Origin of the sequence: Wenyingzhuangia sp. 2_MG-2023 (genome assembly GCF_030548295.1) — a bacterium.
Taxonomy (GTDB): Bacteria; Bacteroidota; Bacteroidia; order Flavobacteriales; family Flavobacteriaceae; genus Wenyingzhuangia.
In genome coordinates this window covers 1-57671 of the sequence record NZ_JAUOSB010000014.1, presented here as the reverse complement: position 1 = coordinate 57671, position 57671 = coordinate 1, and the positions used below count along the sequence as shown (strand labels likewise).

General features: G+C 33.3%; 36 protein-coding genes (1 of these 36 running past the window's edge). 18 read left to right on the top strand and 18 right to left on the bottom strand.

Annotated elements, in window-relative coordinates; translation table 11 throughout:
* From Q4548_RS13220 to Q4548_RS13155, 15 genes are all read right to left on the bottom strand, one after another.
* Positions 1 to 363: the start of a hypothetical protein gene (locus Q4548_RS13220; RefSeq protein ID WP_303455796.1), read on the bottom strand. It extends 1452 nt beyond the left edge of the window; only the first 363 of its 1815 coding nucleotides appear in the window; it begins with the start codon at positions 361 to 363; its stop codon lies off the left edge, out of view.
* Between the two features lie 157 nt (positions 364 to 520).
* Entirely contained in the window at positions 521 to 2170 is a 1650-nt protein-coding gene (locus tag Q4548_RS13215; protein WP_303455795.1) for a glycoside hydrolase family protein, read from the bottom strand.
* 8 nt (positions 2171 to 2178) lie between these two features.
* A complete protein-coding gene (locus Q4548_RS13210; protein ID WP_303455794.1) occupies positions 2179 to 3588 on the bottom strand; it encodes a sialate O-acetylesterase in 1410 nt (469 codons plus the stop codon).
* Between the two features lie 73 nt (positions 3589 to 3661).
* On the bottom strand, positions 3662 to 4462 hold the full coding sequence (locus Q4548_RS13205) for a polysaccharide deacetylase family protein (RefSeq protein WP_303455793.1): 801 nt from the start codon (positions 4460 to 4462) through the stop codon (positions 3662 to 3664).
* An 8-nt stretch (positions 4463 to 4470) separates the two neighbouring features.
* Positions 4471 to 6087, bottom strand: coding sequence for a sulfatase-like hydrolase/transferase (locus Q4548_RS13200; protein ID WP_303455791.1), 1617 nt, complete (start codon positions 6085 to 6087; stop codon positions 4471 to 4473).
* Between the two features lie 17 nt (positions 6088 to 6104).
* The gene (locus tag Q4548_RS17235) at positions 6105 to 6185 is read right to left on the bottom strand and encodes a T9SS type A sorting domain-containing protein (protein ID WP_369281299.1); all 81 of its coding nucleotides are present in this window, start codon (positions 6183 to 6185) and stop codon (positions 6105 to 6107) included.
* 355 nt (positions 6186 to 6540) lie between these two features.
* Complete coding sequence (locus tag Q4548_RS13195; protein ID WP_303455789.1) at positions 6541 to 8379, bottom strand: sulfatase-like hydrolase/transferase; 1839 nt, start codon at positions 8377 to 8379, stop codon at positions 6541 to 6543.
* A 19-nt stretch (positions 8380 to 8398) separates the two neighbouring features.
* Positions 8399 to 9310 carry a hypothetical protein gene (locus tag Q4548_RS13190; RefSeq protein ID WP_303455787.1) on the bottom strand — a complete coding sequence of 304 codons (912 nt, stop codon included), beginning with the start codon at positions 9308 to 9310 and terminating at the stop codon, positions 8399 to 8401.
* Positions 9226 to 9852 carry a family 43 glycosylhydrolase gene (locus tag Q4548_RS13185; RefSeq protein WP_303455785.1) on the bottom strand — a complete coding sequence of 209 codons (627 nt, stop codon included), beginning with the start codon at positions 9850 to 9852 and terminating at the stop codon, positions 9226 to 9228. The genes Q4548_RS13190 and Q4548_RS13185 overlap by 85 nt, the downstream gene beginning before the upstream one ends.
* Positions 9853 to 9872: 20 nt before the next feature.
* A complete protein-coding gene (locus Q4548_RS13180; RefSeq protein WP_303455783.1) occupies positions 9873 to 11651 on the bottom strand; it encodes an arylsulfatase in 1779 nt (592 codons plus the stop codon).
* A 4-nt stretch (positions 11652 to 11655) separates the two neighbouring features.
* Positions 11656 to 14466, bottom strand: coding sequence for a VPS10 domain-containing protein (locus tag Q4548_RS13175; RefSeq protein ID WP_303455781.1), 2811 nt, complete (start codon positions 14464 to 14466; stop codon positions 11656 to 11658).
* Between the two features lie 128 nt (positions 14467 to 14594).
* Positions 14595 to 17198: a VPS10 domain-containing protein gene (locus Q4548_RS13170; protein ID WP_303455780.1), complete on the bottom strand. Its 2604-nt coding sequence runs from the start codon at positions 17196 to 17198 to the stop codon at positions 14595 to 14597.
* 33 nt (positions 17199 to 17231) lie between these two features.
* Entirely contained in the window at positions 17232 to 18107 is an 876-nt protein-coding gene (locus Q4548_RS13165; RefSeq protein WP_303455778.1) for a family 16 glycosylhydrolase, read from the bottom strand.
* A gap of 218 nt (positions 18108 to 18325) precedes the next feature.
* A complete protein-coding gene (locus tag Q4548_RS13160) occupies positions 18326 to 20698 on the bottom strand; it encodes a glycoside hydrolase family 3 N-terminal domain-containing protein (protein WP_303455777.1) in 2373 nt (790 codons plus the stop codon).
* Positions 20698 to 22197: an arylsulfatase gene (locus Q4548_RS13155; RefSeq protein ID WP_303455801.1), complete on the bottom strand. Its 1500-nt coding sequence runs from the start codon at positions 22195 to 22197 to the stop codon at positions 20698 to 20700. Before Q4548_RS13155 ends, Q4548_RS13160 begins: the two co-directional genes overlap by 1 nt.
* A 288-nt stretch (positions 22198 to 22485) precedes the next feature.
* Between Q4548_RS13155 and Q4548_RS13150 the strand changes: the two genes are divergently transcribed.
* Positions 22486 to 24345 (top strand): sulfatase, encoded by a 1860-nt coding sequence (locus Q4548_RS13150; protein ID WP_303455776.1) that lies wholly within the window; start codon positions 22486 to 22488, stop codon positions 24343 to 24345.
* A 139-nt stretch (positions 24346 to 24484) separates the two neighbouring features.
* Here the strand turns inward: Q4548_RS13150 and Q4548_RS13145 are convergent, their stop codons facing one another.
* Genes Q4548_RS13145 through kduI form a run of 3 tightly spaced genes read right to left on the bottom strand, consistent with a single transcriptional unit; the run spans position 24485 to position 27334 of the window.
* A complete protein-coding gene (locus tag Q4548_RS13145; protein WP_303455774.1) occupies positions 24485 to 25660 on the bottom strand; it encodes a DUF4861 family protein in 1176 nt (391 codons plus the stop codon).
* 15 nt (positions 25661 to 25675) lie between these two features.
* Entirely contained in the window at positions 25676 to 26470 is a 795-nt protein-coding gene (locus tag Q4548_RS13140) for a gluconate 5-dehydrogenase (RefSeq protein WP_303455773.1), read from the bottom strand.
* 21 nt (positions 26471 to 26491) lie between these two features.
* The gene (gene kduI, locus Q4548_RS13135; protein WP_303455772.1) at positions 26492 to 27334 is read right to left on the bottom strand and encodes a 5-dehydro-4-deoxy-D-glucuronate isomerase; all 843 of its coding nucleotides are present in this window, start codon (positions 27332 to 27334) and stop codon (positions 26492 to 26494) included.
* A gap of 138 nt (positions 27335 to 27472) precedes the next feature.
* Here kduI and Q4548_RS13130 point away from each other — a divergent pair, with 138 nt between their 5' ends.
* The 17 genes from Q4548_RS13130 (at position 27473) to Q4548_RS13050 (ending at position 57574) form a co-directional block, all read left to right on the top strand.
* Positions 27473 to 28480, top strand: a complete 1008-nt coding sequence (locus tag Q4548_RS13130; protein WP_303455771.1) for a LacI family DNA-binding transcriptional regulator — start codon at positions 27473 to 27475, stop codon at positions 28478 to 28480.
* Positions 28481 to 28505: 25 nt separating this feature from the next.
* Entirely contained in the window at positions 28506 to 32597 is a 4092-nt protein-coding gene (locus Q4548_RS13125) for a two-component regulator propeller domain-containing protein (RefSeq protein WP_303455769.1), read from the top strand.
* A gap of 275 nt (positions 32598 to 32872) precedes the next feature.
* Entirely contained in the window at positions 32873 to 34399 is a 1527-nt protein-coding gene (locus tag Q4548_RS13120) for a hypothetical protein (RefSeq protein ID WP_303455768.1), read from the top strand.
* A 41-nt stretch (positions 34400 to 34440) separates the two neighbouring features.
* Positions 34441 to 37578, top strand: coding sequence for a TonB-dependent receptor (locus Q4548_RS13115; protein ID WP_303455766.1), 3138 nt, complete (start codon positions 34441 to 34443; stop codon positions 37576 to 37578).
* Positions 37579 to 37607: 29 nt separating this feature from the next.
* On the top strand, positions 37608 to 39332 hold the full coding sequence (locus tag Q4548_RS13110) for a RagB/SusD family nutrient uptake outer membrane protein (RefSeq protein WP_303455765.1): 1725 nt from the start codon (positions 37608 to 37610) through the stop codon (positions 39330 to 39332).
* Positions 39333 to 39485: 153 nt separating this feature from the next.
* Positions 39486 to 40679 carry a glycoside hydrolase family 88 protein gene (locus Q4548_RS13105; RefSeq protein WP_303455763.1) on the top strand — a complete coding sequence of 398 codons (1194 nt, stop codon included), beginning with the start codon at positions 39486 to 39488 and terminating at the stop codon, positions 40677 to 40679.
* A 9-nt stretch (positions 40680 to 40688) separates the two neighbouring features.
* Positions 40689 to 42248, top strand: a complete 1560-nt coding sequence (locus tag Q4548_RS13100) for a DUF4955 domain-containing protein (RefSeq protein WP_303455761.1) — start codon at positions 40689 to 40691, stop codon at positions 42246 to 42248.
* Positions 42249 to 42266: 18 nt separating this feature from the next.
* Positions 42267 to 43835 (top strand): sulfatase, encoded by a 1569-nt coding sequence (locus Q4548_RS13095; RefSeq protein WP_303455759.1) that lies wholly within the window; start codon positions 42267 to 42269, stop codon positions 43833 to 43835.
* 7 nt (positions 43836 to 43842) lie between these two features.
* Positions 43843 to 44532, top strand: a complete 690-nt coding sequence (locus Q4548_RS13090) for a DUF6250 domain-containing protein (protein ID WP_303455758.1) — start codon at positions 43843 to 43845, stop codon at positions 44530 to 44532.
* A complete protein-coding gene (locus tag Q4548_RS13085; protein WP_303455757.1) occupies positions 44522 to 46267 on the top strand; it encodes a family 43 glycosylhydrolase in 1746 nt (581 codons plus the stop codon). Before Q4548_RS13090 ends, Q4548_RS13085 begins: the two co-directional genes overlap by 11 nt.
* A 27-nt stretch (positions 46268 to 46294) precedes the next feature.
* Positions 46295 to 47959 carry a glycosyl hydrolase family 28-related protein gene (locus Q4548_RS13080; RefSeq protein WP_303455755.1) on the top strand — a complete coding sequence of 555 codons (1665 nt, stop codon included), beginning with the start codon at positions 46295 to 46297 and terminating at the stop codon, positions 47957 to 47959.
* A gap of 99 nt (positions 47960 to 48058) precedes the next feature.
* Positions 48059 to 51877, top strand: a complete 3819-nt coding sequence (locus tag Q4548_RS13075; RefSeq protein ID WP_303455753.1) for a chondroitinase family polysaccharide lyase — start codon at positions 48059 to 48061, stop codon at positions 51875 to 51877.
* 163 nt (positions 51878 to 52040) lie between these two features.
* Entirely contained in the window at positions 52041 to 53018 is a 978-nt protein-coding gene (locus Q4548_RS13070) for a T9SS type A sorting domain-containing protein (protein ID WP_303455751.1), read from the top strand.
* 107 nt (positions 53019 to 53125) lie between these two features.
* The gene (locus Q4548_RS13065) at positions 53126 to 54052 is read left to right on the top strand and encodes a TRAP transporter substrate-binding protein (RefSeq protein WP_303455749.1); all 927 of its coding nucleotides are present in this window, start codon (positions 53126 to 53128) and stop codon (positions 54050 to 54052) included.
* Positions 54036 to 54512: a TRAP transporter small permease gene (locus tag Q4548_RS13060; RefSeq protein ID WP_303455747.1), complete on the top strand. Its 477-nt coding sequence runs from the start codon at positions 54036 to 54038 to the stop codon at positions 54510 to 54512. Before Q4548_RS13065 ends, Q4548_RS13060 begins: the two co-directional genes overlap by 17 nt.
* Positions 54513 to 54514: 2 nt before the next feature.
* Positions 54515 to 55816 (top strand): TRAP transporter large permease, encoded by a 1302-nt coding sequence (locus Q4548_RS13055; protein WP_303455745.1) that lies wholly within the window; start codon positions 54515 to 54517, stop codon positions 55814 to 55816.
* Positions 55817 to 55999: 183 nt separating this feature from the next.
* Positions 56000 to 57574 carry a choice-of-anchor I family protein gene (locus Q4548_RS13050; RefSeq protein ID WP_303455743.1) on the top strand — a complete coding sequence of 525 codons (1575 nt, stop codon included), beginning with the start codon at positions 56000 to 56002 and terminating at the stop codon, positions 57572 to 57574.
* Positions 57575 to 57671 lie beyond the last annotated feature (97 nt).

Here is a 57671-nt window from a genome sequence, read left to right as displayed (position 1 = left end):
ATAATGAAATTGATTCTTATAGCTTACACGGTATTCTTTTTCTTGAGAATCATCCCAATTCTCTATTCTAAAATGAGCGGTGTAACCTGGGTATTGAATACGAGTTTCTTGAATAGTTTCCCATTTCCCATTACTTTTTATTTGTAACTCTGCTTCAAAAGGATCGTAATTTCTAATAGGATAAAACTGAGCTGTCATTTTTAAAGTTTGCTCATGTACTGTATACAAAGCAAAACAAATTCTATTCTTAGCTAATTGTTTATTTATTTCAGTTGGACTTTGTGCATAAATCTGAGTTACAAAAACCAAAAAAAAGAAAAATCCTTTGGAAAAGAAATTAAAAGTAATTGATTGTAATTTCATGTATTTTGTATGTTTTAAAATTTTAACTAAAAAATAGTACTATAAAACTACTAAGATTCATTTCCCAAACGATAAGAAATAACCATTTGTTCTGTTTTTTACCCTAAAACATAACTACTTTTTTAAATAACCTTAAAATTAATTTGGTATTACTCTGTTATCGTATTACCACTAAACCTTCTAAAACTTCAGATTCTTGATTTTTAGAGGTAATAGTAATTCTTAGCTCAACTGTTTTGTTTCTTTCTTGCATTTTTTTACCCCACAAAATTAATTTGGTTTTTTCGTAAGCTTTTAAACTTGGTATTTTACTTTTATTAAATAATTGCCACTTACCGTTATTTAAAAATTCAATAGTTATTTCTGAATCTGTAGAAGCTACCTGACCAAAATTCTCTATTTCTATTTCAGCTTTTAAACTTTTTGCTTCTAATGACATTTCTGGAAACTTACTAGACAAATAAGACTCCCTATAATTTACCCATGGTAATTGAGCAAAACCAAACACCAAAGCTCCTTTTTTAGTTTTCCCTAATAATTTTGCTGCAAAATTTTCATCAGTTAAACCATTTCCTTTTCCATCAAAAGTTAGCAATAAATCTTTTCCTACTTTTTCTTTTTTAATGACTTTAACTCCTCTACCAAAATCTACTTCTTCCGAGGCTCCAAAACGCAATGATCTTATATCCATATCTTTAGTTGGATTAAATCCTGATTCTGCTTTTACCAATAATTGAATTTGTTTTGTTTGGTTATTAATTTTTTCAGGAGTTACCAACTCAATCAACCTACCAACAGTCATAGGAATACTGATGTTTTTAGAACTATGAATATCGCTCCCTTTATCCATTTTTTTAATGGTATCTGCTACGGCAAAATTTGCTTGATAAGCACGACCATATTTATCTTGTAATACTTTAATTCGTTCAAACTTATACCAATCTTCTATATAACCATTTTTGTGTTTTGCAATACCTGGTAAATACGCTTCTCCTTTATCTAACTTCCAATGGATTCCATCTTTAGAACGCATGTAATAAGCAATACGTCCTAACCAATCATTAACTACCAAATGATATTGAACATTAGTTTTCCAAACAACAGGATCTTCATACCTACCTTCGTAAGGTGGATATACAGTACCTACAGATACTTTTTTAAAAGGAGGTAAACCTGTTTTACTCAACCAAATTCCACCTCCTCGACCTACCATTATCATAGAACCATCTTCTCTTTTAGCAAACGTATTATTTGCCATATGATCTTCTAGTTCACGCTGACGAGTATCATACGTAAATTCTCTTTTTTCCCAAGGTCCGTTTAAACTATCTGAATAGTAATAAAAGAAATTAGAAAATTTATGAACATATAAAAAATACCCTCCCTCTTTTAATTTCTGAATTTCAGGATTGTGACCAGGTCCAATAACATCTTTTACTTTATAGGGTCCAATAGAGTTATTAGCCACTGCATGGACTACTTCTGATCTAGGCCAAGCCATATGTCCTTTAGGATCATCTTCTCTCCATCTACAAACATAAATGTGAAACTTCCCTTCTGAATCTTCTAAAATATTCCCACCCCAATAAGACCAAGAATCATCTTCTAATCCATTATCTACAAATCGATGTTTAACTCCCTTAGCTCCCCAAATATCCTTTTTTGTTGATCCACTAGGCATTGATAAAAATCGATCCATTAACCGACCTCCAAACACCAACCCTTCCCAATCATTAGGTCTTGAACGATCTACGTCTTGAGCTTGAATTGTTAACGTTGTTAGTAAAATAAAAAAATACTTTTTCATAAAATTATTTATTTTTTAAGACTATCTTTTAATCTTTTTGTATCAAAACAAGAAGCTGGCAAACCTGCTGTATTAAACAAAGATCCTTCAATATAACTTTTCCATCCGTAACGAACTCCTTTTGGATTTGGAACCTCATCACTCCAAACTTGCAATACAGCACCTCTTTTTATAATTTTTGCTGTAGCTACATGATAGTCTCCTTTTTCGTCTAACACCTCAAAATTATTCAAAGATTTCCCCATGCTAGTAATTCCTAAAGGTGCATGGTTAAATGTTAACAACGCTTTTCCTTCTTCAACTTTCATAGATTGATAAACAGGACCAGAATAATCAATTCCTTCTATTCCGTAATCTTTTGCCAAAGCCCACAAAGCCAAACGCTGACCCACAGGAAGTTTTTTAGGAGGGTGAATTCTTGTTTTATAGCCTATATCGTTAATAACGGCCATTCCTGTATTTTTAACCGTTAACATGGTTTTTAGTTGAGCTTCTTGTACACCAACCCACCCTTCAATATCTTGAATTCCATAGGGAGCCAATTGCACAAAATAAAAAGGAAAATCTCCTAATTTCCAGTTTTCTCTCCAGCTTTTTATCATAGCTGGAAATAATTTTGAATATTGTTCAGGGTTCCATCTATTTCCTTCTCCCTGATACCAAATAGCTCCTTTTATAGTATAGGGAATTAACGGATGAATCATTCCATTGTACAATACGGTTGCTGTTTTGGTAGTGATTTTTTTAGAAAAGTCTTTTTTATATTCAGGAAACTCACTCTCTATCACTTCCCTAGGAGTCCATGCTTGTGCTGGTGTTCCTCCTACATTGCTAGAAATTAAACCTACAGGCACATTTAAATACTGTTGTAATCTCAGTCCAAAAGCATAACCTACGGCACTAAAATTTGCTGCAGTTTTAGGAGCAGAAACTTGCCAATCTCCCTCCGATTCTTCTAAAGGAGTTTTGCTTGTTGCTCTTTTTACAGTAAGAAATCTTATATTGTTATTGTTACTATTCAGAATCGCATCATTACTACCTTCTATATGCTGACCGGGTCCTCCTTTTAAGGGCATAGCCATGTTAGATTGTCCTGTACAAATCCACACTTCTCCCAATAAAACATCTTCTACAATTTTAGTTTTAGATCCTTTTACGGTTAATGTATAAGGACCTCCTTCTTTGGTAGTTTTTAAACTTGCTTTCCATTTTCCAAACTTATCTGTTTTGGTTTTTGTAATAGCTCCCCAACTCCCTTTAATCTCAATAGTTTTATTAGGTTTATCAGTCCCCCAAATTTTTACTTCAGTATTTCTTTGCAATACCATGTGATCTGTAAAAAGACTAGCGACTGTGGTTTGTGCATTTATAGAAATTGCAAGTATAAAAAAGCAAGCCGTTGTAATTATTTTTTTCATTTTTTATTTCTTAATTTATGTTACTTAATAAGTGTTCATCAGAAATTTGAGTACGTAATATTTTAATTTACTTTTATTCAATTAGATGATTTTGTTTTATATACAAAGCAACATCTACCATAGGTGCTACCCATACTTTCTTTTTTTGTAAGTTTAAATACTCTAACAATTGTTGATGTTCTTTTATGCCTACATTTAAAGGACTACCTCCGCCAACACCATGAAATAAAAATACAAGTAGTTTTTTATTTTTGATGGCTTCATCTACCAAAGCAATCATTTCTTGTCCTGTATGTTCTTTCATACCATAAGCATTAATGTCTTCTAAATCTATTTCGTTCATAGATTTCATCCCACGTTTTACACCTCTAGCTCCTACAAAATATTTCTTTACATAATCATAGAAAATTGTATCATTTACATTTTTTTGTCCACATGGAAAAGCAAAAGTTCTCTCTGATTTCGCATCTATTTTAGTTAGTAAATCATTCGTAAATGCTATTTCGTCTACAACCTTTCTTAACGTATAATTGTTTAAATCTAGTTCAGGAGGAAGTTGTTTTTTTCTTTTAGGTGTATTTGCACACGGATGCATTAAGGTGTGATTCCCTAATTCATGTCCTTCTTTGGCAGCAGATTTCCATTCACTATTTCTTTCCTTAAAACAATCCGAACTTCCAATAATATAGAAAGTTCCTTTTAAATTATAGGTATTTAGACTAGGGATTACATTGTCTAAATGTTCTTCCAAAGAATCGTCATAAGTTAAAACAACTGCACACTCTTTTCCGTTCCACTTTCCTTGTGTTTGAGCCGTGCAATTTTGAATTACCAATCCTAAAAAAACAAGCCCTAATAATTTAAAACACATCATTTTTAGCATTAGTTTTTTAATGTTAAAGGAGGTACTTTTCCATAGCCGTTTTTAGGAGCATCATGTTCGGTCTCATGCAAATTGTATTTTGGAATAATCTGTAGTAACTCATCTCTTTCTTTTCTATGAGCTTCAGAAACTTTAGACCAGTCTTTAATTACGGGAAAACTAATCAAATCATCTGGTGTTTTACTTACATCGTACCATTTGTCATTTCCTCCTTTTAGCACCAAACTTCCACGGATGATCGTCTTGTCCATATGATAGCCATAAATCCATTTTCTATGTTCTTTTTTATCCGTTGTTAAAAAAGGCACTAAACTTTCTCCGTTAATCTCGTAGCTTTCTGGTATTTCCACACCTCCAACATCTGCTATGGTTGGTAAAATATCAGAAATATTTGCCAGCACTTCTTGTTTTCCTTTTTTAGTCATTTCTAAAACAGGAGCATAAATAATTAAAGGCACATGAGTTCCTCTTTGAGAAACAGGACTAGATTTTCCGTAACCACTTGTAGTATTATCGGCACAAAAAATAAAGATGGTATTGTTCTCTATTCCCAATTCCTTGAACTTATTTAAATATTGCCATACTTGGTAATCTAAATAGTTTACATGGTGATGAATTCCTTGCTCTGTAATAGAATTGTGTGTATTGTACACTCCATTATCTCCTGTAATATTAGGCTCCGTACGAGTATATTTTTTTCCATCCCAGTTAATTTTTGGTGTTCCTGGCCATTTATTTTTAGAATCAGGATAAAAGAAATCAAAAGCATCGTGCCCTAAATGACTTGTATGATAAATAAAGAAAGGCTCATTGTTTTTTGATTTTCTTTCCATAAAATCAAAAGCATGGTCTAGTTCAACATCCGGTCCATAAGTATTTAACCCAAAAGTTTTTTTAGCCTTTTTGTTATTAGGCCACCATTCAAACTCTTTCTTATTATCAGGATGATTCATCAACTGCACATGAGGTTTCCAATACCATCCTGACTGCACATAAGATTTAAACGCTAAAGGTTTTCCTGTATCTGCATTGTATATTTTTTTATCTCCTTTCTTTTTTTCTAATCTAAAATCGGTAGTATGAATGGCTTTGTTATAAGACCCCTCTCCTGGTGTAAAACATCCTTCATCAAAAGGAAAACCTTCAATATTCATTTGAGTTTTTCCTGCCCAAAAAGAAGTATATCCCCCTTTTTTAGCAATATGAGCAATCGTATGAGGAGAACTATCAAACAAGTCCCAACCATTTTTCCCTTTAGGATTTTTCCCCTTATCTTTATTATGCCACCATTTATGTAAATGTGCATAACGCCCTGTCATCATCATGGCACGACTAGGTCCACAAATGGTTGCTGCAAATGTAGTTTCTATAAAACACCCTTCTTCGGCTATTTTGCTTAACACAGGTGTAAAAGCTCTATATTTAAGGTTTGATGTATTGATATCTTTTGCTCCACTTTTAATAGGTTTAGACCACACCTTAGAATTATAGATGGGTAATTCTCTTGCGCTAATATCATCTGCAAAAAGTAGTACAATATTAGGCTTATTTTGAGCTTTAATTGGTGAACCTGTTACCAATGAAAGGCTTAAGAATATTTTAAATAGATTTTTCATTTATGTTAACTTGAGTTTTAGTTCTTATTTATGATTATTTTTTTTGTTATTTTTCCTTTTGAAGAAGTTAATTGGACTATATAAATTCCATTTGACAAACTTTATACATTTATATTATCATCTTGTAATACTCCAAACAATCGTTCTTTTCCTTGCATATCAAACACACTGAATTTAAATTCAGCAATTTTAACATCTCTAGAAAAAAATAACTGATTGCCAATTACTGGATTTGGATAAACACTAATTTCATTTTTTTCTTTAGAGTTATTAAAACTTAATGAATAGTAATATTAGCCCAAAAGACAACAAACAAAAAGACGGTATGTTCTTTTATGTGTAAATAATGGTTAATATGATTGTCTTTTCTCCAAAAAATAAAATCAAAAAAAATAACCCCGCCTAAGTAAACCCTTAGACGGAGGTATGTTTAAAACGCTAAAAAATAAGTTCTTATTTTTTAACTGTCAATTTATAATCGTGTGCTCCTGGTGCAAAATTGCTATGAAAAACTTGAGTTCCATCTCCTCTTTTTCCCCAATTTACTTCTACTCTATTATCTCCTAAAACAATGTTGATTAGCTTTTCTTTCATTTGTTTTACAATCTTAGCGTACTTTTTATCAAAAGCTAAATTGTTAATTTCATTAGGATCTTTTTTCATATCATACAGTGCTGGGGCTAAATCTTTGTAATCTGTATTTCTTGCCCATTCCATATTTTCTCCTCGTTTTTTAGTAGGACGAGTTTGCATAGAAAACACATACTCTTTGGTTCTAATATAAGCTCTTGGTCCTGTAACGGCATGACTTTCTCCAACAATATAATCTCTTTTAATTGCTTGTTTGGATGCTACTTTTTGCATGTCAAATCCATCCAAATAATCATATTCTGATTTTTTTAAATCTGCACCACCTGCAGCCATTATAGTTGGAGCAATATCTACAAATTCTGTAAAATCTTTAACCACTTTTCCAGCAGGGAATGCTTTTTTGTCTGATGACACAACTACTATTGGGTTATGACTATCTATAGCCCAAGAAGAAAATTTAGAAATAGCCCCATGCTCATTTAACTTCCACCCATGATCTCCACAAACATAGACAATCATCCAAGGTTGATTTTTTTCTTTACTATAAGCTATAAAGTCATCAACAGCCTCTCCAACTAAAGCATCACCATAGGCACAAAAGGCATAATAATCTTGAATCATTTTTTGTTTTTCTTCATCTGTAAAGTGATCTGATGCATCAACCGTAACTAACTTTTTTAATTGTGATGGCATATTCTTCAATTCTTTTTTATCAAAAGAAGGTACTTTATAAGTATGCTTTTTAAATCGATCTCTATAACTAGCTGGTGGTAACACAGGAGTATGAGGAAAATCAAAACCTATATGACAAAACAGGGGTTTACTTGGATTTACACCCTTAAATTTTCTAGAACCTGCATCAAATTTTTTGTTTTCATTTTCTAAATATTGTTTAAAAAACTTAGTGTAATAACCATCTCTTGTTTCTCCTGCTTTTCTAGAACTTACTCCTGCAATAATTCCACTTGAAAACGGGGTTTGAGGTCCTTTCTTTTTGTTATAATGCATCAACAAATCATACTTTTCCATAATACGTTTAGCAGACCCTTTATACTTTGGAAACATTTCCTCTAACTCTTTAGACTTGTATTCAAATTTTCCATCATCCGTTACAAAAAACTCTACATTTTTTAATGGTTTTTTCAATTTTTGTCCTTCAAACTCACGAAACCAGTCTTTACCCCAATCTGTAAACCCATCCATTCTTAATTGTTTAAAACTAATATCTTGATCGTAAATTTTAGCTGAATTTAACTTTCCATTTTCTTTAGTTTTTAAACGAACTCCTAATTTACCAATATGCAAAGTTTGGTAACCCAAGGCAGCCATTTGTTCTGGTAAAGTGGGTTTAAAATGAGAAGCATTATTGTTATGATATTCAAACTCGTACACTCCAGAACGGAACGGATAACGTCCGTAATGCATAGAAGCACGAGAAGGTGCACAGCCTGTTGCTTGGCAATAGGTGTTTACAAACGTAGTTCCCATTTCTGTTAAGCGATCTACATTGGGTGATTCCACATACCCCAATTCACTCATTTCTTTACCTGTTAACATTTTGTTAAAAGCTCTAATAGCATCGTAACGTTGATCATCTGTTAAAATCCAAAGTACGTTGGGTTTTTGCTTTTGAGCCATGCTAATTTTAGGCAACGAAATAAAGGCTAATAAGAACAGCAAAATTGTTTTATTTAGTTTCATAATTCTTTTAGTTTTTTAATTATTCTATAATGATTTCATCTATTTGCCAAGATCCTTTACGAACACCTACTGCTGGCTTTATTCCTACTTGCATAATTCTTTGTTTGATATGTGAAAACTGAACTAAATCAATTGTGTAAGTTTTAAACTCTGTATTATTAGCAGAAATAGGCACAGAAACCCACTCTTGTGCATTCCAATTCACGGGCTCATTAATTGTCCAAAATTTACTGCTGTAGTCTCTACTATACAAAGCCACTTTTAAACTTTTAGCAGTACTATTGTTTTTGATTTTAAACGTAATTTCTGAACATAATTTAGATTCTGTATACAACCATGGTGCACTCGTGATAAATGCATTTTTATCCGTAATATTTCCTGAGATTACTCCGTTTTTAAAAGAAATATCTGTTCCTTCTTGAGCATGCCACCCCATTGTGCTCTTTATAAATTTAAAGGGCCTACCAGGTGCAGGATACATATCATCTTCTTTGGGAATTACAATTGTTCCATCTTGATTAAAAAACACAGGTTTTAAACTAGCACCTCTATAAAAAGCACTGATGTCGTGATTTTCTTGTAACACATATTTTTGTCCATGCCAATCAAAAAAACTAGTATGCCCTCCTTTTAAAAAGGCTCCTTTTAATTCATAGGGACCGTATAAATTTTTAGACATGGCATAAGTAGAACCATAAACTAAATAATACCATCCGTTACGCTTAAATAAAGTTGATTTATCATCTGTACTCACTTTATTTCCATCTTTGTCTTTCACCAAAATAGCTTTGGGCTTGGTAATTAAAGATTTCATATCCTTAGCTAAAGTTGCCATGTAATATGTATTTACTCCAAAACAAAGGGTATACACATCGTCTTCAATATATATTTCAGGATCGTAAGGATGCACTGGTACAATTCCTTTTGGCAACAATGGTTTCCTAATAAATCTTTATATTCCCCTGTAATTTCATCGGCAACCATTACACCTGTATCTATATTTCTATTAGAGAAAAACCAATAATATTTTCCATCTCTTTCAGTAATATCTCCTGCCCAACAATTAGGTTGATTTCCTATATAGGTATCTTTTGGATAGATATTTCGCGAGTGGTTCCAGTTCTTTAAATTAGTACTATACCAAACTTCCCATCTATCCATTCTAAAAGAACCTTTTCCTTCCCAAGACTCATCATGACCGCATATAGCAAAAACCGTATCGTTTTGTACCCAAACATGAGGATCTGCCATTCCATGTTCTGGAGCAATAACATCTACATGTATTACTTCTAAATTTTTTCTAACGTCTTTTTCGATCTCATTTTTCACCGTATGCGATACATCATTTACCTCCAATTGTTGTGTTGTTGTTATTTTAGATTCTTTAGGGTTCTTCCTAACTTTTATTTGTGAAATCCCTAAGTTTACAACACACAGACACAATAGTATAAATAACCTCAATACATTTCTCATTTGCTAAATTTATCTCTCTTTTATTCTACTGTACTTATGTAAGTGTAATACACTCCATACGTTTCTTTTCCTTCTATAAAATCGTTTACCAACAAAGTTCTTCCTTTGGTTAAATGAACTTTAAAAGTTACCACTTGTTGATTTTTTTGGATTTCTTTTTCTAAAATTTGACCTCCAATTTTGATTTGTACTTTTTCAGGATGAATGGTCTTGTAATCATACATATCCTTAGGATTTTTATTTGGAATTCCCCAAATAGCCCCTAAGCATTCTTTTGGCCATCTTTGACATGATATTAAATAATCCCCTTCTTTTTCTACATCAATTGCATGTGTATTGTTTTTGTTTTTCATCCCCGAAGCTATTTGTTCTGGTTTCCAAATCCCACTATCTTCTCCAATAGCATGTTGTATTGTTAGTTTGATTTCTTTCTGAGCTTTGTTACCAACAGCACTTGCTGGTAATTGATAATACTCAGGATTTTTTTTCGTCTTTTTTAAAAAATCCTTGTTCTTATTCAATAGCTCTTTGACCAATTCTGGATGTTTCTTTGCCAAATTGTTTAATTGCTTAGGATCTTTTTCTATATCATACAATTGTTTTCCATTGATCAATCTCCATTGATTTTGAATGATACATGTTCCTTCTACATCTTTGGGTTGTCTCCAATCTTGACGATGGTGCACAAAAACGGTTTCGTTCTTATTTTTATTTTTTTTCTGTAGTAATAATGATGAAAAGTCAGCTCCATCTAAGGGCATGTTTTCTGGAATTGTCAATTGACACAAACTCGCTAATGTGGGAATCAAATCTACATGAGCTGCCAATTTAGAAATATCTTTTCCTCCTTGAATATTTCCATTTGGCCAACGAATAAAAAAAGGAACTCTATGACCTCCTTCTAACTTATCTCCTTTAATTCCTCTAAAACCTTTATTGTAGCCTAATTTTCCATCTCTACTATATCCATGACGCGTTCCATTGTCACTCATATAAATTACAATGGTGTTTTTTTCTAGTCCTTTGTTTTTTAAAAATTGATTGAACTTTCCAAAATTCTCATCAATATTAGCAATCATTCCATACAAATTAGCATTTATAATTTCTTTGCCTTCGTATTTCTTATAAGGCTCTGCATATTTAGGAGCTACAATTAACGGATCGTGTGGAGCGTTTAAAGGCAAATACACAAAAAAGGGTTTCTCTTTGTTTTTGTCTATGTATTTCATTGTTTCATCAAACCAAATATCTGTACAATATCCTTTGAATTGTTTGGGATGATTGTTTACATAATACACATCATCAAAATAACTATTCCCCCAATAATCTGAAAGTTCTCCTACTCCACCTGCTAAATGATGAATTGCGGTATCAAAACCAGTATCTGTAGGACGAGTTGGATAATTATCTCCCAAATGCCACTTTCCGAACATTGCTGTTTGATAACCATTTTGTTTGAATACATCTGCCATGGTTATTGCATTTTTAGACAAAGCATCTCGTCCTTTAAACGTTGACCAAGTTCCATTATTTATAGGATAACGTCCGGTCATTATTGCGGCTCTTGTAGGAGTACAAAGTGGACTTACATGAAAATCCGTCATTCGTACCGATTGATTGTAAAACGAATCTATATGAGGTGTTTTTAACCAAGGATTCCCATGACATTCCAAATCTCCAATCCCCTGATCATCTGTTAATATTAAAACAACATTTGGTGCTTTTTGCGCATACAATGAAGAAGACAAAGTCAACAACAATAACAGAAAAATTGCAATTTTATTTATATACTTTAACATGTTCTTATTTTGTTTTTGGAAGTATTGTAACAATACTAAAATCGCTATATCTTCCCGTTTTTGTAGTTGCCCAAATTTTAGTTTGTCCTTTTCCTATAGCTATTACATTCCCTTTGTTATCAACTTTAGCAATCCCTGTATTTTCTGATTTCCAAATCAATTTTTCTCCTTCAGCATCAGAATTGACAACCTTTGCTTTTAGTTTTAATTTTTCTCCTTTATTGATTTTAATAGCTGTAGTTTCCATTTGTACCACTCTATTCTTAACCCCATCTTTTATCTCTCCCATATAAAAACCAGTCCCTAAATTTGCCAACCACATTTTTGAAGTATCAAAAACATCAAATTTCACATCTTCTATCTGATGTGGTGTTACAATATCCCTGTTGACTTTTGTCCATGTACGTCCTCTATCTTCTGTCAAATACACTCCTTGATTGATTTTAGATCTTCTTACTACAACCACAATTAAATTGTGATCAAAAGGAGAAATATCAATAGACTCAGTTCCTTCAAAGTCAAAAACCTGATGCCATTTCTCTCCAAAATCATCCGTGTACCAAACACCAGCACCACCTGTATTGTGACCCGTAGTAATGTACATACGGTTGGTATTGTCAAACTTTACAAACTGTACACTTACCACTTCTTTTGGCGTTTTTACTTTCTCCCAATGTTGTCCTCTATCCGAAGAAAAATACAAACCTCCTTCTGCCAATGGCAAAAAATAACTTTGTGTATTTTTTTCTGCAGCTACAAACAAAGACTTTCGGGAGGTATCTCTAGGATCAAATTGAACATCATTGATACGAGCTGGTGAAGGCAGTCCATTATTGCTTTGCTGGAATGTTTTTCCGTAATCTTCCGAAAAATAAAAACCTCCTTTAGTTCCTTTATTTGGGTCTACAATCTTGGTAATTCCAAAATACAGGTATTGATTGTTGATTGGATCAATTGTCAAACCATTGGTATAAAAGTCATCTTTCCACTTGTTGGTGGCTGGAGTTGCCACTCCGTGTTTTTTCCAAGAAGCTCCTGTATCTGTACTTTTGTATATGTATTGTTTACCTTCTTGTCTGTTAGATGTTGCATAAACAATGTGCTCATCATACGGGTCAAAAACCAAGTTACTAACCGTTTCTGGTGCACTATTTTCAAATTTTATAGCAGGAACCTTATTCACCATTTCTCCTGTTGGTAGCCAAAGACTGTGTTCACCAGAACCTAACAATGTACTCTTAGTTCTTCTGTCTTGGGCTATGGTCAATCCAGGTAAATTGCTATTTCCGTGACCAACAATTCCACCCAATGGAGTTTTGTCTTCATCCACTTGTTGCCAAGTTTCTCCATGATCTTTGCTCAACATGGTACTGTGGTCTGAAACAATCATTACACTTCCATCAACCCCAACAGCCAAAGCTCTCATAGAACGAAGTGCATAATCTTTTCCAAATCTCATATGAGGAGAGTAGTGACCAACGTTCATGTTTTTATGGTATGGATTTTTTCTAGCGTTCCAATAATCTTTATCTTTTGCCCAAGTTTCTTCGTACAAACGAGCAGTGTTTGTCCATTTTTCACCATTGTTATTTGTAGACCACAAACGACCTGGCATGATAGAATTCCCTACTTGAGGATCTGCAAATCCAATATACAAAGCCTTTTCTCTACTTGGATCTGCACTTAGCATAGTATAATTCTGAAGCGCTTCTGTAGGCAACTTAGGATATTTCTTCTTTGCTTGAGCCACACTTATCCCAAACCATTTTGCGATGTATTTGTAATAATTGGCAGGCACTCCTCCTGTCAATTGATTGATATCCAACCCTAAATCTCCATTTATTTTTTTCCAAGAAGTTCCTTCGTCTTCAGAATAAAAAATTCCTCCTGTACATTTTGTAGTCTCTCCATTAGGCAAGTATTGTACCTGATCAATTGCGTACAAAATAAATTTTCCTGTTTTGGCATGGTAGTAAAAATCCATATCCATAACAATATCATTATCAAAAACGTTTTCAGAAACGGAAGTCCAACTATCTCCCCCATCTTCAGAACGATACAATCCATAATTAGAAGCTGCAAACACTTGATTTGTATTGTTAGGGTTTACAATAATTCTTCCTATTTGTGCTTTAGAATGTAATCCTTTGGTGATCAATTTCCATGATTTTCCACCATTGGTTGTTCTCCACAATTTACCTTCATTTATTGCGTTAGCTCCATGAGGTTTTGCTTTGGTTACCGCTTTGTAACTAGACAACCAATTTTGTCCACGAACATTCGCTCCACCAGCTACAAACCATTTTTTTTTATTTTTAGGATCTATAGCTACCGCAGCAACTTTTTTCTTCCACCTGTTTTTATCACCACCATCTACATCTATTGTGTACCATGGACAATTAGGAACTACAGTCCATGTTTTTCCCAAATCATTGGTATGCCACAACTCTGAAGAAGAAATGGCCAAACCAAAATCAGCATCACTATATGAATAGCTTAAATCTCTTAAATGATAAAAAGTTCCATCTCCATCGGGGTCTGTAATTCCGTACCAATCTTTTCCATTATCATTAGATTGATACACATTCCACATATCAGGACATTGAGCCACTACTCCTGGCAAAGTAGGATGGTAACGTAATAAGTTTGCATATCCTGCGTTTCCTGGACCAAATTGTGTCCAAGTAACTTTTGTTGAAGACGTTACTTTTTCTCTTTCTAATTTTCTAAAAAATGATCTATCTAATTGTGCTATCGTCAACAATGGCAACAACATAACAACACAAAAGAAACCTCTTTTTTTTATTTGATTCATTCCAAACATTTCTTTTCTAATTTATTTTAAACCTTTATACACAAATAACATTACTTGTAAAACACAATTTAATAGTAACCAAAAATAGCAATCCAACGTTTTGTTTGGATTGCTATTTTAGAGGCTGATTATTTTAACCAACTGTCTGTAGAACCATTTAAATAGGTAATAAACCAACCAGATCCCCAAGCAGCACTCCACAATACGTTTTTATTGTATGGATCTGGTTTTACATCTACCATTTTATTAGGTTGCCCCAATCCTTTGTTGATTTTTATCCAGCTTTTTGCTCCGTTTTTAGAAAGATAAATTCCTGGATTTTTAAATTTAGTTGGATAATGACTTGCTACACTAATAACAATTAAATCTTCATCTAATGGAGAGGTTTCTACCTGCCATACAAAAGGAGCTTTAAATATTTGTTCCCAAGATTTTCCGTTGTTTGTACTTCTCCAAACACCACCCTCTTCATACGTTCCATTTTTTCTACCTGTAGCAATGTATAAATTGTGATTATTTTTATCAATAAACACGTTATTTACCGCTTTTATTTCTGATGGAATTTTCACTTTCTCCCAATTACTTCCTTTATCTGTTGATTTGTACAAACCTCCATTGTTATCATTTAATGCAGCATAAATGATACTTGGATTTTTAGGGTCTAATTTGATTCTTCTTACACTTGCTTTTGGATGAAATCCTTTATTGCTTAGTTCCCAAGTATAACCACCGTCAAAAGAACGGTAGAAACCAAAACCTCCTTTGGTTAGTTTTGCAGAACCATCACCTACTTCTGAAATAGGTTTTAAAACTGTACAGAAATACATGTTTTTTGGTTCTTTAGAATCAATAGTTAAAGAATATTGTGTTAACAAACCACGGTAAGAAGGATTGTCTCCTTCAAAAATAGTCGCTATATTTTCCCAAGTTTTACCTCCATCTTGTGTTCTACGTAATTTACCTCTGTGTTCTTGTCTCCAAGCTAAAGAATAAATAGTGTTTGGATCATTAGGATGTACTGCCATTGTAGAAGTTGAATGTTGTCCGTGCATTCCATCATGATCATGTACTTGTCCATCAATTTGTTCTACAGCTACGGCTTGTTTGTCTGGCCATCCATCTAAATCTGTAGTTTGCCACAAACCGTGTTCTCCACTAGCTAATAATCTTCGTCCTTTAATTCCTGTTTCATGCAACATGTATCTACCTGGCAAATCACTATCACCCCTACCAATCCATTTGTTACTTCCCGGTGATGTTTCAAAATCATCTACTTGTTTCCATAATTTTCCTCCATCATTCGAACGAAGTGTTTGTTGATCAATTCCTATAAATACGTCTCCTTTAGCATTAATTGCTAACATACGATTACCAGAACGCTCAATTCCATTATCCATGCTAACTTGTAAATGTGCAAAATCTACATTAGCTCCTATAGGATTGTTTCTACTAGCCCAATAAGCTTTGTCTTTTTTACTTAACCAATATTTTCCTTGACGAGCACAAACAATCCATGTTTTTCCTCCATCTTCTGTTTTAAATGCATCACCAGGTCCAAAACTTTTGTCGTGTTTTTTATTAAAAACTAAGTAAATTTCATTTTTGTTTGTAGGGTTCACAACCATACGGTTAAAAACAGGCATTGTTGCTGTAGGTAATTCTTTTAATGTATTCTTAGCTTGCTTTTTATTAATACCAAACCAATATGCAATGGTATTGTAGTATCTATCAGCCTCTGGATAAAAATTAATTTTATTTAGATTAATGAATAAATTCCCTGTAATATTTGACCAAGATTCTCCTCCATCAACGCTTTTATACACACCTCCTTTAGCAGTCGTTGAATTTCCTGTTTTTTCATATACCGTTTGTTCTACCAAATACAACACAAACTCTCCTGTTTGTTTGTTGTAATAAGAAGATAAATCTCGAGGTAAATCATTAGGCAGTCCTTTGTTACCTTTTTTCCAATCGTCTCCTCCATTATCGCTTATAAATAAACCATGGCTAGTAGCAATTACCATGTGTTTTGGATTTTTTGGATTGATGATAATTCTACCCACATCTAAATCCTCAGAAATATTAGTTGCAATTTTTTTCCAAGTTTTACCTGCATTGGTTGTTTTTAAAATATAACCATAGCTTGCTCTTTGATTCTTAATTCCATGTGGCTTAGCTAAACTTCTATGATTGTTTTTTACGTTCCAAAAATCTCCTGCTCCAATAAACCAAGTTTTATCATCTTTAGGATGAATGGCAACTTGTGTATGTGCATTGGTGTATTTACTGCCCTTGCCTACTCTTGGAATTTTGTAAACTTCTTGCCAATTTCTACCTCTATCCTTAGAGGTATAAACACCTCCTGCACGTTCTATAGCTACACCAAAATCTGGATTTTGTGTAGAAAAATCTATATCCAAGACACGCTCCATATCTGTTCCATCTCCATCGGAATCTTTAATAGTATGCCATGATTTTCCATTGTCCCAAGAACCGTAAGACACATGCATATCTGGCCCCATAAACATTACATTAGGGTCTGTGGGATGACACCAAAACTCTTCATTATATCCAGACATTCCTGGTCCAAAATTTTTCCATACTACAGATGTATCAGAAATCACTTTTTCTGTTTTTATTTCTTTAAAAAACTTTTTTTGTGCTTTAGACTCTTGAGCATTTACTTGAAATGCGAACAAAGCTGTAACTATAAACAATTTAATATTTCTCATTATTCTAAACGTTGATTATTCTCTAGCTGTTATTTATTCTACCAATTTCCAAGTTCTTACCCAATCGTAAGAAGTTGTTCTTTCTTTTTTAGAACCCGTTAAACCACCATCTGCTGGTACTGGATTCCAGTCGTAGGTTTCTGTAACCATTTTTAAGTGCATTGGAATATTAAAATCTGCAGGAGGTGTTACTTTATTTACCAATTCTCCATCTAAGAAAAATAAGACTTCGTTTTTGTTTTTCCACCAAACTCCATATGTATGAAAATCTTCATACACCTTTCCTTTTTTTAAAATAGCCTTAGCTCCTTTGGTTCCTTTTACAATATCACAATCAGCAGGAATACCTCTACTATGCGTATTAGATCCCATTCTTACATCAGCATCTTTTGCCCAAGCTTTATCTGTTACAATTCTACCTACACATTCTTGAATGTCTAGTTCTGTTGTTCTTTTGTCACAGCCCGATAATTCTCTTTTATCACTTATTAACCAAAAAGTAGAAGACATAAATGTTTTACTTGCTTTCATTTTACATTCGTAAAAACCATAAGTCATTGCTTTTTTAGAACTAACCAATCCACAAGCGTGCGTAAATTCTTTTCCGTTTTTAGTAACAGATGCTGGTAATTTATAGTTTGTAATCCTTAATTCTCCTTTCTCTACTTTTACTGTATTTGGAACAAATAAACCAGGAGGTCTACCTATCCATCCTCCTCTAGAATTCACCCATTTTTTACTATCTAATTTTTTCCCATTAAATTCGTCAGACATTTCTTTTATTAACTTCCATTCTTTGTTTAAAAGTTCTAAACCATCATCCTTTACTATATAAGGTGTTTTTTGAGCAAAAAATGGACTACTTAGTAACAATATTAAAAATGTTATTTTGAATGTTTTTATTTTCATTATGCTTGACTTTAAGTTTGAGTGGATTAAATTTCTATATTTTTCACGTGAACTAGTATGAGTATTGAGTTTTTTAAAAACAGATATGTTTTTATTGTAAACGACTATTTGTATTACGTTTTCTTTCTTACTAGACTTTATATAGACAAAAAAGAACCCCTAGACACAATAAGGTGTTTAGAGGTTGTTTTAACTCAAAAACCATCAATAAACTTATATTAATAGTGATGTTTTCCTTCTTTTACTTGTGAGAAAAAAACTTGTCTTCCTTTAGGTAGTAATCTATCTTTTCCTTTTAATTCTATAACTCCTTGTTGACGAATATCTGTACTAGAAGCTCCAATTTTAAATTCATATTTTCCAGCTTCTACTATCCATTGGTCATTTTTATATTGCACCAATTGTTCTGGAGAAACCTTAAATTCCAACACTGATTTTTCATTAGGTTGTAAAGCAACTCTATAAAATCCTTTTAGCTGAATAGGTTTACTAGTGGCTTTTTTATCAACAGGCGACACATACAACTGTACAATTTCAGTACCTGCAACTTTTCCTGAGTTTTTCACCTCAACACTTACCTTAAATGATTCTTTAGAAATATCTGTTTTAGATTTTATTTTAAAATTAGAATATTCATACGTAGTGTAAGACAATCCATAACCAAAAGGATATAATGGTTGATTATTTGCACTGTAACCATTTTGATAATTTACCTCTTCTTTGATTTGAGAATTAGGATATGTGACACATAGTTTTGCTGATGGATTTACGTTTCCTAACAAAATATCTGCAACAGCATTTCCTCCTTCTTCTCCAGGAAACCAAGCATTAATAATGGCAGCACATCTACCTTCTAGTTTATCAATTACTTGTTGTCTTCCTCCAAATAACACCAAAACAACAGGTTTACCCGTTGCTAATAACTTTTCTACAAAAGCTTCTTGCTCTCCTGGTAAGCCAATTCCTTTTCTACTTCTACCCTCACCATTTAAAGAAATATTTTCTCCTACAGCAGCAATAATCACATCGCTTTCTTTAGCAATAGCAATGGCTTTTTGCAAATCTGGTTGAGGCAAACCTTGTACGGTTAACAATTTTAATTTTCCTAATCTACTGTCCCCAAAACCACTTTTATCTATGGTAGCCTCTAGGTCAGCACTCCAATCGCAACCACGTTCGTGTTTAATTTGAATATCATTTCCTAATCTGTTTTCCAATCCCTCTTTTAAAGTCACTAATTTAGGGTTGTTAGGATTGTACTGTTCTCCTTTCCAAAAAGCTCTCATTGCTTGATAGGTATAATCACCCAACAAACCTTGTGTTGTAGCAGCATTTGGACCTACCAAAGCAATTTTTTTAACAGTACTCTTTAAAGGTAAAACTCCATTGTTTTTTAACAATACTATAGACTGACAAGCAGTTTCGTAAGCTAATTTTCTAAACGCAGGAGGATCAAAATCTAAAGCTCCATCTTTTCCTATTTCTGGATTTTTTTCTAACAAACCTAACTTAGCTTTCATGATTAACGATCTTTTTACAGCAACATCAATAGTTTCTTCTGTAATCAATCCCTTTTTAATAGCTTCGGCCAACAAAGGATAGGTTGTTGGCGATGACAATTCTATATCTACTCCAGCATTTAAAGCCATAGCTCCTGCTGTCATTGGATCTGGAGCTTGTTTGTATTTTTTATAAACCATATTAATGGCTCCATAATCACTCACGACCAATCCGTCAAAACCAATTTCTCTTCTTAACATTCTATCCAACATGGTTGGACTTACCGATATTGGCAAAGATTGATACACTCCATAAGAAGGCATGACACTTTTGGCACCTGCAATTTTAATAGCCGCTTCGTGAGGCATTAAATACTCTTCGTACAATGTTTTAGCATCGTTATTTTTAGTTCCATAACCTGCAAAATGCTTTACGGTAGCCGCTACTCCTGTTTTAAAATTGGTTCCTTGTAAACCTGATACAAAAGCAACTCCCAAACGAGAGGTCAAATAAGCATCTTCTCCATAACTTTCTTGATGACGGTTCCAATGGGCTGTTCTACTTAAATCTAACATAGGAGACAAAGCAAAAGTAGCTCCGGATGCTCTCATATTTTGTGCCGTTGATTGGGTATTTTTTTCTACCAATTCTGGATTCCAAGAACACCCTACTCCAATTTGCTGTGGAAACGTAGTTGCTCCTTGTGTAGCAAAACCTGTGATGGCTTCTTCGTGAAAAATAGCAGGAATTTTTAATCGTGTTTCCGTCATTAAATAATGCTGAATTTCACGAACTAAATCTCTTAACTTTTCTGGCGATAAAGCTTGCCCTGTAGAAAACTGACAAAAATGCCCTATTCCATTTGGAATGTGTTCTCTACATTTTTCTAATGATAATTCACCATCTACTAACAGCTCTCTAATTCTAGTTCCTGTAATTTGAGCAATTTTTTCCTCTAGAGTCATCGTAGCCATAATAACCTCTACTTGTGCATCAATTTCTGGAGTAGAAAAGGGTTTCACAATCTTGTTCTGAGCAAAAAAAGCACTGTTGATGAACAGTGCTCCTATGATAAATATTTTTTTCATCATTATTTTTTAATGTTAGAATATCCTTTACCTCTAATACCTTCAAACTTAGCTAACATTTTTTTTAATTGTTTAGGATTTGATTTTGCTAAATTGTTTTGTTGACTTGGATCTTCTTTTAAATTATATAATTGAAACTCCATATCTATTCCAGACTCCACAAAAGAATGCCAACTCATTTTAGCACCTTTATAAGGAGGAATCATTACCCAATCTCCTGCTCTGTATGATGTTTTAGAACCAGCTTCTAGAACAATATCTTTACGTCCTTTTTTACTTTTTCCTAAAAGAGCAGACAAAATATCTTGACTGTCTCCTTCTTCCGTGTCAACATTTAATAATTCAGCCAAAGAAGCTAACAAATCAACTTGACTCACCAAAGCGTCTGATACTTTTGCTTTTACAGTACCTTTCCAATACACCATAAATGGCACTCTTGTTCCAGCATCAAACAAACTATATTTTCCTCCACGTAAAACTCCTGCAGGTGTGTGTTTCCCTACTTTCTCCATAGCATCATCGTAGTAACCATCTTGTAAAACAGGACCATTATCGCTAGAGAAAACAATCAATGTATTTTCTAAAACCCCCTCTTCTTTTAATGTTTTCATAAATTCACCAATTACCCAATCTGCTTCTAAAATCACGTCACCTCTTGGCCCCATTCCAGATTTTCCTGCAAAACGAGGATGTGGAGTACGTGGTACATGTGGTTGTTGCAAAGCATAATACAAGAAAAAAGGATTGTTTTTATTCTTACGGACATAATTCTGTGCTTTGTTTAAAAAGTGATCTGCCATATCTACATCACTCCATTTTGCAGCTTCACCGCCTTTCATAAATCCAATTCTTGGAATTCCATTTACAATACTGTTATTGTGTCCGTGATGCCATTTTAATGTTGTTAATTCAGGGTTGTCTTTTCCTGTAGGTTCTCCTTCAAAATTTTTCTTATAACTCACTTGAATTGGATCTTTAGGATCTAATCCGTCAACATAACCATTATCTATATAAACCGTAGGTACACGATCTTGAGTAGCTGCTAAAATATAAGCTTCATCAAAACCGACTTCATTAGGTCCTGGCTTAATGTGACCATTCCAATTTAAATTACCATCACCCAGTCCTAAATGCCATTTTCCAACAATTCCTGTGTGATATCCTGCTCTTTTTAACATTTTAGGCAGCGTTTCTTGCTCTGTTGAAATAATCAACGGTGCAGAACCTGGTAATATTTTAGCTTTTGAATTTCTCCAAGGATACACTCCTGTTAACAACCCATATCTACTCGGTGTACACGTAGAAGAAGTTGCATAACCGTTGGTGAATTTAATTCCTTCATTTGCCAGCACATCTATGTTTGGGGTACTTAATTCTGTTGCTCCATAAGCACTTAAATCTCCATAGCCTAAATCATCCATATAAACCACTATAATATTTGGCTTTACGGGTTCTTTAGCAATAGCATCTGTATGAAAAAAACACAGTACAGATAGCACCATTAACGAAATGATATTTTTAACTTTCATCTAAACGATTTTTAATTATATAATTGATTTTGATTCTAGAAATTAAAACTATGTTTATTTTAAAAACTTAGTAGCTAGTAATGATTTATTATAGGTCACAAATGTTTAGAATCTTATAATTTCTGTTAATTAAGTAGAAATCTCAAGTATTTTTACACTTGTTATAGAATATTCATCATATGTGTTCCTAAAAAATAGGATAATGTTTAGCATTTTATACGATAAGTATAATTTTGTACCAAAGGATATAAATTATAAAAAATGAATAAATTAAAACTGGTTTTCTTTTTTATAGCCATTGCACTTACTGCATGTGCCCAAAAAGAAAATAAAACTACAGAACACCCAAATATTGTCTGGATCACTTCTGAAGACAATTCCAAACATTACATGAAATTGTTTGATGAACATGGAGTTTCTACTCCTAATATTGAATCTTTAGCTTCGCATGGAATTGTTTTTGACAGAGCTTTTTCTAATGCAGCTGTTTGTAGCGCTGCTCGTTCAACATTAATCTCTGGAGTCTACGGTCCACGTGCTGCCTCTCACTACCATAGACGTTTGCAGTCAGTTCCTATGCCAGATAATATAGAAATGTATCCAGCATATTTAAAAGAAGCGGGGTATTACACCACTAACTGCTACAAAGAAGACTACAATATTTACAAATCGGACACCGTTTGGGACGATTCTTCTAAAAAAGCAAGTTGGAGAAATAGAAAAGAAGGACAACCTTTTTTTCATGTTTTTAACATCATGACAACTCACGAAAGTCGCATTCATTTTTCTCAAGAAGATTTTGAAACAAAAAAAACTCTTACAGATCCTGAATCTTGTTTCGTACAACCGAATCACCCAAAAACCAAGTTGATGAAATTCACCAACGCGTGGTATAGAGACAAAATAGTTCAGATGGATACTGAAGTAGGTCAAGTTTTGGATGAATTGAAAAAAGACGGATTGATGGAGAGCACTTTTATTTTTTACTTTGGAGATCACGGTGGTGTTTTACCAGGAAGTAAAGGATATATTTTAGAAACAGGGTTGCACATTCCCCTAGTTGTTTACGTTCCTGAAAAATACAAACATCTTGTAAACATAAAACCTGGTACAAGAACTGATGGTTTTGTAAGTTTTGTTGATTTTGGAGCTACCTTAATGAGCATTGCTGGAATTGAAATTCCGAAAGGAATTGACGGAAAACCATTCTTGGGTAAAAATGTATCGGCAAGAGAATTGAATGAAAGAAATCAAGTTTTTAGTTATTCTGACAGAATGGACGAAAAATACGACATGGTAAGAGCCATTCGAAAAGGAAAATACAAATACTTAAGAAATTTTCAACCCATTAATTTTGATGGATTGATGAACAATTACCGTTACAAGCAATTGGCCTACAAAGAATGGAGTCAACTAAATGATGAGCATCAATTAAATGACGTTCAATCACAATTCTTTAACGTAAAAGCTCCTGAAGCATTATACGATGTTGAAGCAGATCCTTTTGAAACTAAGAACTTAGCTTTGGATCCAGCTTTCAAAAACAAGTTAATTGAATTGAGAAACATTTTGAACAAACAAATGTTCGACATTAATGATTTGGCTTTGTATCCTGAGTTTTACCTTATCAAAAATGCTTTTGACAATCCTGTAGCTTTTGGTAAAAAACACAAATCTGATATTCAAAATTATTTAGCAATTGCCAATCTAGCTTTGGAAGATTATGCAACTGCAAAAAGTAAAATAGCTGCTTATTTAACCTCTAATGATCCTTGGGAAAGATATTGGGCATTGAATACTTGTACTAGTTTTGGTAGCCAAGCTAAAGAGTTTGCAAAAAAAGCTATTCAAATTTCTAAAAAAGATTCTGAATTGATCAACAGAGTGAAAGCTGCTGAATTTTTAGGTTTTATAGGAGCTGTAAATCCTGTAAATACTATGACTCAAGCCTTGTATGCTTCTCAAGATCCTAATGAAGCTTTGCTGATACTAAACTCCATTACTGTAATGAAAGACGGAGCACATAAATACAAATTTGACCTTAAGAAAGACAAACTTGTGAAATGCTCTGTAGAGCCTCAAGTAGTAAGAAGATTAGATTACATTGGTGTTTCTGAATAAAACACAAGCAATTTATTTTATAAAATCAAAAATCCGTAAAGCATTGTTTTACGGATTTTTAATTTTTATTCTAAGTATCTTATAAAAATTTATTATACCATCTAGAATACTAATTTTTTAAAGATAGCAAAATAAAACCTTACCTCTTTAGTGTTATTTGTAATGGATTGTCCAATTTGACTTTAAAACCGTTCAAATATTTTTTCCACATCTCTTCTGTTTTAAACTCTCCTGCTTTTTTCCACCCAAAACCTGAATAATAAGTCACTTTGTTGTCTGTAACTTTTAAATCAGCATACGTGTTGCACAAATCCAACTCATCTACCAAATAAGTTTCTTGATTTAAAAGAACACTATTAGCAGCTACAATTCCTGTTCCTATTTCGGAATCTCCCAAAGGTTCCCAATAACTTATCCACCCCTCAGTTACATTACCATCTACATTTCCTTCTTGTTTGTGAAGTGTCAACCCAACAGAAACTTGATCTGTACCTGTTATATAAGTTTCTATTTTAGACAAATTAGAACCTTTGTCTAATGTAATAATTTTGTATTCTGTAATGGTTTTGTTTCCAGCTTTCCAATCAGCATATTTTAGGTAAAAAGAAGTTCTTAAAGGTCCTGTGGTAATAGTTCTCCACTCTGTGTAATTTTTAGAAAAATAATACTCTCCTTCTTCTTTTACAGCCAAACCTCCAATACCTCTACTAACTCCTACATGAAAATTATCCAAACCTTCTCCACTATCTTTGTGATAAGCACCTGGGTTTTCATCATGTTCCGCATACCATTTGTTTATGATGGGATAATTTACTCGTTTCAGCCAACCATCTATACCACTAGACAGGGTTCCTCCGGGTTTGTTTTCTTCTATCAATCGCTGTGCTGTAGGTCCATAAACTCTAAAAGCTACTTTGTCATTTTCCCAAGTATAATCATCTGTGCGTTCTGGCACAAAGCGTGAATAACACAAATCTTCGGCTTTTGGTTGCTGTTTCTCTGTAACAGAAACAATTTCAAACGTTTCTGTAGTTAGTGGAGCTAAAGTGGGTTGAAATATGATTTCATCTATCGTTCCGTCACCATCTACATCTATTTGTTGAGTAACCTCCAATTTTTGTGTTGCTAAATTTTTAACTCCAATTCCTTGTAAACTTTCAACATGTAAAAACTCTTTGGTCATACTAACAGTCTCGTTAGAACGCGTTACATCCAAAGTATTCTTAATAGCAAAAGTTGTAGTGGATTTGTTGCAAGACACCAATATTAAAAATAACAGCCACAAAATTGAAATGTATTTTTTTTGATTTCTCATATTTGTATTCATAAATTAGTCTTCGTTTGCAGGCTTTCCAATGGTTGCTAAAATTCCACCATCTACATATACTATTTGTCCATTTACAAAATTACTAGCTTTGGAGGCTAAAAAGATAGCTGCCCCTTGCAAATCGTCTGGATCTCCCCAAACACCTGCTGGAGTTCTCCCAATGATAAAATCATTGAAAGGATTTCCATCTACACGAATAGGTTCTGTTTGACTCGTAGCAAAATATCCTGGCCCAATTCCATTTGTCTGAATATTAAATTTTGCCCATTCTGTAGCCATATTCTGGGTCAACATTTTCAATCCACCTTTGGCCGCAGCATAAGCACCTACAGAATTTCTACCTAATTCGCTCATCATAGAACAAATATTAATGATTTTTCCTGCTCTTCTTTCTATCATTCCTTTGACCACATATTTAGACATGATAAAAGGAGACACCAAATCGACCTTAACAACCTGTTCAAAATCTGCAACTTCCATATCTACCAAAGGAGTTCTTTTGATAATTCCAGCATTGTTTACCAAAATATCTATAACTCCTACCTCTTTTTCAATAGCTCTCACATTTTTTTTCACAGCATCTTCATCAGTAACATCAAATAAATATCCAAAGACATTTGATCCGTCAGCTTTATAATTAGCAACTGCAGCATCTAATTTTGTTTGAGAAGAATTTCCTGTAACAACAATAGTTGCACCAGCATTTGCCAAACCTTTTGCCATTGCCATTCCCAAACCGTGTGTAGCTCCGGTAATCAAAGCTATCTTTCCTGTTAAATCAAATAAATTTATCGACATGTTTTCTTTCTTGTTTTAAATTTATCTCAATTCATTTATCTTGCACATATCCATATCGCTATAATCTAAGTTTTCACCTGCCATACCCCAAACAAAAGAATATGCACAAGTTCCAGCTCCAGAATGTATAGACCATGGCGGAGAAATTACTGCTTGTTCATTTGCCATCCATATGTGTCTAGTTTCCAAAGGCTCTCCCATAAAATGACATACTGCTTGATCTTGAGGAACGTCTATGTAGAAATAAATTTCCATTCTTCTATCATGCACGTGTGCAGGCATGGTGTTCCATACACTTCCTGGCTCTAATGTGGTCATTCCCATTTGCAATTGACAAACATCTACCACACTATTTACAATGTATTTACGAATGGTTCTAGCGTTAGAGGTTTCTAAAGAACCTAATTCTGCCACCTCTACATCATTGATTCCTATTTTTTTAATAGGAAATGATTTGTGAGCTGGAGTAGAATTGATGTAAAACTTAGCAGGAGCAGAAGCTGATGCACTAGAAAAAATAACTTCTTTATTTCCGCTACCTACATACAAAGCTTCTTTATGTTCTAGTTCATAAGAAGTTCCATCAACCAAAACAGTTCCTTTTCCACCTACGTTGATAATTCCTAACTCACGTCTTTCTAAAAAGTAAGAAGCTTTTAAGGCATCTACTGTTTCTAAAACAACTGACTTTTCCAAAGGCATTACACCTCCAATAATATATCTATCGTAATGTGAATACACCAATTTCACTTCATTGTCTATAAACAATTTTTCTATCAAAAACTCCTCTCTTAGTTCTTGTGTATCCATTTGCTTAACTTCTCTTGGTGAAGCTGCATATCTTGTTTCAACTTTTTTCTCCATAATATTAAACCTTTGATTTATTTTCTGTAAAAGTAATAAATTTTAACCAAATACAATCGATTGTATTTTATTAAAAAGCAATTTATATATTTGCGAAAGAACCTTTTCGGTAGTACATTTACACCACTTAATCTAGATATGAAAAACACAAAACCTACTATACACGATATTTCTAAGGTACTGAATATCGACAGTTCTACCGTATCTAGAGCCTTGAACAACAGTCCTAGAGTTTCTAAAAAAACTAAAGATTTAATTCTAAAAAAAGCTGAAGAATTAGGTTATCAAAAAAACACGCTTGCCTCTAACTTACGTACAAGTAAAACCAATACGATAGGTGTTATTGTTCCGCGAATTTCTAGAAACTTCTTTTCTTCTGTGATTTCTGGAATTGAAGAAACGGGTTACAAAGGAGGGTACAACGTAGTTATTGGCCAAACATTTGATAATTTGGAAAGAGAACAAAAGCTGGTTTCTACATTTTTATCTAACCGAGTAGATGGTTTGTTGATTTCTATATCTATGGAAACTACCGACTATGAACATTTAGAAAACTACAAAAAAAACGGAGGGCCTATTGTGTTTTATGATAGACCTGTAAGTTTAAAAGATTGTCCTTCTATTACCATAAATGACTTTGAAGCTAGTTACAAAGCCACAAAACACTTAATTTTAAAAGGATGTAAAAACATTGTTCACTTTTCTGGGGTTCAGAAAATAAATTTGTACAAAAACAGAAAAGAAGGATATTTTTCAGCATTGAAAGAATACAATATTCCTATTAGAGAGGAATATGTTTTTGAAGCCAAATTATCTGAAGAAGACGGAATTGAATTTGCCAAACGCATCTTAAAAATGAAACATATAGATGGTATTTATTCTGCCAATGATACTGCAGCTATTAGTGCAATACAATACTTAAAATCAAATGGAATTAAAATTCCAAAAGATATTTCTGTAGTGGGTTTTAACAACGATCCTATTTCTGCGGTTATAGAACCAAGTTTGACAACCATCAATCAACCTGATTTTGAAATGGGAACTATTGCGTGTTCACTCCTTATAAACCTTATTGAAAACAAAAATATACAAGTTCAAAACTTATCAAAAATATTAACCTCTGAGTTGATTGTTAGAAACTCATAAACTACTACTAAAACTAAATTATTATATGTTCTTAAAACGTCTGTTCGCAATTTTAGTATTGTCTTTCCTTTTTATATTAAAAACAATTGCTCAAAATAATTATGAGGAATTAAAGGACTTACGTTTCAAACATCTTTCTATCAAAGATGGACTTTCTCAAAGATCTGTAACTTCAATACTACAAGATAGCAAAGGATATCTTTGGTTTGGTACAAGAGACGGAATCAACATTTATGACGGTACAAATTTTAGCGTATTTAGACACAATTCTGAAGACAATAGTAGCTTAAGTCACAGTTGGATTACTTGTGTTTTTGAAGATAGTAAAAAAAATATTTGGATTGGAACTAAAAATGGTTTGAATCGATACAATCCAAAAGAAAAAAACTTTATACGATACAAAAAAAACAGCCACCCCTATTTTGTGACTGATAATGAGATTTGGAATATTGAACAAGTAGACAACCAAACTTTATGGATTGGAACCAATCATAAAATCACAACTATTGATATAGAAAATTTTACAGCTCACACTCTAAAAACTGAAGTAGAAAAAAAATTTGTTTCTAAAAAAATTAGAAATACTTGTAAAACAATTGACGGATTTCTCTGGGTTTGTATGCCTACAAAAATTTTAAAATACAACCCACAAAACAATACCATAATCTACTACAACTATCCTAACAATTCTAGTATAGAGGCTCACTTAAACAATGCCCCTAAAATCTACCAAGATCATCAAAAAACTATTTGGTTAGGGTATGAAAACGGTTTGGCTGTTTGGGACAAAAACCTAAACGTATTTAAAGATTTTAAGCTCAACAATACCAACTCTATCCGTTCTTCTGTTAGAGGTTTTAATGAAGATAATCATGGCAATTTATGGGTAGGGACTTATACCGGATTGTATATTCTAAATAAAAAACGTACACATCTAAAAAACTTTGTTCACCACAAAAATGCCGTCAGAAGTTTGAGTCAAAATTCAATCTATTCTATTATAAAAGATCATAGAGGAGACATGTGGATTGGTACATGGGCTGGTGGAATTAATTATTTTGATTATAGCTTTCAATCATTTAAACAAATCTACGCAGGATATAGCAATAATATGCTAAATTACAATGTAGTAAGTAGTATTATACAACAAGAAAACGGAAATTTATTAATAGGAACAGAAGGTGGGGGTCTGAATTATTATCACAAAAAAACAGGAAAATTCACCTATTATCAACACAATTCAAAAAATCCGAATTCCATAGGCTCAAACAATATAAAATCTTTACTGTTAGACGCTGATAAAAACTTATGGATTGGAACTCATGACCAAGGTTTATTTTATCTTAACTTATCAAAAAAACCTTTCAAATTCCAAAAAATTGATCTTGTTCTAGAAGAATCAAAACACTTGAAAGATTACCGTATTTTATGTTTACATCAAGACCAAAATCAAAATATTTGGATAGGAACGCTAACTAAAGGAATTTTTATTTACAATCGAAAAAATCATCAGATAAAACAACTTGAAAATAAAATTAAATCTGTAAAATGTATTGTAGAATCTAACAACCCTGATACTATTTTTATAGGCGGTTCAGATGGTTTAGAAAAAATAAACATTCATACTCAAAAAATAACTCCTCTAAAATACCAAAGAAAAAATCCATCAATACGTAATTCTATCAATTGTATTTCTGTGCAAAACGAAACTATTTGGATAGGAACCGAAGGAAAAGGACTGTATGAAATACATGCAAAAACAAAAAAAACAACCAAATACGGTATCGCTCAAGGATTATTAAATGAAGTGATTTACGGAATTCTATTGGGTGATGACAACAAAATATGGATTAGCACCAATAGCGGAATTAGCAGTTTAGATTTGAAAACCAAAAAAACTGAAAACTACCTAGAATCTAACGGATTGCAAGGAAGTGAGTTTAATTACGGAGCTTATCTAAAAGCAAAAGACGGAGTATTGATGTTTGGTGGTACCAATGGACTGAATTTTTTTAAGCCCAAAGAAATTATCAAAAACAACTTTATTCCTCCTGTTGATATTTCTGGAATTAAAATCAACAACAAAAATTACATTTACATCACCGATTCTATTTTTAATATTGATTTAAAATACAATGAAAATGACATCAATATAGATTTTACTGCTCTTAGTTTTTCTCAAGCACAAAAAAACCAATACGCATACAAACTAGAAGGTTTTGATCTGGAATGGAAATACGTTGGAAACAACAAAACCGCAACTTATACCAACTTAGACAAAGGAAATTATACTTTTAAAGTAAAGGCATCTAACAACAATAATCTTTGGAATACCAGCGGAAAAAGTATTCATATTACAATTTTACCTGCTCCATGGAGAACTTGGTGGGCATATACCATTTATATAATTATTTTAATCATTGCATTCTATTTTGTGCAACGCTTAATTCTGATTAGAGTTAAAGAACGAAATGAGCTAAAGCAAGAAAAATTTGACAGAGAACGTTTGGAAGAAATCAACCAAATGAAACTAACACTATTTACCAATATTTCTCACGATTTTAGAACTCCACTAACCCTTATCATTGGGCCATTGCAACGTATGATTCATAACAAAATGGGGGATAATGAAATTCAGAAGCAACATCAAATTATGCATAGAAATGCAAATATGCTTTTAGAACTCATCAATCAATTGTTAGATTTTAGAAAAAGTGAATCGGGGAAACAATTACTTTACGCTTCTCAATCTGATATTGTAAGTTTTGTAAAAAATATAAAAAAAGCTTTTGATGACTTGGCCGATTTTAAACAGTTTAAATTTGATTTCATCAGTACAGAAGAAAGTCTACCTCTTTGGTTTGATAAAATCAAAATGAAGAAAATTCTGTACAATTTGTTATCTAATGCCTTTAAATACAATGAAATTAAAGGTAAAATTGCAATCAAAATTTCCATTCAAGAAGCAAATTCTCAAAAATATGCGGTTATTAAAATCATCAATTATGGAGAAGTAATTCCTTCTGAAAATCTACATCATATTTTTGATCGTTATTACAGATTTGACAAAGAAGGAAAACAAAAAGGAACAGGAATTGGCCTAGCACTAACCAAAAGTTTGGTAGAATTGCATCACGGAAATATTACAGCAACTAGTTCTCTCGAAAAAGGAACTTGTTTTAAAGTAATGATTCCTCTAGGAAAAAATCACTTAACCTCTGCACAATGCATTGAACATCGCGAGGAAGATTTACCCCTTGAAAAATCTTTCCTTTTAGAAAAAAATTTAAAAATTCTAGAACAAGAATCTCTAAAAGAAAAAACAACTCTAAAAAAGAACATGGATACCATTTTGTTGGTAGAAGACAATATTGATGTTCGAAATTTTGTGAAAGATATTTTTAAAAATCAATACAATATTTTAGAAGCTGAACACGGAAAAGAAGCTTTAGAAATTATAAAAACCTCAGAAGTTCAATTAGTACTTAGTGATGTTATGATGCCAGAAATGGACGGTTTTGAACTGTGTCAACACATCAAACAAAACATAGTTACCAGTCATATTCCTGTATTATTACTAACTGCCAAAACAGCTACAGAACATCAAAAAACTGGATTTCATATAGGTGCAGATGCTTATATTGCCAAACCTTTTGATGCTTCAATTTTAGCACTTAGAGTAACCAATTTGTTAAACACTCGAAAAAACTTGGTTTCTAAATTTAAAAAAGATCAAATATTAGAGCCTAAAGAAATTACGACAACTTCTGCCGATGAAGAATTCTTAAAAAAAGCTATTGAGATTATTGAAAAAAACATATCCGACGGTGATTTTAATGTCAAAGAATTTACAGAACAAATGCACATGAGTAGATCTGTTATTTATAAAAAGATCAAAGCACTTACAGACCAATCTATCACCGAATTTATTAGAACAATTAAGCTAAAAAAAGCAGCTCAAATGATTGCAAAAACTCAACTTAGTATTTCTGAAATAGCTTACGAAATTGGTTTTAACGATTTAAAATATTTTAGATCTTGTTTCAAAAAACAATTCAATACCGTTCCTTCTAATTACAGAGCCCAAAACTCAAAACTCATCAAAGATTCGGAATAAGACACTCCTTTTTTACTACTTTTTACACTATTACTTTGATCAAATTCTGATTGCTGTTTCTAAAAATGAGTTATTACTTTTAGAAACAGCAATCAAAAATACCATATTGTTATTTTTTACAGCAAAAAACAAAACATAATCCATAAAAAACAACGAAAAAACACTTACTTGCTAACAAAACAACAATATACCCCCTTCCAAAAAACTATCTACCCCTCTTTAAACCCCTAGTGTTTACTGAAATTGCACCTATCTAACCAACTTACTTATAAATTATGAAGAACAACGTACGTAAATTGATCAGCATTGTCACAATGCTAACTTTATTCAATAGTTGTGACGAAGATGCTTTTACCGAAAATCAAAATGAATCGGCATATAAAGCTCCTTCAAATTTAACATATTCAGAAGTAATGAATGCCCGAGAATATTCATTTATAAAATCTGGAACTCCTATTGTCAACACCAACAACTTAATACCAACCTACGAAATCGTATCCGGAAGAACTGCTGACGGTACCGTATTAGATGCTTCTTATATGGATGCTATAACAATTGAAAATCCAATTGAAAACACAGCTATATTAAGTCCCGAAGACTATTTTATTAATGAAGCTGGAGACACCATCAAATCCTATACTTCTTTAGATTATAAAAATGCAGGAATTATTACCATTGCAGATGAAAACAACTTTGGAATTGGAGATTATTACTTTGATATAAAAGTAACCACTTCAAGAAATGAGGCAACATTTACAAACACATTTAAAGATGTTTTCCATTTAAATATTGGTCCTAGTTTGGTTACCAATTTATTATATTCTCCTATCGCACAAAATCTTGTTCTGGGTACAGACAACACAACTAGTAAACCTTATTTAATTACAGGAAATCCAGATGTGAGATTTGCTTTAAAAACTGAAACTGACAAATTAAAAATTGACGAACAAACAGGAATCATCTCGCTTTTAAACACTTACAGTTCAACGGAAAATGACACCATTTATCCTATGGTAGAAATTACAAGCAATATTAGTGAAGAAACCACCACTTTTCAAGGAGATAGTTTTTTAATGTTGGTAGCCTCTAACACTCCTGTTACTTTACCCAAAAAGACAAACTATTTTTTCTATCCTACTTTGGAAGCAGAAAACAAAACATTTGGATATGCTATAGATGTTATCAATGCAGGTTCCGTAACAAATGGTTGGGTACAATCAAACCCTAGTCCATTAGCTGCTGAAGAAAGACCCGAAGGTATTGCTAACAAATCTATTTTTGTAAACCCTAGCGCTGGTGATTGGTTGGCTCATGAATCTGATATGATTGTAAACACTCAAGATTTAACTCAGTACCAATTAGGATACAGCTTGTCTACAATTTTCTATACTAAAAATCAATATGTAGAATACATGCCTGATGGAAGTACTCCTACCAACTTAGAAATTTACATTTCTGAAGACTATACGGGAGACAATGCTAACGCAACATGGACTCAAATAAATGAGCAATTGTCTTGCCAAATTAACAGTTTGACTGATACTCCATTCCTAGGAACACCTTATCCTGGAGATCAAAAAATTGGAGGAGGAGACCCTGATAATAAAAAGGACCTTTCCAAAAATGCAGATAACAAATGGGTACGTTGTGAATTGGATTTAAATGCATACAAACACGTAAAAAACTTTACGTTAAAATTCAAAGTCAAATCAAATTACACAGGTTCCTTAAAAGGAGTTGGATCTGCTAGGCCTGGTAGGTATTATATCTCTGATGTATACTTTAAAGCTTCAGAAGAATAATGGCAATCCAAAATATTTTCACTAAACAAAATTCAACACAAATGAAAAAATACACAATACTGCTACTGATGGTCTTTTTTGCTGCAACATCATTTGCCCAAAAAATTAAAATCAGTGGAAAAGTAACCAATACCAACGGAGAACCTTTAACTGGTGTTTCCATCATTATAAAAGGAGAATCTAAAGGAACTGTGTCAGATTTTGACGGTTTGTATAGCTTAAAAGTACAGCCTAAAAACACACTTGTTTTCAATTATTTAGGATTTGCACCTAAAGAAATACGTGTAAACAACAAAACCATTATAAATGTAAAACTTGAAGAAACAGGTCTAGGATTAGACGAAGTAATTGTTGTTGGGTATGGTAGCGTAAAGAAAAAAGATTTAACAGGATCTGTAGCTAAAGTAGACACAGAAGCTATCAACAATACTGCGACCACCAATTTTGATCAAGCTTTAGCAGGACGTGTTTCGGGAGTAAACATTACCTCTTTAGACGGTACTCCTGGTGAAACCGTAAATATTGTAATTCGTGGTGGAAACTCTATTACTGGAGACAACACCCCGTTGTATGTTGTAGACGGAATTCCTTTAGAAGATTTTGATCCAGGAACTATCAGCACAAACGATATTGAAACTTTTGATATTTTAAAAGATGCATCCGCAACTGCTATTTATGGTTCAAGAGCTGCCAATGGTGTTATTTTAATTAGTACAAAAAAAGGTCGTAATGATGGAAAAACAGATGTTAGAATCAATGCCTCTCATAGTTATCAATGGATTCCAAATCGTTTAGAAGTTTTAAGCCCTTATGAGTATGTAAAATATCAAGAACAAGTAGCATTGGCTTTGGATGCTTACACTCCAGGAGATCGATATAAGTTTTTTGCTCAAGATTGGGTAGATCCTGAATTGTATAAAAACAACCCTGGAACTAGTTGGCAAGATGAAATTTTTAGAGTTGCTCAAACCAACAAATACAATGCTAGTATCAGTAGCGGTGATAAAAACAGCAGACTTTATTTTTCTACAGAATACATAGATCAAGAAGGAACATTAATCAATACTGGATTTAAAAAGTTTGTGAATAATTTAAAATTCACTAGAAAACTAAACAACAACAAGACTGAATTTAGCGGAAACATGTTGTACACACATTTAAACCGAAGTGGTCTTAAAATTTCTGGAGACAAATACACCAGCGTGATTAGAGATGCTATTCAGTTTAGACCTGTAGAACCCATTAACAATGACGGTCTTGAATTGGGAGGATACGATGCAGCAGATATTAATCAAAGATACTTGTACAATCCTATAAAAAATCTTGAAAACACAGACAGACAAAGTCGATACGATGTAATTAGAGGTGGGTTATCTTTAAAACACAAATTCAAGTCTAATTTATACCTTAATCTATCTGCAAACTACCAGATAGACACCCGTAAAGAAAGTGTCTTTTTTGGAGAAGATACACAACAAGGAGCTAGGGGTACAGATCATATAAACGGTTCTATCACACAACGTAGAAATCAAACCTTATCTTCTTCTAACACCCTTACCTACAAAAAACACTTTGGTAAAAATGATTTTACATTTTTAGGAGGAATGGAATTACAAACCAGAAACTATGAATATGCTTTTTTACAAAACTCAGAAATACCAACAGATCTTTTTGGAATTGATAATTTAGGTTTAGGAACCTCTCCTTCTATACCACAAACTTCTATTTCTAAAAATGCATTGTTATCTTATTTCTCTAGAGTAAATTACGCTTTCAAAAATAAATACCTAATAACAGCAACCTATAGAGCTGATGGTTCTTCTAAATTCAATTCCAACAATCGTTGGGGATACTTTCCTTCTTTTTCTACAGCATGGAAATTGAGTGAAGAAAAATTTATTAAAAACTTAAATTTTGTCTCCTTTGCAAAAGTAAGAGCTGGATGGGGAAAAACAGGAAACAATAGAGTTGGAGACTACCAAGCCTACAGTCAATTAAACATCAACACAGGTAGTGGATATGCATGGGGACAAGGACAAAACTACATTCCTGGGGCTTATCAAAGCAACTTAGGTATTCCAGATTTAAGATGGGAAACTACCGCACAAACCAACATTGGAGTAGATTTTGGTCTTTTTGATCAAAAAGTAGAAGCAACCATTGATTATTACAACAAGCAAACTTCTGATTTGTTATTAAATGCTGAAACAGCTCCACATACAGGTTATGACAAAGTGCAACAAAATGTAGGTAAAATTCAAAACAAAGGTTTTGAATTTACTCTAACAACCAAAAACATCAACACTCAAAAGTTTAAATGGACATCTTCTTTCAACATTGCTTTCAATCGCAACAAAACTTTAGCCTTAAATAGCGGACAGAAAGCAATTTATACAGATCCTGAATGGAACAATGGCTACACAGAAAATCAATACATTACTAAAGTTGGACAGCCTGTAGGAATGATGTATGGTTTAAAATACGATGGAATTTATCAATGGGATGATTTTAATTGGGACAACAACCTACAAACTTACAGTTTAAAAGAAGGAATTCCAGATAACGGTACTTTACCTGTTGCTCCTGGAAGTATAAAATTCAAAGACATTGATGGAAACGGAACCATTAACAATGAAGACCGAGTAATTATAGGAAATCCACATCCAAAACATTTTGGAGGACTGTCTAACGATTTTAAAATTGGAAACTTTGACCTTCAAGTATTACTACAATGGTCTTATGGTTTTGATATTTTAAATGCCAACAAAGCTGTTTTTAATGTTCCTGGTGCAGGTACTCAAAATGGGTTTAAAGGACTGGCAGATGCGTGGACACCTACCAACACAAATACAGATGTAAATACGATTCGTTATTTATCCGTTTTTGGTGCAGCCCCTAAAGGTAATAAAATTGACGACAGACATATAGAAGATGGTTCTTATTTAAGGTTAAATACCGTTTCTCTTGGCTACACAATGCCAAAACGATTTGTAGAAACTATCCATGTAAAAAGAATGAGGTTTTATGTTACAGGACAAAATTTATTTACTTGGACAAATTATTCTGGTTACAATCCTGATGTGTCTGTTGGTAAATTTGGAGCCTTAACACCCAACCTAGACTATTCGGCCTATCCACAAAGTATTACCATTATGTCTGGGTTAGACATTACTTTTTAAAACATTTTAAAAATTTAAAATTATTCAAAATGAAAAAATATTTTAAAACACTCCTTTTCGCTATATTGGTTTTCTCTTCACTTATAAGTTGTAGTGACTTTTTAGATGAACAACCAATATCTACTATTGGAATAAACGATTTTTACAAAAACAATACCCAAGCAAAAATAGCCCTATCAGGAATCTACTCTAAGTTTGCAGATGACAAAGTATACGGACAAGCTATGTCTGTTATTATGGCTTCGGGAACTGATGAAGGTTACTATAACAGACGTTACAATGAAAACTGGACTGTTGGTTTGTACAGACACACTCCTTCGGACAATTACATAAAAAACCTTTGGATATCATTGTACGAAATCATCAATTTGAGTAATACTTTTATTGAAAAATTAGATGCTTCAAGTTTTGAACCCACAGCATACAATGCTCTTATTGGAGAAGCAAAGTTTTTACGTGCTCATGCATATCAATTACTAGTGGATTGGTGGGAAGAAGTTCCAATGCCTCTGACTCCTACTTTGGATCAGTCTTCAAATAATTTGGCTGTTTCTAGTTTAGAAGAAATATATGCTCAAATTATAGAGGATTATACTTTTGCAACACAACATTTACCTGCAGTAGGAGACCCGTCTTATGTATTAGGAAGAGCTAACAAATACGCTGCCCATGGATTGATGGCACGCTTGTACCTAAAAATGGCTACTTACCCTTTAAAAGATGTTAGTAAATATGAATTGGCAAAAAAACACTGTGATACCATTATCAACTCAGGTATTCACGGACTTAGCCAATCTCAAACCATGATTGTAAATGATGGAACCGAAGATAAAATAATTGTTACAGATGATGGTTACCGAAAACATTTTTTAAATTACATTCAAAACTCCTACGACACAAGAGAATCTATATTTGAAATTTCTTTTCGATATTTAAGAGAATCCGGTATTGATACTCACGGTAGAATTGGAGCAATAAACGGTGTTCCTTTTAGTCTTGGAGGTGGAGATGATGGTTACCCTGGGGCTTATGCTATGTTCAACACCACTCCTATTTTAAGAAACTCCTACATAACAAATAATGACAGTATTCGTAGGGTTTGGAACTTGGCAGAAATGAAATATTCGGCAAGTGGAGATGCTTCCGTAACTCCCAACACCCTAGTACAAGGATATGCTCCTGGAAAATATAGAAGATGGGAGCCAGCAGATTACAACGATTTATATACAACTCCTGAACCAGGTGTAATAGAACCTTATATTTCATTAGAAGACAATCCTACACCAAACATAAACTTTACTACAGTAAACTTTCCCGTAATTAGATATGCTGATGTACTATTAATGTATGCAGAGGCTGATAATGAAATTAGCGGAGGTCCCACCACAAATGCAATACAATACCTTAATGAAGTTAGAAATCGTGCTGGTTTATTTCCTATTGAAACAGCCAAACCAGCAGCTATATCTAGCAAAAATAATTTCTTTGACGAACTGGTGGATGAACGATTTCGTGAATTGTGTTTTGAAGGTTTGAGAAAGCACGATTTGATTCGTTGGGAACTTTTAGGAGAAAAATTAGCCGACTTGAATGCTTCTATAGAAGGGGCTCCTGAATTTAGCAATACTAATGAAGACCACAAAGCATTCTTAAGATCTGGATTGTTTTTCAATCCAGCAAAGCACATGTCTCTACCTTATCCTTTACAGGAAATAACCCTAAACAAAAAATTAAATCAAAAGAACAACTGGTAAAAACCTAAACAACTAAATACCAGTACATTTTACTAAAAAAAGGTCATTTAAAAAATGTTCTGTAAAGAATTCTACCCCTTGTAAGAAAACATTTAGTCCCTCTTACATCTCTTTCAAAAAACAGAAATTGCCCTAAGAAAACAATACTATTATATGAAAATTTACAAAATTATCCTATCGGCCTTGCTCACTTCTGGGCTAATTCTGTCCTGCAATACCGCTAAAAAAATAACCTCGTCCATCTCGCAGCAAATTTCACTCTCAGAGAAACAATTTTCTTTATTAGTAAAAGATGCCAATCAAGCTCATAAAATTCCAAGAACGCTTGATGCTAACGGAGAAATGCATTTTACACACGATCGTTTTGATTGGACTGAAGGATTTTTTCCAGGATCTTGTTGGTATTTATACGCGCTAACAAAAGATGAAAAATGGAAAAAAGAAGCCATTAAATTTCAAAAAACATTTGAAAGTCACAAAGATTTAACAACCAATCACGATTTAGGTTTTGTTTTTAATTGCTCTTACGGAAATGGATTTCGTTTTACACAAAACAAAGCCTACAAACAAGTTATGATTGATGCTGCTAAAGCTTTATCAACCCGCTTTAACCCCACTGTTGGATGTATCAAAAGTTGGGATGTACAAAGTGGCTGGCAAGCAACCCGAGGATGGGAATATCCTGTGATTATAGACAATATGATGAATTTGGAATTGCTTTTTGAAGTTTCTTTATTAACAGGGGATGACACTTTTAAAAACATCGCAATTTCTCATGCAGATACTACCTTAAAAAATCATTATAGAGAGGATGATAGTTCTTATCACGTAATAGATTACGACCCTGAGACAGGAAACGTTAGAAACAAACATACAGCACAAGGTTTTACCCACGAAAGCTCTTGGGCTAGAGGACAAGCTTGGGGCTTGTACGGATATACTATTTGTTATAGATACACCAGAAACCCCGTTTATTTAGAACAAGCTCAAAAAATAGCAACGTACATCTTAAACTACAAAGGAACTCCAGATGACGGTATTCCGTATTGGGATTACAACGCACCTAACATTCCTAAAGAACCTAGAGATGTATCTGCAGCTGCTGTGACCGTTTCTGCTCTTATAGAATTAGACAAGTATTCTAACAATTCTTACCAAACAAATATCTACAAAATCATGAATGCTCTTGCAAGTGATGAGTACTTTGCAAAAACCGGAAAAAACAAACATTTTTTATTAAAACACAGTACAGGAAGCATCCCTCATAATAATGAAATAGATGTACCTTTAAATTATGCCGACTATTATTATCTTGAAGCACTTTATAGATTGCAAAACTCCAAATAAGTTATAACAATGAACAAACAACATCTTTTTTTTAAAGTATTGACTATTTGTACTCTTTCTCTATACGCTCAAAAAAATGAGTCTGATGTATGGAAAAACTATAAAAAAGCAAAACAAAATCATACAGAAGCTCTGTTACCTGACTTTTCTTATGCAGGTTATAAATACAGTGACGTTCCCATTCCTCATAACAATTTTAAAGTTTTTAATGTTGTTGATTTTGGAGCAAATCCTAATGATACAAATTCTGATAAATCAGCAATTAAAAAGGCAATTGCTGCTGCTGAAAAAAACAAAATGGGGGTTGTTTTTTTTCCAAAAGGAAAATATTATATCAATACACAATCAGACGATATAGAACCTATCACAATCACCTCTTCAAACATTATTTTAAGAGGTGAAGGTGATCATAAAAATGAATCTGTTTTATTTTTTGAGAGAGATTTACCCCCTAAAGATCCTAAAAAACTTTACAGTTCTCCAAGTGCAATAGAAACCAAAAGTAAGGGATCAGATAAATTGCTAACAAAAGTAATATCTGACTCCAAAAGAGAAACTCATAATATTACGGTACAAGATGCTTCTAAAATTAAAAAAGGAGATTGGGTTATTTTAAAAATGGTAAATAACGACAAAAATTTAATAACATACGATACCAAACCCTTAGTAGTAGAACCTGAATGGACCAAAATTTTAAACATCGGTGTACTTGTCAATGAAAGACATCAAGTAGCAAGTATAAAAGGAAATAAAATCACCTTTGTAGAACCTATTCATTATGACGTTCAAAAAAAACATGATTGGAAAATATACAGTTATGCACATACTCAAAATATAGGCATTGAAAATATACGTTTTGAAGGAAATTGGACCAAAAAATTTGTGCATCACAGGTCTGCTCAAGACGATGGTGGTTGGAGTATCTTAAAAATGTCTAGAACTGTAAATTCATGGGTCAAAGATTGTACGTTTAAAAACGTCTCTCACGCCGTTGGTTTTTCACAAGCTGCTTATAGCACTGCTCTCAACATCAAAATTGAGGGTAATATTGGTCACAGTTCTGTAAACGCAGGAGGTGGTTCTACAGGAATTTTACTAGCAAAAATTATTGATTCTGCAGGAATGCATCATGCAGTAGGTGTTGGTGGAGGTAGTACCACTGCAACCGTTGTTTGGAGATCTAAATATCCTGCAAACACATCTTTTGAATCTCATGCTTCACAACCTAGATGCACATTGTTTGACAACATAGAAGGTGGTTTTTTTGCAGGTAGAGCCGGAGGTGCTCGTCAAAGCCTTCCAAACCATGGGCGTTATTTGGTATTATGGAACTACAAAGAACTAGATGCTCCCGAAACAAATTTTAAGTTTGTTGCTACAGATAGTTGGTACTGGAGAATTGTTCCTCCTATTATCGTAGGTTTTCACGGAGCAGGAACTACTTTTAAACAAGACGAAGTTCAAATTGCAGAAAGCATTGGGACTCCTGTACAACCAGAATCGCTATTTGAAGAACAACTAAAACTTCGCTTAGGATCACTTCCTAAATGGTTAAAAACTTATCAATAACATACAAAATTCATTAAAATGAATCCTATAAAAAATACATCCCTTGCATTTTTAAGTTTAATTAGCATATTGTCTTATGCACAAATAAAACCAAAAACAGTTGAAAAAAAGAAACCCAATGTATTGATTATTTTTCCCGATCAATTAAGAAGATATTCTGCTGGATTTTGGGCTGAAGAACCTTACAAAAGTTTAGCCTACGGAAAATCGGATCCTGTAATTACTCCAAACATCGATAAACTGGCAAAAAATGGTGTTGTATTTACCAATGCTATTAGCAATTATCCTTTGTGTAGTCCTTATCGTGGAATGCTAATGTCAGGTGTTTATCCAGAACAAAATGGAATTTGGAACAATTGTAAAGTGGGTAGAAAACATAGTTTAAAAGATGACATTCCCACCATCCCTTCTTTGTTTTTAGAAGCAGGTTACAACACGGCTTATATTGGTAAATGCCATTGGCTAAAAAACGAACCTTTATTTGATGAAAAAGGAAATTATAAGGGAACTAAAAAAGCTCCAGGTGGTCATCATGTAAACCAATACGATACTTATATTCCTAGTGATAAAAGACACGGAATTGAATATTTTTATCAAGCTTTAAAAGACGAGCATTTCAATCCTCATATTTATTCTAATGATCCTTCTGTAATTGAAGGTAAAACAGATGGAGAATTACACTTGCCAAAAATTTTCTCTCCAAAAAACGAAGCCAACATCATCATCAATTATTTAAAGAATAAAGGAAATCACAGAGATACTTCCAAGCCTTTTTGTATGATTTGGTCTATGAATCCTCCTCACAATCCTTGGGATGATAAAAATACAGATATGGAGGTTTTAAGAGAAAACTACGACACAGACAAGTTTCCTAAAGTAGACAATCACTTGGTGGTTCGTAAAAATGTAGATAAAAAAGTAGCCAAATATGCTCGTCATTATTATGCAAATGTAACTAGTTCTGATCATTACATTGGATTGGTATTGGATGAATTGAAAAAAAGTGGAGAATTAGACAACACCATTGTTATTTTTAGTTCTGATCATGGAGAAATGTTAGGTAGCCATAGTAAAACTGGTAAAAATACGGTTGAATTGGAATCTTTAGCAATTCCTTTCATTGTGCATTGGCCTAAAGGATTAAAGCCTGGAACAGAAGAACTTATTTTAAGTGTACCTGACATTCTTCCTACAACAATGGGATTGGTTGGAATTGAAAATCAAATTCCAAAAAGTATTGAAGGAACCAATTATGCTCCTATTCTAAAAAATGAAAAAACACAAATTAAAAAACCAAAAGCAGCTTTAATCATGTTAGGAAACTCTAGAGGAGTACAAACCGAAAGATATACTTTTTGTGTTCAAGAAAACAAAAAACAATGGGATACAGACAAAGGAGATACTATTAAAAAAGTTTTTTTTTATGACAATTTAAAAGATCCATATCAGTTAAAACAAATTACCCTGAAAGAAGCTCCTGAAGTTTCCAAACAATTATTAGCAACCCTAGCACAATTGCTAAAAAAAACAAACGACCCATGGTTTCAAACCAAAAAACACAGACATCTTATTCCTTATATTAACTAATTAATCAATGAATCTTTGTCTAAAGTTTTTTGTCTTATTATTTACCTGTATATGCGACCAATCAGTATGTACAAGTCAAATTTTGTATGACAATACTTATGTAAATACAAATCATTGGGTTGTTGAACAACAACCCAATGGTCACGTATTTTTCAACAAAAACAAGCTAGAAATCATAGATGCCAAAGGTTGTACTGTTTGGTTCAAACACAAACTAAAAGCTCCCATCATGATAGAATACGATGCAACAGTCATCGATAAAAAAGGTCCCTTTGATAGAGTCTCAGATTTGAATTGTTTTTGGATGGCAAACGACCCATACCTTCCGAATGATTTTTTTAAGAACTCAGAAAACAGAAAAGGACTGTTTGAAAATTACCACAATTTGCAACTTTATTATGTTGGTTATGGCGGGCATAACAATACCAAAACACGATTTAGAAAGTACAACGGAAACATAAATAGACCACTACGAAAAGAGCACGATTTATCTGCCAAAAAATACATGATTGTGCCCAACAAAAAAACACATATCACGCTAACTGTTCGACACAATTATGTTTCTTACCAAAGAGATGGAGAAATTATTTTTGAATTGCATGATAAATCTCCTTACCTATCCGGTTATTTTGGTTTTAGGACGGTGAACAGTCACCTTCTAATTGAAAATTTTAACATCAAAAAAAATGAAAACTAACTCACACTTAAAAACATTTTCAACCCGTTTATTTTCTATTGTTTTTTTGGGATTTATTTTTTCACAATGTAGCCCTAGCAAAAAAAATCACGTTAAACAAACTACCATTTGCAATCCTATAAACTTAAGCTATCGTTTTGCTTTAGAGGGACCTTCTCGTAGAGAGGGGGCTGATCCAACTGTAGTAATTTACAAAGGTGAATATTATCTATTCGCTTCCAAATCTGGAGGCTATTGGAACTCTACCGACTTGATCCAATGGAACTTTATTACTTCTAAAAGTCTTCCTTTTGAAGACTATGCACCTACTGCTGTCGTTATCAAAGACACCTTGTATTTTATGGCATCAAACAACAAAGCACCTATTACGATCTATAAAACTACAGATCCTAAATCTGGAATATGGCAAGTTGCAAATCCTAATTTTCCAATTGCCATGACCGATCCTGATTTGTTTTACGACAATGGAAGATTATTCTGTTACTACGGTTGTTCTAATAAAGAGCCCATTTATGCAGTAGAGCTCAATACAAAAACACTAAACCCTATAACCAAACCCGTAGCTCTTTTTAACAGTAACAAAGAAGATTATGGTTGGGAACGATTTGGAAATTACAATGAACAACCTCAGCGACCATGGATAGAAGGTGCTTGGATGAATAAATACAAAAACAAATACTATCTTCAATATGCTGGACCAGGAACTCGTTTTAAAAGTTATAGCGATGGATTGTATATTTCAGACAACCCTCTGGGTCCATTTACCTTAGCAGAACACAATCCCATATCTTTAAAACCTGAAGGTTTTATTACGGGTGCCGGACACGGAAGTACTTTTAAAGATCTCTATGGAAACTATTGGCATGTAGCTACAATGGTAGTTACTCTCAAACACAAATTTGAAAGACGTTTGGGAATTTTTCCTATGTTTTTTGACAAAGACCAAACACTATATACCTACACGGGCTATGGCGATTATCCTTTGGTAGTTCCTCAAAAAAAGATAAGCTCTCCAGATGCGCTTTTTCCACAATGGATGTTATTATCCTATAACAAACCTGTAAAAGTCTCTTCTCAACTTGACAGTCATAGGCAACAACTTGCTGTCGATGAAGAAATCAGAACTTATTGGTCTGCTAAAACTGGAAATCTAGGAGAATGGTTTTCTATAGATTTAGAAACTCCACAAGATATTTATGCGCTTCAAGTAAATTTTGCAGAACACAATACTACCCTTCACGATAGAAATCCCTTCATTTATTATCAGTATTTAATTGAATTTTCAAATGATGGTAAAACATGGAACTCACTGATAGACAAAACAGCATCTAAAATAGATGCTCCTCACGATTACATTCAATTAGAAAAACCTATAAAAGCTAGGTATTTAAAAATCACAAACCACCATGTTCCAGATGGAAACTTTGCGTTGTCCGATTTTAGAATATTTGGGAAAGGAAACAGGGCAGCTCCTTCAAAACAAACAACTCTAAAAATCACAAGACAAGAAGACAAATGTATTGTCTCCTTAAAATGGCAAAAAATAGATGATGCTGTAGGCTACAACATTCGTTATGGTTCTCATCCCAAAAAATTATACCACAATTATCAGGTGTTAAATAATAATTCTTTAACAATTCGTAGTTTAAATAAATCTCAGAGATATTATTTTTCAATTGACTCTTTTAATGAAAATGGAATTACAAAAGGACAAGAAATCACAACTGTAGAATAACCTATTTCTAAAAAAAAGCCTATCATTATGAAACATCCATTCATTTTATTTGGAATTTTATCAATAGTACTCTTAAGTTGTTCTCCTAAAACAGAACTATGGAAACCAACTATTTTAAAAAAATACTTAAAAGGAGAAACAGCTATTCTTCCTAATTATTCTTATGCAGGTTATGCTTATGGAGAAACTCCTATTCCAAATAAAAAAGGAACTATTTTTAATATTACTGATTTTGGTGCCATTGCAAATGATGGTATAGACGATACCCAAGCCATCAACACCACCATAGAAACTGCTGGAAAACAAGGAGGTGGAATTGTCTATTTTCCAAAAGGAATTTTTCATGTAAATACAGATACTACAAAAACAGATATTGTCAAAATTAACTATAGCAACATTGTCTTAAGAGGTGCTGGATCTGATGAAAATGGAACGATTATTTACAGTGGATCTTCTACGCATCAAGCAGAAGATAACAGTCCATGGTTATCTCCTTTTGTATTTCACTCAGGATTGAACCTTCAAGATACTTCTGGTTTTTATGACATCAACAATTTAAAAACAACCACTCATATCACGGAAAGCTTGGCTAAAGGTTCTCAAATAATACAAGTTGCTTCTACAAAAGGCTTTCATCCAAAAGATATCGTGATTCTTACAATGCAAAACACCACAGTTGATGGAAATTTGATGAACGACTTGATGCATCCCTTAACATTTGAACCATTCCAAACCAATTATTTAAACGCAGGCTCTTTAAAAGCCAAATCATTCCAATCGGCTATAGAAATTGATCAAGTGATAGATACTAAACACCTTCTTTTAAAACAGCCTATTCGTAGAGATATTTCTATGCAATATAACCCTAGTATTTCTCTTTTTCCCATGTTGAAAAACATTGGTGTAGAACATTTTAAATTTGACTCTGCATGGGGTGGAAACTACAAACATCACGGAGATCGTGAGATGGATTATGGATGGGGAGCTATCAATTTGCATCGAGTTTCTCATGGCTGGATTAGAGATATCCATATTCATAATTACACTCAAACTACTCATTTAATTACCAGTAGAAATATAACGATAGAAGACATTCACATCACAGGAAAAGCTGGACATTATTCTCCTAAAATGTACCATTCCTCAGACAATTTGGTTCAAAACATCCAAGTAGATGCTAACATGACACATGGACCTGGTTTGGAAGGTTGTTCCTTTGGTAACGTATACAGAAATATGACATACAAATACCCTTCTACCATAGATTTGCACGGAATGGCCGATCAAGGTTTTTGTCCGCCTATGTACAACCTCTTTGAAAACATACAAAATATAGAAAAAATTGCTGGGGGTGGTGCTCCTCAAAACCTACCTCATTCGGGAGAGTACAATACCTTTTGGGATATAGAAATGAGCGGATGGAAAGATGAAAATTTTCAAGAAATATTTTATTCTTGGATATGGAGAGATCCTATTCAATTTAAAAACAAACTACATAGAGATTGCCACAAACAGTATTTAAGAAGTAATTTAATTGGTGTTTATTCTAAAAACATCAAACAACCTTTAACTATAGAACACAGTTCTAAAGATCGTTCTGATCAATGGATTTATGTTGAAGGCTTGAACAATACACAGCCCATCATCCCTTTGTACAAAACACAATTGGATTTACGGTTGAATTCAAAATAAAAGCAATTCCCCCCTCTTTAAGCAACAAAAACTCCCCTATTATATGCCTAAACATTCCTTAATTTTATAAAACATATTAAATTTTAAGGTACTAAATCCATGAAAAAAAATCATCCTCAGCAATCATTTTTCTTTTTGCATTCATGCATACTTTTTTTATTTCTCAGTATTTTTAACGTTGGAAATGCCCAAGATCAATCTTTTGAAAATACAATAGTTCCTAACAACTGGAATGCCTCTACTGGAAGTTTATCTATCTCTACAGATCATTACAAATTAGACAATAAATCTCTTCAATGGAATTGGACGGCTAATGATGTGTTGACCGTTACAGATTTACAAAAAAACGGTTTGGTTCCTTCTGAGGTTTTAGGTTATTACGAAAACATGTTCCGAATGTGGGTTTACAATACCAATGCAGTACCTAATCAAAAATTAGAAATTGGTTTTTATGACAACAACGGAATCAAACAGTTTTACTATGAATTTTATACCAATTTCACAGGCTGGAGAGCTGCATCTGCAAGTTATAAAAGTGAAATGTCAGGGGCTAAGTCTTCATCAAACATCACAACCTTAAAAATAAAAGCACCTGCTATAGGAAACGGAACTTTCTTTTTTGATTATGTTGATTATACTATGGGTAGAAACACCTATCGTTCTCCAGATTATCAACTCCCTTTCATCAATGCAGAAAATGATCAACATTGGTCTGACATGATGTATTTTCAATCTTTACCCAAAACAATTCCTTTAAACACACCTACACCACAAGAACTGGCTGATCTTGCTAAAATTAAAAACACATACGATACCTCTATTTTTAGCAATGCTCCTGGAAATTCTGCTGTAAATAAAGCCGTAACCGCTTATAACAAACAAAACATCAATTATTCAGGTGGTATTGTTACAGGAAAACCTCTTTTGGGTACAGATTATTCAGATGCCAATACCATTGCTGTAGTTGACGACTTTATTTATGTTTTTGCTAGAGATTACAAACATAACAACAATACCAACAGCTTAACTTATTATCTAAACACCATTCGTTACCTCTTAGACCAAGGATATGCTAATGGAAGTCTTCTTGAAACGCTACATCATGTTGGATATCGTTGTCGAAATGTTTCTAAATCTGTACACTTGATGAAGGATGAATTGACTGCTGCTGGCTTATGGACAAAAGCTCAAAAAATGGTAGAATGGCTTACTGCTGTTGATCTTATTTGGCATCCTACAGCTCATAAAAGCAATATGGACGATGCACTTACTAGAGCACTTACAATCTTAGGAGCCTGTCTTTACAAAGATACTAATGCAGAACGTATTCAATACCTAAAGGGTTTACAAAATTATTTTCATACTTGGTTAACTCCTTATGCTAAAGAAGGAACAGGAGTTAAAGTAGATTATACTTGTTTTCATCACAATACGTATTATCCTCAATATGCTTTTGGAGCTTATAAAACGCTTTCACAATCCATCAATTTTATTTCGGAAAGTATTTTCCAAATTTCCTCAGAAAAAAAAGACATCCTAAAAAAAATACTATCGGTTGCTCGTTTAACAATGTCAAAAGACAGTCCCCCAAATTCCCTTGCAGGAAGATCTCCTATGAACGATATTTCTATTGCAAGTGCTTATAAAAATATTGGCCTTATAAAACCTGTAGATTTACAATTATTAGGGGCTTACAACTATATTACAGGGGGAGACAACCAAACAAAATCTTATCCAACGGAAAGACTGCCAAATGGTTTTTGGCAAATCAATTTTGCAAACTTAGGAGTTTATAGGCAGTCTGATTGGGTTGCAGACATCAAAGGATTTAACAAATATTTTTGGGGAACCGAAATATATTCTTCAGACAATCGATATGGTAGATATCAAAGTTATGGTTCTATTCAAATTATGTATCCTGATGGGCAAGAAAATTCTGGATTCAACCTTAACGGCTGGAATTGGAATATGAATCCAGGAACCACAAGCATTGTTTTGCCTTGGAACAGTTTAAAAGCTTCTAAAAGTAGACAAGATGAAGTTACTGATTCTAACTTTGCTGCAAGTCTTAGGTTTGGAAAAAAGAACAATTACTATATAGAAGAAAAACTAGAAGGAGATTATGGTATGTTTGGAATGGACTTTACTCAAAAAGCCATTACCGCTACACACAATACTAGTTTTACTTTTAAAAAATCTGTTTTTTGTTTTGACGGAAAATTGATCTGTCTGGGTTCCAACATCAACAACAATGACAATTCCAACAAAACCATTACTCCCCTTTTTCAGAATCAATTGAGCAATACAAACCATCCAATTACAATTGATGGAAATTCAACAGCTGTATTTCCATACACCACCACACTTAACAAGACTCAACATTGGTTGGTAGATGCTTATAATACTGGATATTTTGTTAAAAACACTTCTCAAATCATAGTTGATAGACAAAATCAATCTTCTCCAAATGAAAATGGAAAAAGCGCAAATACTTCTGGAAATTTTGCTTCTGCGTACATCAATCATGGTACTTCTCCTAACAATTTAGAGTATGAATATGTCATCATTCCTAAAACAACTTCTGAAGAAATGACATCGTTTAGCACTCAGATGGAAAATGAGCACACAGCTTTTTATTCTGTAATTCAAAAAAATGCCAACGCTCACATTGTAAAACACAAAACTCTGTACGGTTATGCTTTGTTTGGTGCTGGTAATTATGGAGATGAGACTCCTTTAAAATCTAACAACAAACCCTGTTTGGTCATGACTCAAACCACGGGAAACAATTTACACCTATCCGTGGTAAATCCCAATCTTAATTTTGGTTCTAATGAGAATGAGAGTCAACCCGAAATCATTTCTTTAGTCCTAAATGGAAACTGGAAATTAAAAAATAGCACAGGAGGAAATGTATCACATACGGCTAAAACCAATGAAACTCTTTTAGAAATTGAACTAAAAAACGGAATGCCTGTTGACATTGAATTGAATACTAAAAACGATGAAAGTGTCTTTTATCCTACCTTTTATTACGAAGATTTTAGAAACAATTCCGATCGTGGCTATAATGTACAGATTGTATCCAACCCCGAAAACCAGGACATTTCTTTATTAGGGAAAGTCATTTCAGACATTGTAGACAATACAGATTCAAACGGAGAGTTTACAGAAACTAGACCCGAAAATAGAATTCCCAACAACAGTATTCGTGAACAAAAAGCAATTTCCATAGTAGGAATAGGATCCCATAAAAATTTTCCATTAGAAGTTTGGATTCCTATGACAACTTTAAATTTATCAAACTCAAACCCTCTTATACATAAAAATGAACACAAATATGTGAGTTTTTGGACAGAATCTCGCTATGCTAACGGGGGTACTTCTTCTTTATCTACTCTGATTTCTACCAATTACACAAACGATGTTACCACTGCTACCTGGATAGATGTAACACCTAAATTGAATCAAATTGCAAAAAATGATAATACACACAACCTAATGTATTTAAAATCTATACTTGACTTATCTTCTTACAACAACGCTAACTTTACACTGGCATTTAAATATGTGAGTAACAATTCTCCTTTTACAGCAAGCAATAGAAATGGTACTTTTTATATTTCTGATGTTCATTTTTTTACAAATAAAGATAGCTTAAGTATTAGAGAAATTTCACCAACAGACACCTCTATTAAAGTCTACCCAAATCCCAGTAACGACTATTTTAATATTCAGAATAATGATTCTTCTGTCCAAATCAAAAAAATCAGTATCAATGACTTGGTGGGTAGAGTTGTTTACAGCCAAAATCAAACTTCACCAATTGCAATAAACAAGCTAAGCAAAGGGCTTTATATTCTAACTATAAAAACTGAAACAGGAAAAATTATCCAAAAAAAGGTTCAAGTATACTAAAACCAACTTCTTCTATATCTTTTTCCATCAATCAGAAAACAATTTTATACCATTTTACTTTCTAAAAAGTAATCTCTCCCCCTCCAAAAGCCAACATACCCCCTTTCCAAACAGCTTGATGTAGATAATTTTACTACCCTAATTTAAATTAATATTTATTATTATGAAAAAAAATACATTCATAGCAGCACTCTTTTTTATGTTTACATTCAGTGTAAAGTCACAAGAAACCATCCATTATTATGATGATTTTAGGTATGCTGGAAACTCAGGATATACAGGATTTGTAACTAGCGATCCTCAGGAACTTGGGCTAGCTACTTTAATAACACGTGTTACAGATGTTCCCTCAGACGAAAGTACTGCTCCAGGAACAAGTGTTTTAGCATATACCAGACCGCTGAATAATATTGGTGCTAGAACCGATGTAAGAAACCCAAGAGCTATTAAAATGGCAGGAAATACAGGTGGTCAAAATTACGAAGCGGTAACATGGAGTGTGATGGATGCTTTTGATATTTCTAGCTTGTCAAACTTAATGGTAACCTTTGCGGTCAAAAATTCTTTTCAAGAGGGAGCAGATGATGATCCGTTTAAAGTACTTATTGCTAAAAATTACACCGATGGAACCACCCCCGTAGAAGGTACAAGTTTTGGAGAATTTACAGATATTACTGCTTCTATAAAAACGGCAAACCCTTCTTTTGGGAATGATGGTAATTGGACTTTTGTAACTTTTAATTTGTCTGATTATATTGATGATACAGGTGCTGATAAATTTGCACTGGCATTTAAATACGAATTTCACAATATAGGAGATTTTAATGCCAGCACAAATAGAAATGGTACTTGGAATATTAGTGACGTAAAATTCTTTACAGACAATACTTTGTCTACTGCTAGATTAGACTCTAATTCCTTTTCTATATTTCCTAATCCTACCACAGACTTCATCAATATTAAAAATCTAAAAAACATCAATATTGATACTATTAGTCTTATTGATGTTACTAGCAAAATTGTTTACAACAGTCATCAAACAGCTTCTATAGACACCAAAAAATTGAATAGAGGTATTTATTTTTTAAAAATCACTTCAGCAAACAATGCTGTCTTAACTAAGAAAGTTATCATTCAATAATTCTACATCCTTAATCAACATTGGGTTAAGGGTATTTTATTTTCTCTAAATTTCAAATCGAACCTATGATGCGTTCTCCCTTTTTTCTCTTCTGTATCTTAATTTTCATGACTGGCTGTACTTCTAAAAAACAGTCCGTCAAAACAATCAAAATAGCTCACGGTTTAGATGTTTCACATTCTGTTCACAAAGCAATGCTAGTCATAGGAAAAGAACTTGACAGCCTTTCTAATGGACAAATGCATATCAAAATATACCCCAATCAACAATTAGGTACAGAAAGACAGTGTTTAGAGTTGTTGCAGGCAGGTAGTTTAGACATGACCAAAGTTTCTGTAGCTGTCTTAGAAAATTTTACACCTAAAATGAAAGTATTAGGTCTTCCTTATCTATTTAGAAACAAACACCACACTTTTGAAGTACTTGACGGAAAGATAGGTAAAGAATTGTTAGATGCTACGGAAGCATATTGGTTAAAAGGATTGGCTTATTACGATGCTGGTAGCCGTAGTTTTTACACCCAGAAACCCATAAATACTCCTAAAGATTTAATAGGTTTAAAAATTAGAGTGATGGAAAGTGCTTCTGCTATGAGTATGGTAAAAGCATTAGGAGGCTCTCCCACACCCATTTCATCAGGAGAACTTTATACGGCCATTCAACAAGGAGTGGTAGATGGTGCCGAAAACAACCCGCCTACGTTTTACCTATCTAGACATTATGAAGTTTGCAAATATTACACATTAGATGAACACACTATGATTCCGGATGTTTTGATGGCAAGTACCTATATGTGGAACAAGTTGTCTAAACAAGAACAAAAATGGATGCAATTGGCCATTCAAAAATCTGTAGCATACCAACGAACGGCTTGGGAAAAAGCAGAGACAGAAGCTCTTGAAAAAATCAAAGAACACGGAGTCAAAATAATCTATCCTGATACATCTAAATTTATCGAAAAAACAAAAAACATCTATAAACTTTATAAAAAAGATACAACATTAAACAGACTCATCCATGCAATTCAAAAATAAAAAACCTTTGAGAAACACTGTAGACAAAGTCATTGAAACCAGCCTAATAACAATTATGATTCTAATGGTCATCAATGTATTGTGGCAGGTTTTTAGCAGGTATTTCTTAACACAACCTAGTTCTTTTACAGACGAACTTTCTAGATATTTAATGATTTGGCTTGGAATTCTAGGGGCCGCTTACGTTTCTGGTAGAAATATGCACGTAGCTATTGATGTTTTACCTTCTAGATCTAACGATAAAACTCAAAAAAAACTAAAATCTATCATTCAACTCATTATAGTTGCTTTTAGTTTTTTTGCATTGGTCATTGGGGGATCAAGATTGGTGTACATCACCTATACTTTGAATCAATTTTCACCTGCTTTACATGCACCACTTGCCCTAATTTATTTTGTAATTCCTACAAGTGGAATCTTAATTATCTATTACAAAATTTCTGATTTCTTAAAAAAATAAAAATGGAATACATCCCTATTTTAGTCTTAGTTTTTAGCTTTATCTCTTTTTTAGCAATGGGTACACCTGTTGCATGGAGTATCACCATATCCTCATTATTAACCATGTTGGTTAGCATACCTGCCACTCCTGCTTTTACCACTGTCTCACAAAGAATGTGTACAGGATTGGATAGTTTTGCTCTTCTAGCAATTCCTTTCTTTATTCTCTCTGGTGAATTGATGAACAAAGGAGGAATTGCTCACAGATTGATTGCTTTTGCCAAAACTCTAGTGGGTGCTTTGCCGGGAGGTTTGGCTTTAATCAATATTATTTCTGCTATGTTAATGGGAGCTATTGCAGGTTCTGCCATGGCATCTGCATCTGCTATGGGTAGTATTTTAGGTCCTGAAATGGAAAAAGAAGGATATTCTAAAGAATTTGGAGCCGCCGTAAACATTGCCTCATCTACTACTGGGTTGATCATCCCTCCTAGCAATGTACTCATCGTTTATTCCTTAGCTAGTGGTGGAGCTTCTATTGCAGCCTTATTTTTAGCGGGATACATTCCTGGAATCATGACAGGAGTGTTTTTAATGGTGGTAGCATCTTTTTGGGCAAAAAAGAAAAAATACAAATTAGGACAGAAAAGCTCTTTTAAGGATATTTTTAAAACATTTATTGTTGCAGTTCCTAGCTTATTTATGTTAGTGGTTGTAATTGGCGGAATTGTTGTAGGAGTATTTACTGCTACCGAAGCCTCTGCCATAGCAGTTTTGTATAGTTTTATACTTGGTGTAATTTACAAAGAAATCACTTTTAAAAACATTCCAACCATCTTATTAAAATCATCAACAACAACAGCTATTGTAATGTTCTTAATAGCTGCTTCTATGAGCATGTCTTGGGTTTTATCTTTTGAAAACATCCCTCAAAACATTAGTAATTTATTGCTTGGCGTAAGTGACAACAAAATAATTGTCTTATTAATTATCAATCTTCTATTATTATTTGTAGGAATATTTATGGACATGACACCTGCTGTATTGATTTTTACCCCCATCTTTTTGCCTGTCATTATCAAGCTAGGATTAAATCCTGTGCACTTTGGTATCATTATGATTTTAAATCTTTGTATTGGATTGTGTACACCTCCTGTAGGTTCTGTATTGTTTGTTGGCGTAGGAATTGCCAAAACAAATATCGAAAAAGTCATCAAACCACTACTCCCCTTATTTTTAGCTATGATATTCGCTTTGTTTTTAGTGACCTATTTCCCACAAATCAGTCTATGGTTGCCAGGTATCTTTGGTTTGTTAAATTAATTCCATCAACAAACATACCTTTCCTTTGGTTCTAAAAAAACTCTTCATTAAGTATTTACATCTTTCTAACAATTCTCTAACATTGCCACATTTACATAAACCAATGTTAATGTTACAATGTTACAGCCTTAACCTTTTTTAAACAATAGGAATGTTAATTTGTGCTAAACAAAATTTTAACAAATGAACAATTTATTTAAACTATTTTCTTTAGGAGTATTAAGTACTTTTACTTTGATATCTTGTGGAGAAGACGGACTAGACGGAATTAATGGTACTGATGGTACAAACGGAACCAATGGAGAAAACGGAGCAGATGGTAAAGATGCCGAAGTAATCAAACCTATTTCTCAACTTACTTTTTCAAAAATTGGATCTTTTACAAATGGTGATGACGAAGCTTATGCGGAAATTTCTGCTTTTGACCCTATCACTAAAAAGTTATTTATTGCCAACTCTGAAGAAAATGAAGTATCTGTTTTAGATTTAACAGACGCTACCAATCCTGTTAAACTTAGCTCTATCACTTTAACAGCAAACCCTAACTCTGTAGCTGTACACAATGGTGTTTTAGCTGTAGCTGTTGAGAATGATGACAAACAAGCAAACGGTACTATTGAAACTTACAATACAGACACACAGGCTTCTGTTCAATCTTATACAACTGGTGCTTTGCCAGATATGGTTACTTTTTCACCTGATGGAAAATATTTAATTTCTGCGAACGAAGGTGAACCTAATGATGATTACGATGTTGACCCCGAAGGTTCTATTACTATTGTAGAAATTGCTACAGGAGTAGTAACACAAGTAGCTTTTACAGGATTGACAAACCCAGGAAATGACTTTAGAGTTTTTGGACCAGGTGCAACGCTAGAACAAGATGTTGAACCAGAATACATTGCTGTTTCCGAAGATTCTAAAACAGCTTTCATCAGCTTACAAGAAAACAACGGAATGGCTATTGTTGATTTAGACAGTAAAACCATCACTAAAATAGTTGGGTTAGGAACTAAAAATTACAACATTGCAGGAAACGAAATAGATGCTTCTGATAGAGATGGAATTTCTGGAAATTTAAAAAACTGGAATGTATTAAGTTTTTACATGCCTGATGCTATTGATTATTTTACAACTAATGGAAACGGATATATTGTTTCTGCTAATGAAGGAGATTCTAGAGATTATGACGGATATTCTGAAGAAGAAAGAGTTAAAGATTTAGACTTGGATACAGATGCTTATCCTAACGCTGATGAATTACAAGAAGACGAAAACATAGGACGTTTAAAAATTACAACTGCTAACGGTAAAAATAGTGATGGAAAATACTATCAAATTTACGGTTATGGTGCTCGTTCTTTTTCTATATGGAATACTGACGGAGAAAGAGTTTACGACTCAGGTTCTGAAATTTCAAGAAGAACACTTGCTTTAGCTCCTTATGCTTTTAACCAAGATGAAGGTGAAGTAGACGGAAGATCTGACGATAAAGGTGCTGAACCAGAAGCTGTAAAAACGTTAAAAATTGGGGATGAAACAATGCTGTTTGTTGGTTTAGAAAGAGCTAGCGGAATACTTGTATACAATGTTACCAATCCATTAAATCCTGAATTCATCACTTGGTTATACGATGGAGATGATATTGCTCCTGAAGGTTTAACTGTAGTTGATAAGGCTGATAGCCCTACAGGAAACTACCTGATGATTTCTACAAACGAAGTATCTAGTACTATTGCTATTTACGAAATAAAATAAGAACAATAATTTGAGTCGTGCTAAAATAAGTTGACGATTAAAAAATCTTTAATGCAGAGCTTTTAAAAGCTCTGCATTTTTGTTGTGTATAAAATTA

Bases quoted from the DNA above. Each gene is read 5' to 3' on its own strand.
- Q4548_RS13130 (WP_303455771.1), top strand. From the start codon at position 27,473: ATGAAAAACACAAAACCTACTATACACGATATTTCTAAGGTACTGAAT.
- Q4548_RS13140 (WP_303455773.1), bottom strand. From the start codon at position 26,470: ATGTCGATAAATTTATTTGATTTAACAGGAAAGATAGCTTTGATTACC.
- Q4548_RS13210 (WP_303455794.1), bottom strand. From the start codon at position 3,588: ATGAAAAAAATAATTACAACGGCTTGCTTTTTTATACTTGCAATTTCT.
- Q4548_RS13170 (WP_303455780.1), bottom strand. From the start codon at position 17,198: ATGAGAAATATTAAATTGTTTATAGTTACAGCTTTGTTCGCATTTCAA.
- kduI (WP_303455772.1), bottom strand. From the start codon at position 27,334: ATGGAGAAAAAAGTTGAAACAAGATATGCAGCTTCACCAAGAGAAGTT.
- Q4548_RS13095 (WP_303455759.1), top strand. From the start codon at position 42,267: ATGAATCCTATAAAAAATACATCCCTTGCATTTTTAAGTTTAATTAGC.
- Q4548_RS13215 (WP_303455795.1), bottom strand. From the start codon at position 2,170: ATGAAAAAGTATTTTTTTATTTTACTAACAACGTTAACAATTCAAGCT.
- Q4548_RS13165 (WP_303455778.1), bottom strand. From the start codon at position 18,107: ATGAAAATAAAAACATTCAAAATAACATTTTTAATATTGTTACTAAGT.
- Q4548_RS13120 (WP_303455768.1), top strand. From the start codon at position 32,873: ATGAAGAACAACGTACGTAAATTGATCAGCATTGTCACAATGCTAACT.
- Q4548_RS13185 (WP_303455785.1), bottom strand. From the start codon at position 9,852: ATGAGAAATGTATTGAGGTTATTTATACTATTGTGTCTGTGTGTTGTA.
- Q4548_RS13085 (WP_303455757.1), top strand. From the start codon at position 44,522: ATGAAAACTAACTCACACTTAAAAACATTTTCAACCCGTTTATTTTCT.
- Q4548_RS13065 (WP_303455749.1), top strand. From the start codon at position 53,126: ATGACTGGCTGTACTTCTAAAAAACAGTCCGTCAAAACAATCAAAATA.
- Q4548_RS13200 (WP_303455791.1), bottom strand. From the start codon at position 6,087: ATGAAAAATCTATTTAAAATATTCTTAAGCCTTTCATTGGTAACAGGT.
- Q4548_RS13105 (WP_303455763.1), top strand. From the start codon at position 39,486: ATGAAAATTTACAAAATTATCCTATCGGCCTTGCTCACTTCTGGGCTA.
- Q4548_RS13205 (WP_303455793.1), bottom strand. From the start codon at position 4,462: ATGATGTGTTTTAAATTATTAGGGCTTGTTTTTTTAGGATTGGTAATT.
- Q4548_RS13090 (WP_303455758.1), top strand. From the start codon at position 43,843: ATGAATCTTTGTCTAAAGTTTTTTGTCTTATTATTTACCTGTATATGC.
- Q4548_RS13160 (WP_303455777.1), bottom strand. From the start codon at position 20,698: ATGATGAAAAAAATATTTATCATAGGAGCACTGTTCATCAACAGTGCT.
- Q4548_RS13155 (WP_303455801.1), bottom strand. From the start codon at position 22,197: ATGGTGCTATCTGTACTGTGTTTTTTTCATACAGATGCTATTGCTAAA.
- Q4548_RS13110 (WP_303455765.1), top strand. From the start codon at position 37,608: ATGAAAAAATATTTTAAAACACTCCTTTTCGCTATATTGGTTTTCTCT.
- Q4548_RS13100 (WP_303455761.1), top strand. From the start codon at position 40,689: ATGAACAAACAACATCTTTTTTTTAAAGTATTGACTATTTGTACTCTT.
- Q4548_RS13145 (WP_303455774.1), bottom strand. From the start codon at position 25,660: ATGAGAAATCAAAAAAAATACATTTCAATTTTGTGGCTGTTATTTTTA.
- Q4548_RS13175 (WP_303455781.1), bottom strand. From the start codon at position 14,466: ATGAATCAAATAAAAAAAAGAGGTTTCTTTTGTGTTGTTATGTTGTTG.
- Q4548_RS13115 (WP_303455766.1), top strand. From the start codon at position 34,441: ATGAAAAAATACACAATACTGCTACTGATGGTCTTTTTTGCTGCAACA.
- Q4548_RS13070 (WP_303455751.1), top strand. From the start codon at position 52,041: ATGAAAAAAAATACATTCATAGCAGCACTCTTTTTTATGTTTACATTC.
- Q4548_RS13080 (WP_303455755.1), top strand. From the start codon at position 46,295: ATGAAACATCCATTCATTTTATTTGGAATTTTATCAATAGTACTCTTA.
- Q4548_RS13150 (WP_303455776.1), top strand. From the start codon at position 22,486: ATGAATAAATTAAAACTGGTTTTCTTTTTTATAGCCATTGCACTTACT.
- Q4548_RS13055 (WP_303455745.1), top strand. From the start codon at position 54,515: ATGGAATACATCCCTATTTTAGTCTTAGTTTTTAGCTTTATCTCTTTT.
- Q4548_RS13050 (WP_303455743.1), top strand. From the start codon at position 56,000: ATGAACAATTTATTTAAACTATTTTCTTTAGGAGTATTAAGTACTTTT.
- Q4548_RS13075 (WP_303455753.1), top strand. From the start codon at position 48,059: ATGAAAAAAAATCATCCTCAGCAATCATTTTTCTTTTTGCATTCATGC.
- Q4548_RS13195 (WP_303455789.1), bottom strand. From the start codon at position 8,379: ATGAAACTAAATAAAACAATTTTGCTGTTCTTATTAGCCTTTATTTCG.
- Q4548_RS13125 (WP_303455769.1), top strand. From the start codon at position 28,506: ATGTTCTTAAAACGTCTGTTCGCAATTTTAGTATTGTCTTTCCTTTTT.
- Q4548_RS13060 (WP_303455747.1), top strand. From the start codon at position 54,036: ATGCAATTCAAAAATAAAAAACCTTTGAGAAACACTGTAGACAAAGTC.
- Q4548_RS13180 (WP_303455783.1), bottom strand. From the start codon at position 11,651: ATGTTAAAGTATATAAATAAAATTGCAATTTTTCTGTTATTGTTGTTG.